Below are 45,319 nucleotides of genomic sequence, written 5' to 3'. Positions count from 1 at the left end.
CCGTCTCCACGTATTTCTCTATGTTGTTCTTTAAATTATACAAAAAATACCCTATAGAAAGAGCACTTTTTTTAAGTGTCTATTCTATAGGGTACATTTTACCTTAGGACTACTTTTTTATTTACTAATATTAAACCAACCTGACCTTGCTTGAATTACATTCCATAGTTTTTCTGGAATATTAAGCTGGTCAAGTTTCGTTAAGTCCAACTCAGAAGCGATCTCGGCTTCAAGTCCATTTGCGACCTTTTCAACCCAATCAGGATTCATAATTAACGCATGCCCAATAGCTACAAGCGGTAAACCTAATTCCATGGCTTTAAGTGCATCATCTGATGTTATCATGGAACCAGCAGCCAACACAGGTACCTTACCGTTTGCTCTTTCAATAATTAATTCAAGCATTGTTTTTTCATCTTGACTATTAACTGGCTTTGAAGACACTTGACCTAATGAAGCATGTATATAATCTAAATTTTGTTCAATAAGGAAATCAATAAGTTCATATGTGTCTTCCATCCGTAATCCGTCCACTTTGGAGGATTCTTCAGGAGAAAATCGGTATCCTAAAATGAATGGTTTGGTAGCATATGTATCAATTACCTTTTTGATTTCTTTAATAATTGCTAATGGAAAACGCAGTCGATTCTCAAGAGTTCCGCCCCATTGGTCTGTCCGTTGATTGGTTGCTGGAGACCAGAAGTTTTGAATTAAAAATCCATGAGCCCCATGAATTTCGACACCATCAAATCCAGCTTCAATTGCCCTTCTCGTTGTGTCGCCAAAAGCACGAATAGTTGACAGGATTTCCTCATGTGATAGTTCTCTTGTTTCTACACTTGCCTCAGTTTGATATGCACTGGCACTGACTGTATCCAACCCAGGCAAGGCTTTATCGCCTGCATGAAAGATCTGAAGTACAGTAGGGGAACCTCCACTTTTGGCTGCATCAGCTAATTTTCGTAAACTGGGAATAAATTCATCGTTGTATCCAGCAAATTCATTCGTAAAGCCTTGCCCATTAGGTGAAACATGAGTACAACCTGTAATGACGAGTCCTACTCCATTTACTCTTTGTTTGTAATATTTTACCTCTTCATCCGAAATGGTAAGGTCCTCATTACTTGACCAAGTTGTCATAGGTGCCATAACGACTCTATTCTTGATTGTTATCCCGCTTCTGAATGTGAATGGTTCAATTAACTTACTGTATTTTTGATTCATTTTAATAACCTCGCTATCCTAAATTCTTCTAATGATGAAAGATTATCTTAGTGCATAATTGTTATCATGTTAAGCCATCAAAACTCTCCACATTAGAAGTCTACTTTAGTATAAATAGTTGACGTAAGGGTAAGACAAGAGTAAATGATTATAATGTGTTATACACAAGGTTATTGCTATAATATTCTTCCTCATGATATTCTTTTAGTTACTGTAACTGTAACTAAGGAGGAAAAGAGAATGTTGTATCCAATGAAATATGTAGTGGAGAACTTAAATATAACGGCAAAGACACTTAGATTTTATGAAGAACAAGGGTTACTGCAAGGTGTATCTCGTGATGAAATAGGTCGAAGAGTATATAATGAACAACTTGTAGATTGGATTTCTTTTATTCGTTGTCTTAGAGAAACAGGAATGCCACTTTCGAAAATTAAGGAATATAAGGAACTTTACGAACAAGGGAATTCTACCTTTTTGTATAGAGCAGAAATGTTAAAGCAACATAAATTGGAAGTGCAGAAGAAAATTGACGAAAGCATAAAAAATTTAGAAAAAATTAACTATAAAATCGCCATGTATGAACTTCAGAAAGAAGAGGTTACGAAAAATCCTAATCATAACTTTAAATGTCACCGTATGGAGAGTAAGATTGTGAAGTAATGAACTTACGCTAACGGGGGTAAGAGTTAAAGAGTGGAGCTGTCATTGCGGAAGCTTTTTCTTGTATGTCATCCGCTAATGCATTCGTTTTTTAAAAGTGTATTTATTCATAATCTACATTGTGATTGTTAGGTGCACAATTTCTAGTTTAAGGCATCTTCCTTGAAATTTGCCATTTTCCTCCACAAAAAGCCCACACTTTTATCGTTCTTCTGGCTTAACTAGTAGAATCTTAGAAATAAATTCTTTGAAAAAGATTAGTATAGTTGAAGCACAACTAGGTCCCGCGATTGTTCTAAAAATAAGTTAATAAAAATTAATATTAGCAGTTCTTCTTAAAATGTTTGAAGGGCCTTCCTATGTGGTAGGACATCCTAAAATATTTTATATATATGTCCTAGATTTAGTACTTATTATCAAAAAGCCATAATATCCTTTTACGTAGATATCGTAAAAGGAGAGATATGATGGATCAATTTGATGTAATTATTATCGGCAGCGGCCATAATGCGTTAGTAACGGCTGCCTATTTAACACGGGCCGGGAGAAGTGTATTAGTTTTAGAAAAAAATGACCGTCCAGGAGGATTTCTGCGCACAGAAGAACTAACACTGCCGGGTTTCAAACATGATGTCTATGCTGCTGCTCATCCGCTCTTTACAACCGGACCAGCGTATGCAGAGTTAAGAGAGGACTTAGAAGCACGCGGGCTTCGCTATTTAAATACAGACTTGCCGACTGGCGTTTCATTTGAAGACGGACGAACCGCAGTCCTACCTAGTTCCTTTGAGGAGCTCATCGCTGAGGTGGAACGGTTGGCTCCTGGTGACAGTAAAGCGCTGGCAGGCATGTTTGAACAGTTGAATCCTTATGTAAACGATGTTTTTGGATTATTTAACATGGATCTTTCCAGTTCAGAAGCTGCACCTATCATCCAGCGTTTACTTCATCAAGAAGGCGGTGTGGGTTATTCACCATTTGCAGCATCGCTCGTTTCCACGGCCCGTAATACGGTTAGTTCACTGCAGTCACCTGTGACGAAGGCGATGCTTGCTTCCTGGGTTACTCACCTTGGCCGCACACCGGATGAGGTGGGAAGTGGAATTTGGGTGCCGCTCACCGTAATGGCATTGATGGGCGGCGGAATGCCAATACCGGAGGGTGGCAGTGAGAAGTTAGTTCAAGCATTAGCTCAGTTGATCACGGACAAAGGCGGGGAAATTCTTACAAAGATTCAGGTCGAGCGGATTTTAGTGGAAAATGGTAGAGCAGTTGGCGTAAGGACCTCGACGGGGAAAAAATACCGTGCCAAACAAGCGGTCGTTGCCTCAACGACACCTGACCAGCTGTATCTTACTCTATTAGCCGATACAGAAATATCACCACCACTACGGGCGCAAGCAAAACAATTTCGATACGGCAGAGGCTGTGTACAAATTCATTTAGCTCTGAGTGAGCCACCAAACTGGCCGGATAAGCGGTTTAACCGTGTAGGTCAGCCACATCTAACAGATGGGCTAGACGGATTTTCCTTAGCCATTGCCCAAGGCGCAGCTAATCTGCTTCCGTCAAATCCAACCTTTACCGTAGACTGTTCGACAAATCTTGATCCTACGCGGGCACCGTCAGGAAAGGCCATTATGCGTATTCAAGTGCTGGAAGTACCTATAAGGCCAAGAGGGGATGCTGCAAATCTCATCGATGTGGGGGATGGGACATGGTCGCATGATTTGACAGAGCGTTTTACAGAACGCGTTTTAAACGTGGTCAGCAAGCATATATCAAACATCCCAAATGCGGTCATTGGAAAATACGTGGTCACGCCAGATACAATTGCGAAGTATAACCCGAATGCTGGTCCGGGGGATCCGTATGGTGGTGCACATGATTTAGGTCAGAGTTATCTTTTGAGACCATTACCAGGGCAGCCGGGTCATCAGACAGCAATTCCGAATGTGTATATGCTCGGGGCCGCCACTTGGCCCGGACACGGGGTAAATGGTGGATCGGGGTATATAGTGGCTCAGAAACTATTAACACAATAAGACATATTAACTTATGGAGTACAATCCAGAGTAAATTTAGATTGATTGAAACGTTTCATCAATTAAAGGGTCCCGATATTGGGTGCTATATTAATTACACAAGAATGGCACATGTATTGGCATACGTCTTTCCATCAGGACAATTTAAATGAAATTAAAGATTAATAAATAGAAGCCCCGAAAATTCAGGGCTTCTTTATTTGCATGTAACCATAAGACGGTCAAAATTTGATTGAAAAAAATATGTTTCCTTAATCTCATTGATTATTGTGGATGAATTAAGCCGCTAATGCGGAGTTTTGAGCCATTCATTGTGGGGAAAAGAGCCCTCATTTGCGGAACAGAGAACCATTAATAGAACTTACTCAATTATGTAATAATGCCAGCTATAGCATAGACAAATCGATTCTAAGTATTCGCAGATCGGGCCTTGATGCCTTCCAGATTATGCAATGGATAGGGTGTTACAAACTATATCGATACTTTTTTTGAACGATAATAAATCTCCAAACTCATTATAAATAAAGTGCTTAATCCAATTATGCCATATATAATGCCGGCCATTGATACACCCATTCCTTCAAATCCTTTTACCATACCAAGTCCAGATAAAGTCATTATAAGACCAATTAAGATGAATGATACTGAAATTAAAGCTACTAGGATTCTTCTTTTAAAATAAAGTGTAATACCAAAAATTGCTAGAAGTGTAATTGCATATGTAAACTGGTAATTCATAAGATTTATTAAAATATCCTTCAAAACAAGCTTCCTCCTATCCGAAACCACTTTTACATATTATACCATATAGTTAGGTGGCTACTTTCAAAATAAAGAAAAAGCTGCCGAATGACAGCTTAATTGTTCGAGGAGAGTGCCCGATTGCTGAAGAGTTGAAAATGCGGAAAAACATGTATTATTACCTGTCGAATATTTCCTTCAGTATCATAAAAAGTTCGGACCAGAGTATAGTCTCGAATCCATGATTTGAAATATTTCAAACAGACTTTCATATCTGTTTTACAATTTGATCTATATACTTACTCACTCTCTGTTCCTATATGATAAATATTCTAAAAATCTCTTAGAGGCAAGGGAAAGTGATTTTTGCTCTCTCATAGCAACACCAATATTTCTAAAAGCAGGAACTTCAAGCTCTTTCGCTATAATTTTGTGAGGAATACGCCGTAATATCAATTCTGGTAATATGCTGATTCCTAGCCCATTTTCCACCATAGACATAATGGCATAGTCATCCCATGTTGTAAAATTAACATGTGGTGAAAGATGGTGTTTCTCAAAAATTTCAGAGATTTCTGCTTTGGCCCCCTTTTCCAATAGCATAAACGGACTGTCTAGTAAGCCGTGGATAGGAAACTTTTCGCAATTGGCAAGAGGATGATTTTGTGGAATCACTACCATCAAACGGTCTTGTTCCAAAAATAAAGTTTCAAGTTCCGCTTTTGTTGGTAGCCGCAAAAATCCAAAGTCAACACGCCCATTTAGGATCCAGCTCTCAATTTCTGTATAATCACCAAGCAGAAATTCAAAATCGATCATTGGGTAATCCTTCTTGAAAATTTTAATCATGTTAGGGAGCCAATGGGATGCTACGCTGGAAAATGTCCCAATACGAATCATCCCAGACTCCATATTATTTAATTCATCGATCTGCTTCATTAAGATTTCATACTCATTGCAAATTCGCTTTAATTGGGGCAGTAACTTTAAACCATCTGACGTTAAATTGATACCGGCACGACCTCTTTCAAAAAGGAAAATCCCCCATTCCTTTTCTAAATCGTTAATCATCCGGCTAATCCCGGACTGTGAATAGTCCAATATTTCGGCAGCTTTTGTAAAACTACCCAATTCTACTGCTTTGACAAATGCCATATATTTTTGGATATTCATATCTCTACTCTCCCACCCAATCTGATTTTGTCATACTCACTATGATAAACATTCGTTTTTGTAATGTATGTGAGAATGATATGCTATTACTATTAAAAATTCAAGCTAGGGAAGGGATTTAATGATTCAGTTAATATTATCAATGGTCATTTTCGGTACAATTGGGTTAGTTGTCCGATATATTGATCTTTCTTCGAGCGAAAGAGCTTTACTAAGCAGTTTCATTGGATTCTTATTTTTAACATTAATATTCTTTATCATGAAGAAAAGAATATCATGGAGTTTAGTTAAATCGAATGCTTTTTTTTTACTACTTTCCGGTATTGCATTGGGTGGAAATTGGTTTTTTCTTTACCAATCCTACGACCATACAACCATTGCCAACGCAACGTTAGGTTACTACTTTGCACCAGTTTTTGTAATGCTTCTTTCTCCATGTGTACTTAAAGAAAAATTATCATTAAAAAAAACTGTTTGTATAATTGTTGCGATTATGGGTCTAGTTTTAATTGTAGGTGAAGGTGTGAGCGCATCTAAAAAAAATGATATCCTCGGACTTTCTTATGGATTGATTGCTGCTGCTTTTTACGCTGCTTTAATGCTGTTAAATAAATTTATTAAAGATATGGAAAAACTAGAGCTAACAATTATTCAGCTTGGAACAACCTCTCTACTTCTTATACCTTATGTTTTCTTGACTTCCGGTTTTGGTATATTTGAAGTATCCATTTCTGACATTCCTTTTATATTAATTTTAGGGATCGTCAATACGGGGATTGGATTTTGGTTATTCTTTTCTGGTATGGAGAAATTAAAAGGACAAAGTATCGCGATGCTGAGTTATGTAGATCCATTTGTAGCAATACTGATTTCGGCAATGATCCTGCAAGAGCAAATGACATTTGTTCAGATGCTTGGAGGTGCATTACTTTTAGCCTCAACATTTGTTAGTGAAATAAAATCAGTCAAATTTTCAAAACGATTAATGAAAACTCCAGCTAAATAATGAGAAAACAGTGGATAGCATTTGTTTTTCCCTTGTTTTAATTTTAAAGTTGCTATTGAAAGTGAGTTACTTCACAATCTGGCCCTTATCTTAAATAAGGTTAAGAAATGCTCATCCATAATATCTGATTTTCTAGAGTCACGAATTATTTATTTTACACTTAGAGTATATTTGTCCCGCACATACTGGCTCAGATGACCGCAAACAGTGTCTTAAAATCCGCATAGCTGGTCCATTCTATCTTTAATGCTCAATTTCATCAAAAAATAAGCCTGATTAGGGTTTAATCCTTTTTCAATTTCATGATTTTAAAATCATTTTGTATCCTATTTTAATGCAAAGGTTGGCTCACATTAAGCACTATGAAAAAAATGTAGTGTTTTCAATACTTGGCATTTTAGGGGTAGACGATAATGAATATAGTGGGTCATTTTAATTTATGGAAGTAATTTTTACGGGTGCGTTTCTACAATAGTGGAGACGTTCTTTTTATTTTGCAAACGGAACAGCAGCGGAATTTTTATGGTAAAATAAGGAAAGGGATGCGGGGTGAAAAATATGTTCGGGGAGACACTTCCAAGTTGGTTTTGGGTAATCTATTATTTATTTTTATTTGTGACATTGGGAATTGCAATTATGTGTGTCATTCGAAAGAAAATGAAAGTTATTTCGATTATAACAATTGTCCTAACTATTACTGTTCCGATAAATAGTATGTTAAATAGCATTGGAAGAGCGAAAGGTGATAATGAATTAGAGCACTTAGTTACTCAGCTACAACTAGGTTCAATTTGGTCTTTTTATGCAGTGGTAGGTTATCTTTACTTAATTGCTTTTTGGGTTATGTTACTCGTTAAGTATAAGATGAATACTGAAGTTTCTCACTAAATAACAAGGTGATTGCTAAACAAAGGGAGGGATACTTTGCTTGCAATTAAAGAGTTTGCATCAAGTTTCTTACTTATAGTCAGTTGGTTTATATTTGCTGTAAGCGCCTATTTATTATATTGGACAATCATTATGCCTATACTAGCAATCATTCCTTTTCTTATTTCTTTAATTTCTGGTTTTTTATGTTTGTTATGTTCAAGAAAACTTGACGGTAGGAAAAAAAACAATAGTTCTTCTATTAACGGAAAATGATTTCTATAATACTTTTACGTAACGATAATTTTTTTATAGAATTCATCTAATGGAGTGGATTACTTTTACATTTTTTATGTACCATTATTATAGGTTGATAGTTACCATAATAATAGCATTAGAATAGGGGAGGAAATATGATATCAAACATAGGTGTTCCAGGCTTAATTCTGTTTTTTTATATTTTTCTTTGGATAGTTGGTTTATTTATATTGTATAAAGTAATTTCAGTAGCAGTCAGGGATGGTATTAACAAGTCTGTGATTGGTCAATTTATCGAGAAGAAGTATGGGTCTAACGTGGATAAAAAGTCATTTCTTGATAGTGATTTGGATAATGACAAGTAAAACTTATTGAATATGGGGGCCATTCTTCCGTTTGAAGAAGGGCCTTTTCTTTATGTGTGCCTAGGCCAGCCGTTAATTGCTAGTTGGAGGAAGTCCAACCCGAGTATCTCGATATCTGACAGGTGACTGATGGACTATTTAAAGATTAAAGAAAATACACATTCAGAACAGTTAGCATGTTAAAATATGGTAATAAAACACAAGAAAGGAGAGAAGAATATTTTAGCTCGAAAAATAATTTCAGCATCAGTTTCTGGTACTATCTTTGCAATTATATTAGGGTGTTTAACAGTTTCATGATTCATAGACATCAATAGACATTTATTGATTCTAGAGCTATAGTATATTTATGGAAAAATTATATAGGATGAATGAAGCTGCAAAAATTCTAGGTGTCACGGTTAAAACTCTCCAACGTTGGGATCATTCAGGAAAAGCCACTTTTATTCGGACTCCTAAAGGCCAGCGAAGATTGCCGGAAAGTGAAATAAACCGATTGAAAGGAAACTCTTCAAAAAAAGAGAGGAATAAGCATTTAGCCATTTATGCCCGAGTTTCATCGCATGAACAAAAAACGAAAGGAGATTTACAACGGCAGATTGAGTTTATCAAAAGTAAAATGGATATGACTTCATTTAATCAGGTAACTATTTTTGAAGATGTAGGGTCAGGGTTAAATGACAAACGGAAAGGACTCGTTAAAATCATGAAACTGGCAGAGGCGGGACTCATAACGGACCTTGCTATTCGATACCGTGACCGTCTTACAAGATTTGGGTTTCATTACTTGCAAACTTATTTTGAAAGTCACCAAGTTAAACTACAAATTTTAGATGACCAGATAGATGATAAACCACTACAAGAGGAGTTGGTTGAAGATTTGATTGCGATTATTACCAGCTTTTCAGGAAAACTGTATGGCATCCGAAGTCACAAAAATAAAATTGTAGAAAAAAAGGTAAAGGAGGTTCTGGAAGATGTTGCAAACCTACCAAACGAAACTACCTGACATCCCACTGCATAATGGTCTTTCATCGAATAAGTACCTTCAAAAGTATGCAGCGTATTTCAGTAGGCTGGAACGAAAGCTATTTGTTCAATCTCACATCAAAGGGGTTACCTCTTCCAGCCTCAAAAAAACCTTCCTTCAGCAATATGGCATGACTGCCCGGCAATTTAATTCTTTAAGAATGCAACTGGATGGGAAGGTCTCATCCTTTATTGAAAAAAGAAAGCTGGAAATTCAAGAGTTAAAGTCTAAAACAACTTACCTAAAGAAAGTGGTTGACAAAAAAACCACACAAAAAGAAAAACTTCATAAAAAACTCCATTTACTCCCGCAAACTGACCCATCATTTCTGAAATTAGTAAAAAGATATAGTCACCTTAAATTTTACCTCCATCAAAAGAAACGAAGGCTGAGGAACCTCCAACAAAAATTAGCAAAACTGGAGTCAGACGACCAAAATAAAAAAATCTGCATCTGCTTTGGTTCAAAAAGGCTGTTCCATAAACAATTTCATTTAGAAGAAAATAACTATAAAAACCACCGAGAATGGCGAAACGATTGGCTTGACGCCCGCAGATCCCAATTTTTGGTTATTGGCTCGAAAGATGAAACTTTTGGGAATCAAACCGCAACATATGATTTGAATAATATGCTCAGGTTACGTGTCGCCAACCATTTTATTGACACATATGGGAAATATATCGAATTTCCTTCTGTCATTTTCTCCTATGGGCAAGAGTGGTTGGACAAGGCGAAGGTTCCAAGAATGGGTCAAACGCGAAGTGGTCGTCCACAAAAATACTATTCTTCTATTACCTATCGTTTTATAAAGCGGAAAAATGGATGGCACCTAAACGCAACGGTTGAAAGGGAAATACCAAAAGTGGGAACATCCAATTTAAATGGATTGATTGGTGTCGATGTAAATGCGGGATTTTTATCAATTTGTGAAATTGACCGAAATGGAAATCCTATCAAAAGCTGGACGATAAAAGTCCCCATGTATAGTAGAAGAAAAGAGCAGGTGCTGGCTTCGATGAGTGATGCCATAAAAGTGATATTGGAATACGCTGTTTTGGTACAAAAGGATGTTAGTATTGAGAAATTGGATTTTTCGAAGAAGAAGACCCAACTACGGGAAATGGGGCCAGCATACGCCAGAATGCTCTCAGGCTTTGCTTATTCATCGTTCCAACAATGGATCGAGTCAAAGGCGAAAAAGACAGGTGTAGAAATCAAACATGTCAATCCATCCTACACTAGCCAAATCGGACAAGTGAAATTTATGGCACGATATGGGTTAAGCTCTCACGCAGCTGCTGCTTGCATGATTGCTAGACGAGGTTACCATTTCAAAACGGAAAAACCAAAGTACGATACCATTCTTTCCTTTCCGAAAAACTTTGATAAGCATCAAACTAACTTCAGAAAATGGCGAACCATTACTAACCATTTGAAAAAAGAATACTTATATCAGGATAAAATTGAACTATTAAAAGCAGATAGATAGGAAATAAAAATTGGAGCAACGCTTCCTCTTAACCTGTAAGGAAGAAAAGGACCACGTACTCCAATTTACGTACTATAAGTTTTACCCAGCGTGGCTAACAGCCTTTCCAGAGTATCGTAAGGTATCCTGTGCCGTGTAAATGGCATTGAGACGGGAACGAAGAAGTTTAAAGAAGTTGCTAGACCTCTTTGGACGGATGTTTCCATTCTGGAATTAGGGCGTGATTCCCTAAAGCGATTCGCAAAAAGTACTGTTCGTTTTGCGTGCTAAAAGAATCATAATTCTTTTAGAGCATATAGATTTCGACTGTACATAGATGTCTATATTTTTAGGAACGGCTAATCCTTCCAAATCCCTTTGGTGATATCAGTGTAAATTCAATCAAAGATTATTTTGTTTCTTCTGTAACGATCATTCCGATATATATGATGTATAGCTTTCCAGCAATTTTAATTTATGGTGTTAGTGATTAGATCGGAGAGATGGTGTCAGTTAAAACACAAGATATTAATCTAGAACTTACTGTTTCGTTGGTTATGCATATTGTTTTCGGTTTAATATTATTTTGGTTTAGTCTTGGGGCATCAATATTATTTTTTATTACCGATAGGGTAATCAAAAGACGTAATAAAAGTTACAAGTGGTTAGTAGCATTAAAAAGCATGGCAATACCGTTGATAACTTGGCTAACACTTATGGGAATTGTTTGGGCGAATGATATGTTTTTAAGCTAAGGGAAAGATTATTTAAATTAAGCCGGTTCAATTCTTATTCCCAAAAGAAAGAGAAATACTACTGTACTTCAGCTTACCGGTGATAGCTAAATATGGTGATCGCTTTTTTATTGCAATAACGGGGAGCATGGTTGAAGTAGGAATTTGGAGTACGATTCCTGAATACAAAAATTAATTAAACTGGGGGAACACAATGGATTTCTATTGGGTGGGTTTAATCTTTTGGACCTTAATTATTGCCTCATTTTTATTATTAATCTTGGGTTTATGGAAAAAATCTCGGAAAATTTTATTATATAGTGGAATTTCGCTTATTTTACCATCCCTTTATTTTATCGGAGGAGAGAATTGGACTAGATTGTTGGTTCCTTCCCCGATAATTCCTTTCGTACTCACTTATTATAAAAAAAGAGTGTATAGCCTTTTTAAGTAATAAAATTTGTGAAGCAAAGAGCTTTAATTAGAACTTTTTCCATTCCTATTATTTACAGAAAAATCCTCCATCCATTATGGATGGAGGATTCATAGAAGGAGATTAAAAAAATTATTAGAGGATTTGGGTCATCGACCTTCCATTGCTAAAGATGGTTATTGGTAACAGGTAAAAATGTAATTGGTAATTGGATTATTGGTTTTACCGTTTGCCATTACAATTGTACTTGAGTACACAAAACATCTCCTTCTATGCCTTGAAGTAGAGTCTCACCACTTCAAGGTTTAGAAATATTTTTCACTTTCAAAATGTAATTCTATTGAATAGTTTTTGGCATTAATTAAATTAGATAGTCGATTAGCTTGGCGTTCTATTTCTAATCCTTTTAACCGATAGGCTTCTGGATCAAACATCGCAATTTTAAGAAGGGATACACCCTCACCATAAGAATAAGGAAACTCCTCTTTAGGTGCTGTACCGTATACCTTATATTTCCGAGCTTTTGCACGTAACTGGGTAGCGAGTTCTATTGCTTCAACAATCGTAAATGATTCATCATTAAAAACAATTTCGTTTTCAATATTCGCTTTATACATGAGTTTGTCAAGTAAACGAAAATCTATTCGGACTTCTTCTAAATCATGTTCGACATCAGTTAATGTTCGAATTTGTTTTGGAACTTTACTTCCTTTTTCAATGTCTATAAAAGCGACACGATCCATTTCTTCTTCTAATTCATGTATTCTTTTGGATAATATGCTCTTTAACTTTACAGCTTCAGCAAGAGAAATCTTAGTCATGGCATAAGCTCCTTATATAAATATATATACACTGTGTTTTGAGATTATCATTCTATCAAACATCTTTCAACAGAATATTTGTGAATAAGAACCACTAACAGTTTGTGCTTTAATTAAACTAATGGGCGCTTTCCTACAAAAAAATTAGCACCTAATTTTCTTTTTGGGCCATTTTGTTGTGGGTCCTTTTAAGAAGGGGTAAAATTATGTTCTTAACGATTTTATCAAGTATCAAGTATAATAATTCAGAGACGAAGAGAGGATAGATTATCATGGGAAACGTATCCGATGCAGATAAATTGGAATCAATAAAATCCTTGCAATCGACAATTAGTAAACTCGAGAAGTCCTTGACTCAGATGACTCAGAAAGGTGCAAATACTACTTTAGTAAAGAAACGACTCAAAGCTATTTACATCGGCCTAGCCATGCTAGAAAACGTTTGGAATCAAAGACCCCATCAATACACCGAGGAAGATTTAGCAGAAGCTCACAATGTTCTTACTGGATTACTTTCATCAATTGAGAACACTTATGGTAAGTTAAAGGTGGGTAGTCCTCAAAGAACGCTTTTAGATAGAAGAATGAAAGCTTTGGAACTAGCTGTTCAAGCGATTGACAATCTTTCCAATAAATAACTTATTTAATAAATAGAGTAGGTTTTCCCCACATGTTCCTTTACGGTACATATCCAAAAGTCATACTAAATATAAAAGAGTAACCGAATATCAACGCCAACCCAACTATTAAGAAAAGAAATAATAGAATTCTTTCATTTATTTCTTTTTCTCTTTTAATCCAAGACAAGCATAGGATAAGAAATATGATAGCTGTCGGCACTAAATAAAGAAACATTCCTATTTCAGACCAATTCGAATTCTTTTCCCAATAAATATCAGGGATAGGGGACCCCTTATAATAAAGGTTACTAATTCTTTCTCTAACTATGATGAAAATAAGTGACCAAACTAAGAAGTATCCAAAACCAATATATTTAACTACTTTAGAAAATACTTCTGAACGATTTAGTAAAGCAATTACAACAATAAATAATGGTATCAATAATAAGTAATCACTCACCATTTATCACCTCTTCCTCCGATTATGTTGATCCAACGGTCATCCCCTTCCTGCTTTATGTATAAAGTACGGAACTATTAAATAATTCCATTTCATTTTTTAACTTCTTTTTTGTGCGGGCCAACAACCAAATATTACCATATTAATTATGTATTGGGGATTTTTTTTTATTGAAATATCACACCATATATTAGAACAAAGGATTTTGGTATTAAATTAAAGGGTTTAAACGTACCTTTACTTCAAGAGGAATAGCGCTTAATTGTTGTTCTACTAAAGACTGGTTTTGTTAAAGAGGATATGGATATCTACGGACAGTAATTGCAACAATTTGAATAAAAAAAGGACTAACCTGATTGATTAGTCCTTATTAGAATAAATTAATTGTTGTCTAGTTTTTCTTGGAAATAACTCCAAGCTGCCATTGCGCATGCAGAAATTACATCACCAAGAAATCTTAATAATCCGATCACTAATTCCATGGAGAATCAACTCCTTCAAAATTATTATCACATGATTTTTTATATAAATCCATTCTTTTCCATTTGGTATTATTGAACTTTATTGAGCGGACATAGAAGACCTTATTTTGATAAAATAACATGTTTTCTAGACTTAAGAGGACACAGGATCCCTTATTTACATAAAAACCACTGAATAATGCCAATTTTTTATCAAATAAGGGATCTGTTGTCCGCTTAACCTATCAAAACTACACTTTTTGTGAAAATAACGGAACCTATGTCCGCATCACCAAATAATTGCAATCAAAATTTTTTATAAGCGATCGTCATTCCAATAAGTGGGTCCTTTGTTGGTTATTGTTAATATTTCTATTCTCTTCATTTCCATAAGGTGGGATATAATTAACTGGAAATAGAGAGGGGTTTTGAATTTGACAAGAAGCTTCTGCATCTACATGTTAATTTTATTATTGCTCGTGACAGTCGGTTGTTCCGATAAAAAAGCAAGTGAGACTGAAAATAAGGATGTAAAACCGGAAAAGACAATTGTGGAAGTCGAAAGATTAAATCGTTTGGAAGAAAATCCGGTTGAATTTACGGAATCTCTGGATATAAAAATCTTTACTGAAGCAGTCAAAACTGCAGTTGAGCAGCCAGGAATCGCGAATATGTCAGATCCAATGTATAAGGTAACAGTCGGGGAAGAGTCGTATTACCTTTGGTTAATCAAAGGGGACGGTACCATCATGAATACAAAGGATACACATACGATATACAGTCTACTTGACCAATCAACAAATGCTATAGACCAATTATTCACGAAAATATTTCCTGCTAAAAAGAAAGATGGGACGCTTGATATGGCCTCCTATACCAATTTTCCATTGGATCCAAATAACGTAGGTTTTTTTATAGGAGCCCTAGACCCGACCCCAATTGAAGAGGTGGAAAACGGTGTGTATGTAAATGGGGTACATGCCCATGGAGACCGTCAATCGTTTCAAATTTTTTCTAAAGTATCGCAGGGGGACTATCAGAATGCCACGGCTCGCCTAGAAGGTGAAAACCTGATTATTGAAATAACAAGCCGCCAGGCAAAAAGCGGTGAGGTTGCCCATCCCTATGTGATTCATAGTTTGTCTATGAAAGAAAATCCCCGATATTATGTGGTTATTCGGAATGGAAAAACAGAGAAGCAGGGAGAAATTGCATACGGAATTGAATAGTGCATAGAAGAAAGTTTGTTATAAAGCTAATGGTGCAACGGATGAGGAATAGAGCTGTCATTGCGGCAGCTATTTCTTATTGTGCGAAGGGTCAGGTTTGTCGACGAAGGATATGATACCGCATCAATTTGTGAGTGTGTTCCATAGGCTTAATATTGCCATCGAAATATTTTTAAGAAAAATAGTTGACACTCCCACTACTCGGTGTTACGATATACTCGTAATAAGTAATACTGAATAGCTTTATTTCCCAAATGCTATTCAGTAAAAAATTACCTTAGTACTAAGTAATACTGAATATAAGTCAGACAAAATAGAGGAGGCTCTGAACGTGGAAAATTTAACTGAAATGCTGAAGGGTGCGCTGGAAGGATGCGTACTGGAAATCATCAGCCGCCATGAAACCTATGGCTACGAGATTACCCGCCGCCTGAACGATCTTGGGTTTACCGAAGTCGTGGAAGGGACGGTCTACACCATCCTCGTGAGATTAGAAAAGAAAAAACTGGTGAGCATAGAAAAGAAACCGTCAGATATGGGGCCGCCTCGCAAGTTTTACTCACTTAATGAGGCTGGCCGGCAGGAACTTGAGTTGTTTTGGAAAAAATGGGATTTTGTATCATCAAAAATCAATGTCTTAAAGTCAATCTAGCTTCATAAGTTATTCCGTCTGATATTTTTGGAGGGTCTTGTTCAGCTATATAAAAAAGGAGGAACAATAACATGTGGGAAATGTTCAAAAAAATGATTGGTGATAAAAAAGAGTATAAGATGATGATGGCACGGGTTGAAGCCCTGCCAGAAGACTACCAGTTTGTATTCAAGAAAATTCAAAATTACATGTGGAATTTCTCAGCGGGCAACGGGATGGATATGCTTCACATGCAGTATGAATTAATCGATTTGTTTGAAGCTGGTGCGGCGGAAGGCAGACAAGTGCTGGAAATCACTGGGGACGACGTGGCGTCATTTGCCGACGAACTAGTGGCAAATGCTAAAACCTATTTCGCGAAATATCGTGAAGATTTGAATCAGAGTATCAAGGATCGATTGGGAAAAAAATAAATACAATAGACAGTACCGACTGATTAGCTGGTTACAAATGTGAATTGCCGCCTTCGCTATTCAGTTATATTTTTACTTAAGTAATAAGTAATACAGATTATCAGTCAGACTAAGTAGAGGGGAGGCGACCTAGCTCCGCGTAAGCAAGAATCTTTTAATAAGGAGGAAAAAAGTATGGACAATGCAGCGATTTCTGTAAAAGGGTTAAAAAAATCATTTAAAGACAAGGAAGTCTTAAAGGGGGTGGATTTTGAGGTGCAGCGTGGCTCCATTTTCGCACTGCTGGGCTCAAATGGAGCGGGTAAGACGACGACGGTCAACATCCTCTCGACACTGATGAAGGCCGATGGCGGCGAAGTAGCTATTTGTGGTTTTGACGTTCAGCGTCAACCGGATCATGTTCGCCAGAGCATCAGCCTGACAGGGCAGTTCGCATCATTAGACGGGATGCTTACCGGGCGGGAAAACATGATAATGATCGCCAAGTTGCGGGGAGTTTCAAATCCCGCTCAAGTCGCCGACAATCTGCTTGAAAGATTCAGCCTGAACGATGCAGCTAACCGTCGGGCGGACAATTATTCCGGAGGGATGAAGCGCCGTCTTGACATCGCCATGAGCCTGATCGGGACGCCAGCAGTCATTTTTCTAGATGAACCGACGACAGGGCTTGATCCCGAAGCGCGAATTGAAGTCTGGGATACCGTCAAGCAGCTTGCTTGTGGTGGCACGACCATCTTGCTGACAACTCAGTACCTGGAGGAAGCTGAACAACTGGCGGACAGAATCGCCATTCTTCATGGCGGAAAAATCATCACGACCGGTACCCTTACCGAACTCAAAGAGATGTTCCCGCCAGCGAAAGTTGAGTACATCGAGAAGCAACCGACATTAGAGGAAATTTTCCTCGCGGTCATCGGCAAAAAGGAGGAGATGTAAATGAAAAGCAAAACAGGGGTATTACTAGGGCGTTTAATGCGTAACATCATGCGCAGCCCGGATACGATTATCACGGTGGCGATTACGCCGATTATGATGATGCTGTTGTTTGTCTACGTATTTGGTGGCGCCATAGAGACTGGCACGGACAACTACGTCAATTATTTATTGCCTGGAATATTGTTGATGGCTGTTCTCTCCGGCGTCGCTTACACTTCCGTGCGGCTGTTTACGGATGTAAAGAGCGGGCTGATGGCGCGTTTCATTACCATGCCCATCAAACGCTCGTCAATATTGTGGTCTCACGTGTTGACCTCGCTTGTTTCCAATGCGCTTACTGTCGTGGTGGTTATCCTCGTCGCGCTCTTGATGGGCTTCCGTTCTAACGCTGATATCCTGGATTGGCTCGCGGTAGTAGGTATACTAGGGTTGTTTACGCTGGCGCTGACATGGCTAGCGGTCATTCCCGGTTTAACAGCGAAGTCTATGGAAGGGGCGACAGCCTACTCGTACCCGCTAATTTTCCTGCCGTTTATCAGTTCGGCCTTTGTCCCCACCGAAACCATGCCTAAAATTGTCCGTGCGTTCGCTGAGAACCAGCCCGTGACTTCAATCGTGAATGCGATTCGTGCACTGTTGTATGAAGGATCTGTTGGCAACGATATCTGGATCGCGCTTGCCTGGTGCGTCGGTTTCACGGTCATCGCTTACTTCTTCGCCAGTAAACAATTTAAACGCCAGTTAGGGTAAGTATAACCATAATAGGATTAGCCATTTCAATAGTCAACCGCTGCGATGAGCGCATTTAGTTGTTTGTACAACAGAAAGGGTTGTTAAGGCAGCCCGTTTCCTTATTCGACTAACGGTCAGTTGTACAGGTTATAAATTTAATAGTTTTTAAGTTTAAAAAGCATTTCTTTGTATAAGGAATGCTTTTTAGTTTTGTCTTAAATCCTTCTATAACGACAAAAATATTATAATAAATAATAAATGTTTATTGAAAAACGATAAATAACGTGTTAAATTCAAATTGAAAATAATTATGTGAGGTGCTTTTTATGAAACGAGGAACAACATTGTTTTTAAAGATAGCTGTTTTTCTAATTGGAGCTCCAGTTCTTGCTTTAGGTATATTTGGGTTGACTTGGTTACCTAATAATCCAGCAAATCCGGACTATGCCCATATACTTTATCCCATTGTAATTGGTATTTATGCATCGGTGATCCCGTTTTTCATTGCATTGTATCAGGCTTTTAAACTTTTAGGCCATATTGACAAGAACCAAGCTTTCTCTGAATTGTCTGTTAAAGCACTAAAGAATATCAAATTCTGTGCCATAACAATCAGTGGTTTGTATATTGTGATTGAGCCATTTGTTTTTCTCGTAGCAGATCTAGATGATGCACCAGGTCTGGTCATAGTCGGAATGGTCCCTATCTTTGCTTCAATGGTGATCGCAGTTTTCGCTGCGGTTCTTCAAAGGCTTTTACAAGAAGCGATTGACATAAAATCTGAAAATGATCTTACGGTCTAGGGGTGAAAACAATGGCGATTATAATCAATATTGATGTGATGCTGGCGAAGAGAAAAATGAGCGTAACTGAACTTACGGAGAGGGTAGGAATCACAATGGCTAACCTTTCTATATTGAAAAATGGAAAGGCAAAAGCGATTCGATTTTCAACCTTAGAGGCAATCTGTAAGGCTTTAGAATGTCAACCTGGAGATATTTTAGAATACCGAAGTGATGAATAGAACCGTCCCCTTGCGTCCCTTTGGAGGAGCGATTGATGAGAGCAGTTAAGCAACTCTTTTGTTTTGGTTGGGAGCAGGCTTTATCATGCTTGTTTCCTGTCGTTATTTTTGCCTCTTTGGCTATTACTAAATTCATGACACTTCCTCTTCTGCCAAGGTATGACTGGCTGCTGATCATTTGCCTTCTGATGCAGTGGTGGATGATTCGTTCTGGGCTTGAAACCATGGATGAACTTAAGGTTATTACATTATTCCACCTTATTGGACTTGCGCTTGAACTATTTAAGGTACATATGGGCTCCTGGTCTTATCCGGAGGAAGGATATTTTAAAGTTTTGGGAGTGCCTTTGTATAGCGGATTCATGTACGCAAGTGTAGCGAGTTATCTTTGCCAGGCGTGGAGAAGGTTAAATGTTGTACTGGTTAAGTGGCCGCCGTTTTTGGTCGTTGTGCCACTTGCAGCCGCGATTTATTTGAATTTTTTCACCCACCATTATTGGATAGATGTTCGCTGGTGGTTATCTGGACTTGTCATGATAGTCTTTTGGCAATCATGGGTCATTTACGAGGTTAAAGGAACTCGTTACCGTATGCCACTCGCACTTTCTTTCGTGCTCATCGGATTTTTTATATGGATAGCCGAAAATATTGCAACGTTCTTTGGAGCTTGGGAATATCCAAACCAAACCGAGGCGTGGAGTCTCGTTCATTTAGGAAAGGTAAGTTCATGGCTCTTGTTAGTGATTGTTAGTTTTCTTATAGTAGCGACGTTAAAGCAAGTGAAGGGAAAAAACTCTACCGGGATCGTTGCCAGTCGATTTTTCTTACGAAGTTAAAGCTGACTACACAAGTGAAGAATTCTAAAAATCGCTTTTTGACATTGGCTTTAAGGAAGTTAATTAAAAAGAATTAACTAAAATAGGTTTGATCAGGGAATGATATAAAAAAATAGAAGGGGTTTATTTTAAATGAAGAAAAAGAAAGTATTTTCCTTAGCTATGATAATCATTCCCTGGCTTTCTGTTGTGTTTATGGATAAAAAGGCATTCTTTAGGTATTTACCAGTGGCAAGTTTTGTTAATTTATTTATTAGTGTCTTAAGTGTCATCAGCAATAAGAGAAGATGGTGGGTAAATAAAAATCCATTTTCACCAGGTAATGTAGATTTTTCATACATATTAGGACCGTATTTTGTAGCAACGCTATGGATTTTTAATCTAACTTACGGTAATTTTTTAAAATATTTGATTACCAATGTTGTCCTAAATATTTTTAATGCATTTCCAATGGCTTATGCGTGGGAAAAGGTTGGTGCATTTAAATTTAAAAAAATTAATCACATTGGTTGGTATTATATTTGTATAATCCTTTCGATTATCATCTACGGTTATCAATATATAGTTGAAAAGATGATTGTGAATCAAAATAAGATGAAATCAGAATTATAATATCCATAGTTAAAGAAACCTTTTATTCAACCACCGGGGCAGAATCCAATAAGGATCCAGTATTTTTTATAAAGGAAACTCGCCAATTCCGTGGCGAGTTCTTGCTTTTTTATGCCACTATTGATGTCAAATCTACTAACTTCTAAAATCAACCTTTTTAATAAGGATTTAGCGAGTAAAAGTAATTATAAACCAATATTAAAATTTCAATGATAATCAAGCCAATTACTGATGAAACGAGCAATTTTTTGTTTTTCTTTGTTATTCCATAAAATATACCAACGATTGCAATTAAATTAAGAACAATAACCAGAGCCATTCCTTATCCCCCCATTATTCAAGGTTCTTTTAAAATGACAAGATGAGTATCTGGTTGAAAATGAATTTTCAATACAGACCACCACCTTTCATTAACTGTTATTTCCTTCAACTTAATTTTATCATATTCTTAATTCCCAAGTATCCCGCTCGTTAATTTAAGATAAACGGTTCCGTCTACAGGAAAAATTACCTATGCACATTTTTAAAGTAAGAATATAACAATGTCTGTTTGTTATAGGTTAACTAAATAGAAATGAAAAGTTAATTATAGAATAAATATTAAAATAACATCACAAGGTAATAACAACTACAATCATTTAGGGTGTTCTATGCTAATTAAATTCTTTAGTTTTGTTGTATTTGCTATTCTTCTACTTATTTCAATGAGGTATATGCGTAAAAGATTTGATTTTTTAGAAAAGTTTATCCTATTAATGTTTTCGTCGGTGTTATGCCAACAGTTTTTCTATATGCTTTCCTCACCTTATGAGCGATTAAGGGTTGTGGAGGAACATCTTCCATTTTGGATGGCAAGACTGCAATATGGAATTAATTTTCCAGTTCTGTTAATGTGGGTTCTATACTTTTTGCGAGGAAGATATAAATTAGCTGCAAAAATTGGAATTTGTTTTAGTTGGGTAATTGGAGGAGTAGTATTAGAAAAAATAATGCTTATATTAGGGGTACTTACTTCTAAAAGCAAGTATTGGTATCCACAAATCGATATCGTACTGGCTATGATTGTCCTTATATCCGCAGTATATTTCATGGAGATTCTAACACCAATATTAAAAATAGAAAAGATGATTGATCATGAATGACATTTTTAGAAAAGCGATAAACCCAATTCTTCCAAAGAAATTCGATGAAAATGAATGGTTTGTAATAATAATTACAATCGTTATTTGCTTAGCGGTATACTACGTTTTTAAACAAAAAAAATTTCTTTTAACAGAGATTATTTGTATTTTATTGTTCAATTTACAGCTAACGACTATTGGTGATTACTATTTGGCGATGCCACCTTATGATTTTTATGACACCGTGGACAGACCTAGTGGTGAGCTTTCCGATATTGCTCTTCATTCAATCATATATCCGGGATCCCTTCTTTTTTTGATGCACTGTTTTAAATCATGGAAGACAAATGTAACTTTGTTTATTGTTTCATGTGCGATCCTCTTAACAGTCTTAGAAGTAATATCAGTCTACATTTTTCATTTAATTGTTTATAAAGGATGGAATATTTATTATTCCTCAGTATTCTATCTGTTTGTAATGGTAGTCAACGTCATTTTCTACAAGAAACTGTCTGTTTTTATCAAAAGAAAGTTACAAATGAAAACCAGTTAAATTTTTAAAAAATACAGCTAATAAAAGAATCGGATTTGAAGATGTTGGATTCTGGCTGATGTATATCTTTAATAAATTTTTCCACAAAGTATTGACAATCAAAATGAATATATGATAAATTTATCTTGAATTAGAGATAACTTAATTCGAAATATACCTCAGAACTATATTTTCGAATAAAAAATCTCTACTTGTTTACCTGGGAATTTTCGAATGACTAGGTAAACAATTTTTAGGATACATATCTCGAATTCGAGATAAAAAATAAAACTTATTGGAGGAATTTTAAAATGGCAAAATGGACAGTAGATCAAGCACACTCAAGCATTGGATTTGAAGTAAAACACATGATGGTATCAAAAGTAAAAGGGCAATTTGAAACGTATACAGCAGAAGTAGAAGCGGTAGAGTTAACAGATCTAACTTCAGCTTCAATTGGATTCGAATTTGACGTTGCAAGCATCAACACACGTAACGAAGATCGTGATAATCACTTAAGATCAGCAGATTTCTTTGATGTAGAAAATTACTCAGCGATTGAGTTTAAATCAACGAGCATTACGAAAGCTGGAGATGACTACAAAGTTACTGGTGACTTAACGATTAAGGATGTAACTAAATCAGTCACTTTTGATGTTGAATTTGGTGGTAAAGGTACAAACCCATGGGGCGTTGAAGTATACGGTTTTGAAGCAGAAGCAAAAATTAACCGTGAAGAATTCGGTCTAACTTGGAACGCAGCACTAGAAACAGGTGGCGTACTTGTAGGTAAAGATATCAAAATTAAAGTAGAATTAGAAGTTAACCCAGCAGCATAAAAATTAAAATCCCGATTCAGAGAGTAATAGTCTGAATCGGGATTTTTTTGTGAGAGTTGTGTGAAAAGATACTATGAACCCCCGAACGTTCGGTTTTTTTTTTTGATTACAGAATTAGATTTGAAGAATTGTATTTTAAGTAACGCGGGCGATTGCTAAAGATAGTGATCGTCTTTTTTAGTGTCGTAACGGGTCAGGTTAATTATATATATTGGAAATTATGCCCAATCAATTGGTTTTATCCATTATAATATAGATGGGAATTTTTAACTTAACAAATATAAATCTATTATAGTAAGCATTTTGATTTTGCATCCTATTGGGTATGACTTTCACAAGGAGGTTTAAAATGATCCTTAAAAAAATGTTGGCTGCAACTTTAGTATCATTAATTATTATTTTTATTCAAATTCTAATGAATCTTGTAATAATTTTTGTCTTCGAAGAAATTTTTTTTGATTTATTCGGATTGTTTTTCTTATTACCAACGTATATAGTGTTTATCTTTTTATATGGAGTACCGGCTTCAATTTTGATTGAATTTATATCAAGGAAATTAAATAATAAAAAAATATATTCATTTTGTCTTTATGTGATATTTAGTGCAGTGTTTTTACCAATTTTTTCTTTAATTAACCCATTTGGGTCAAATCTAACTTTTCTTGAATTGTTAAAGGGATCCATAAGTTTACTTTGTGTATCAATCTTTTTTTCAATAGCGTTTTGGTACATAGACCTTAAGATAGATGTAATTCGTTGCTATTATCATAAAAGGATTGAATTATTAAAGAAAGAGAATGATTAAAAATTACTCTTTAAACCCTTTTTCTGTATTTACTACCATATTGGTTTTTATTCGATTAAAAGACAACAACCATTTTTTTAAAAAAAAATTTAATCCCTTGTTATATAAATTTGATTGATTTTCAATTAGATCAGTCTTCCATAATCGGGCCATTTAATGGAGTAATGCTCTCAAACGAAAACACCGACCTGCTATAGTCGGTGTTTTGTTTACAGCGCCTAGGAGAATCTATCTCCTAAACTCATCGCTGCCTGCAAGGTGCCCTCCCGCCTTTTGGGAGTTTCAATGCTCTGAATGAATCGTCTGCAAAGGTTTCAACGTTCTTTGCAGATGGTTCTTTTTTCAGTAAGAAAGTAAAGTAAGGCTAAAAGAGGCATTACAACTCCAATTAGAGATGTGAAACTCCAGCCGCCATGGGCATAAGACCAACCGCCCAAAGAAGAGCTAATTGCTCCGCCAATGAAGAATATAGACATGAAAAGCCCGTTCAGTCGGCCTCTTACTTCACTCCCCAATGAATAAATCGCCTTCTGACCAAGTACAAGATTTCCCGATACGGCCGCATCCAGCATAATAGCGGCAAGAATGAGCAATATGAGAGCCGTCGTAGAATGGCCTTGAAAAAAATATGCCAGCAAAAAAGACAAGGTGGCAATAAGCATTGAAAGTCCAGTCAAAAATCCAGTCCAGCCTTTATCCGCAAGTCTTCCAGCTATAGGTGCTGCTATTGCGCCTCCCATACCTACCAATGCAAACAAAGCGATGCCTTGCTGGGACATTCCGAAATCATTCACCAATCGTAAAGGAGCCACAGTCCAAAACAGACTAAAGGCTCCAAATAAACAAGCTTGATAAATGCCCCGGCGGCGCAATATAGGCGTTTGTTTTAAGAGGCCGGCTAAAGAGAAAATCAATTTATCGTAGTTTATTGTAGGTGAAGGTCTACGCTCAGGGAGAATACGTGACAACAGAACCGTCAATAGAGTGATAACAATCGCCGACAAAGCAAATACTGTTTGCCATCCCCAAATGCTGGTTATAAAGCTTGCCAGCGGCCTGGCAAACATAATCCCAAGTAAGAGGCCACTCATCACGTTTCCTACCACGCGGCCGCGCTGCTCCTCAGACGCTAAATGGGCAGCATAGGGAACTAGTATTTGGGCTACCACAGATCCCAGTCCAATAAACAGGGACGCAGTCAGGAAAGATAGCGCATTACGGGCGAATGTTGCCGCAAGCAATGCACATACCACAACAATTAGTGATACTGCCACGAGGCGCCGATTTTCAAAAATGTCACTAAGCGGTACGATAAACAGCAGCCCTACAACATAACCGATTTGTGTTAAGGTGACAATTAATCCTGCTGCTTCGGAAGAAAGACCTATAGAGACACTGATAGGTTCTATCAGTGTTTGTGCATAATAAAGATTGGCAACGATAAGACCACATGCGGATGCTAAAAGAAACATCATCCAGCTTGAAATGCGTTTACTCTCGATAATTTGATTCGTTTTCATTGTAATCCTCCCCATTTTCATTTTTTAGTGTGCGGCAGGGCAAGTAGTATTCAGTACTGCTATCGCAAATTAAATAATGAACGTACAGTTTAGAAAATCATATTTAAATAATATACTGGACGTTTAGTTTTGTAAATAGTTATTTTTCCTTCCTGATGAATATTTAGTATAATGAACGTATAGTTTTTATTGTAAAGGGGAGGATTCGTGTGAATGCCAAAAGAGGACGTCCACGTAATGTTGAAACGCAAAAGTCTATCCTTTCTGCTTCATATGATTTGCTGTTGGAAAATGGCCTTGGAGCAGTCACTGTAGAGAAAATTGCGGAGCGGGCAGGGGTTAGTAAAGCCACCATTTATAAATGGTGGACCAACAAAGCAGACGTTGTTATGGACGGCTTTCTGGATGCTGCTGCGGCAAGACTGCCGGTTCCCGACACAGGCTCTGTATATAATGACATACTTATCCATGCAACTAGTTTAGCTCGATTTTTGACCAGTCGAGAAGGTAAAATCATTAAGGAGCTGATTGGTGAAGGGCAATTTGATTCAAGACTGGCGGAGGCATATCGGACCAGATACTTCCATCCTCGACGGCTTGAGGCTAAGCAGCTTTTGGAAAAGGGGGTTCAGCGAGGGGAATTGAGGGAAAATCTCGACCGCGATTTAAGTATTGACCTTATATACGGACCAATTTTCTATAGACTGTTAGTGATAGGTGAAAATTTGGAAGATGTTTATGTTGAAAATTTAGTGAAATATTCATTTACAGGAATTAATTCAATTTGAATAGATACCCTAATCTTACCCTTTGCTTAATTGACAAGGCGAAGCTGAAAATGATTATTTTGAAAATTGGAATTCTCATTTCGAGAAGGAGAACCTACTGATTAGTTTGATACTAAACTAAACCAGCTAATAGGAGCTTTTGTAATCTTCCACAATCAGGTGCCTTTCTTTAGGATTGGCGTCATTTTGCTAATTGGGCCATTTAGTTGAATAAAGACAAAATCGAATTGACAAAAAAAGTCTAATTAGCTATACTCTTAATCTTATTTAATCTAATTAGACCTTTGTAAACAAAGAAAGAAGGTTTTTTTATGAAATCTATATTATTAATCGGACAATCAAATATGGCAGGCAGAGGATTTATTGAGGATGTATCTCCGATTTATAATGAGCACATAAATATGTTGCGAAACGGTAGATGGCAAATGATGGCAGAGCCACTTAATTTTGATCGTCACGTATCTGGTGTTGGGCCGGCAGCCTCTTTTGCTCAGGCTTGGACAGAGGATCATCCGGGTGAGTTCATTGGGGTAATACCATGTGCCGAGGGAGGAAGCTCTATTGATGATTGGGCAATTGATGGACTATTAACAAGGCATGCGATTTCTGAAGCAAAATTTGCTATGGAAACAAGTGAAATAGTGGGAATTCTGTGGCATCAAGGAGAAAGCGACAGTTACGGAGAATGTTATAAGACGTATGAAGATAAATTACTTTCATTATTAAAACACTTGAGAGAAGAATTGAATGCACCGGATATCCCGATTATTATCGGTGAGTTGGGACATTACCTTGGAGAGGTTGGATTCGGAAAAAGTGCTGTAGAATATAAACAAATAAACCAGATATTATCTAAAGTTGCTCATACCGAAAAAAATTGCTATTTTGTAACATCAAAAGGCTTAACTGCAAATCCAGATGGCATACATATTGATGCTATGTCCCAAAGGAAATTTGGATTAAGATACTATGAAGCTTTTTCAAAACAAAAGCATGTTTTAGATATTTTAGACATAGAGCAAGAATGGATTGAAAAGGTAGCAAAACGTGAACTAACTAAAAATGAACGTATATTTGTTCAAAGTACGAAGTTTGCTTTAGGACAATTGAGTTTTGGGGAGTTTTCTATTAATATCTCTAATATTAATGAAAGTAAGTAAAGCAAAATTGTTAAACAATCGGGCGCAATTCCATAAGAATTGTGCTCTTTCTTTTTAGGGCCAGATTGTTTAGTAGTGTTTAGTAAAAAAAAGGATATTGTGAAGAAATGCAATTAAAATAAAGGTGCTGATGATTTGAAATAGTTATAATAGATTTAGCTAATATTTGAAAAAGAGAACGTGATAAATAAGGAGGAAAAAATGAGACACCTATATTTATTTGGGATTCTATTTCTATTTTCTGGACCACTATTTGGGTGTTCGTCTAATTTTCATACAGTTGACTCTAACGAGGTTAATGAGCAAAAGAATGAAGAGTCAATTAATGAAAAACCCTCAAAATCTGTTGGACTTTCAGAAAAAGAAAACGTAGAAGAAAGCGATGAAGTTACACTTGAAGAAAAACAAAAAAAGATTATTGGTAGTAACTCCTTCCCATCAACTCAAAAAGATAGTGTTTCCCAAGAAGAAATGGAACGATTAAAGGAAACGTTGAGGACATACATATTTGTTGAGTATATGGGTAGCTCTGATTATGTTTATGCAAAGGGAGTTAATTGGACTGAGAATTTTTATGATAATCTAACTGCTGAAGATATTTGGAATGTTATTGAAGAATATAAGGTAATGAATAAGAGTGAGGAAGGGACATTGTTTGATCTAGCTAGTTACCTTTCTGTGAATGCTCCCATAAAAGATAATTGGAAAGAACTATTTTTAGAAAATTGGAATAAAAGCCCTTACGCTGTTGATAACAAAATAGAAACTATGATTGATAAAGGTGATTCAGTGTGGATTTATACTGATACTTTGCCGTATACAGGTGAAAAAGATAATTATCCCTTCATAACTTTATTTAAGAGAACTGGTTATTGGCACGGATAAAAATACTTATTTTTAAAAAATACGTATTATATCAATTAATAAATATAATAAAAGTAGCTGTTGAACAAATAGTAAGAAGGTGATATATAAATTGAAAAATATGTATCACCCTTAGTATTCTCATTAGGGAGAAAGATTGTTCAATAATCGGGCACGTTTGTAGAAGATTATAAGCCCAATTCCTCACACCATAAATATGGAGAGATTGGGTTTTTGCTGGATCAATTTGTCCGTGAAGACGGAACTAATCAAGTGAAATATTCAGAAAATATTAAGGTTATCTAAAAACGATAAAACTTAATAATACTGCCCCATTTTTTGAATAATTAAAGATTGAAGAGTTTAACAGAATCGGAGGCTTTAATATGGTCATACAATCTAATATGTCCTCTAAAGCAGTAGTTGAAGTGTGGGAGAATACTGAACCTATTTTTGTGAAATATAATGTACCACTAACTGATAATAAATTAGAAATCATTATTGATCCTGCGCTACTTCCTAATCTTCTTATTGAATTAAATGCTGCTGTTGGAAGTTCAGCTGACACCTGTATAGAAGGTGGGTGACAAGTCCCTAATAAAAAGGAGTAGGCTACTCCTAATAAGAGTTCTTCTGAAAGTATAGAGGTGCAAAAGTTGACGATCAGCGTTGTCGTTACTGGCACCTTTAAATTTTGTGCTAACGAGAAGGTGAGTTTAAGTACATTCCCCGACAAAGTTATTGAAATGCCAATCTTCCTAAAAAGAAAAATGCACCGAACCAAATGATTCGATGCATGTGTTTTACAATTTATTATACCATTCATCATCGACAGGTTCGAACCATTCCGTTTGTCCTTTGGTAATGGCTAAGTGAACAAACCAACTGTCATTTGTGGCACCATGCCAATGTTTCACATTCGGTGGAATATTTACTACATCGCCTGTATTGAGTAATTGTGCTGGTTTTCCTTTCTCTTGATACCAACCCTCACCACCTGTAACTAACAGAACTTGCCCAATTTTATGAGAGTGCCAGTTATTGCGGCTTTCAGGTGCAAAGGTTACATTCCCGATGGGTGCATTTAACGGAGTTGAGTCGGTAAACACCATTTTTAAGTATGCATCACCGATAAAATTCGATTCTAGTTTTTGTCCTAATGGAAAGATTGTACTATTACTTAATTGTTCATTTTTCATATTTTAGTTCCTACTTTCTTTACGTTGTACAATTCTTCTTATCAATTGTTTTTATCTAATTTTTCCATTGTCACAGTAAAATCTTCACGAATACTTGCGAGCTCTTCTATACCTGATTCAATCTTGCCTAATAAGACAAGACCGCTAGAATACCCAAAGTCGTTGTAAAATATAGCTAAATTTCCCCAAGGAGCATAATAAGTAAAATCTCCTACTGCAGGATCAATACCTGAAGGTGCTTTTTCTGTAGATAATTTGTGGGGTAAATAGGTGATTTTTTCGGTTCTTGTATAATCCTCTAATGTTAATGTTAAAGGAAGTTGTGTTAAAAAATCCCTGCTTGTTGGATTATCATACATTTTTACAATAACTTCTTGATTATTAAACGTTAATTTTATTCTTTCTTCCACACTGTCCAAACCTCCATTATCACTTTTGGAAATCTGATTAATTTCTTCATTGGAATTATGAGAAGAATCTGCTTGTTTATTTTCTGAAATAGTACCTAAAGTATCATTTGCAGATTTGTCATCATGTTGTTTTCCGCTGCATGCTCCCAATGTAATGCTCATTATTAAAACACAAATTAGAGAAAATTTTATCATGTAATGTAGCTCCTATTAGTGCAAGCTTTTTTGAAGTAGTTAAATCTGTTGCCACTAAAAAATGATCTTTGATTGATTAATCATCATCTGTCTATAATTATAAAAAGTTATAAGCTTTATTCAATGATTAAATTAATGTAATTCGTTGATTACTCAACAAATGAATCAAAATTGTTGATTATCTTTAAGAACATTTAGACAAACTCAGAGACATATGACGATATTAGCAAGTTAAGGAGCTCCTTATTTTCGAAGGTGGTTCCTTGGCTAGTGGGCCGTTTTTATTAAACAGGAACCATTTTTTACTATCGGGACAGGTTAGTTCAATGGATTGGGCAAAAAAAGGTAAATTTTTACAATAATTATGATATAATAATTATAATCTTCTAGAAGAGATGAGTTTAGTTGAGAGGGGATAGCTAGATGAGAGAGTTTAAAAACATACAAGAAGTAAGAGAGAGTATTGATTATCTTGATAATCAAATTGTAAAGTTAATTAGCGAAAGAAGTAGATGCGTTGAACAAGCTACAAAATTCAAAAAAGATACTAATGATGTTAAAGCACCGAAAAGAGTTGAAGCTGTAATTCAAAAAGTTAGAACTATCGCTGATGAAAATAATGTAAATCCTGATATTATTGAACAAGTATATAGAACAATGATTTCCTGCTTTATAGATCATGAATTAACCCATCATTCAAAAATGAATAATAAACAAAGGTAAATTACAAGAGGAAATGCTGAAAAAGTGCATTGCCTTATATGCTATTTAAACAACAAAAGGAGGCAGTATTTTGTCTAACGAGGTCATGCGAAGAAGAATAATATTAGATTTGGCAGTTACTTTGGATGGTTTTATTGAAGGGAAAAATGGAGAAATTGATTGGTGCATTATGGATCCGGACATGGGCTTTAGTAATTTCTTAAATCAAATTGATGCCATTTTATATGGAAGAAAGAGCTATGATTTATGGGGGCAATTTACTCCAAAAACAAATGATAGTGAAACTGACAAAGAAATATGGGAAATAGTTCACAGTAAACAAAAATATGTGTTTTCCAGAACACAAAAAGGGACTAATAATAAAGCAATATATATTAATGATCAGATACGTGAAGAAGTCAATAAATTAAAGAGTATGCCTGGTAAAGATATCTGGCTATATGGTGGAGCCAGTCTTATTACAAGTTTTATTAATTTAGGACTTGTAGATGAATTTAGATTATCTGTACACCCTGTTATTTTAGGAGAAGGAAAACCTTTGTTTATTGATATCCAACAAAAAGTAAATTTGAAATTGGTCGAAACAAGATCCTTCTCCTCCGGTGTTGTCCAGCTAATCTATCATTTAAATAGAGATTAATTTATATTGAATGGTTTTTATCTGTATCATAACTTGGTGATGTTTTAGATTGGTTAAAAAGTCGGTCTAATACTTTTTCTGTAAATGGCATAAAGTAATTAAGTATTATCCCACCTAAACATACGGTTAATAAAGTACCAACGCCAATGGGGCCATTGAAAATCATTGCCAATATCAAGAATACAAGGTAAATGAATGTTCTCGAAAACATTAAATTTGTTCTAGTTAATTCTTTTATGAATAACGTTAATCGGTCAATCGGAGTCGGTGCAAAATTTGTGTGTAAATAAAGTGCTGTTCCCAATCCAATAACAACTAAGCCGATTCCAAAACAGACAACTTTGCTGTACCATAATTCAGGCGTGATTAAATTTTTCAATAAAAAAAGCCACATATCAATCCCAATACCCGTTATAAATGCTGTCAGCAACCCTAAAACTTCTTGTCTTTGCCTTTCTAAAAATGAATTACACCCTATCAGTATTAAAGCTATTATGAATTCCCAGCTTCCCACGGTAAGTCCCACATTTATCGAAAGTCCTACCAAAAGAGCATCAAAAGGTGAGGTTCCAAGGTCCGATTGTATCGTGAAAGTAATACCAAGCGTTAATAGGAAAATTCCTAAAACATAAACAACAAATTTGGCTTTACTCGACCTCGTTATCATTTTTTAGCTGATAATTCTTTAAGCATGAGAATATGTGGGATTCCATCTTCCATAAAGACATCAGATGAAATTCTAAATCCTAGTTTTTTATAAAACCCTTCTGCATGCGTTTGACCATGTAATTTAACCTGCGAGGCTCCCCGTTCTTTCGCTATTTCTTCTAATGCTTTGATAATGATTTTTCCAAGTCCAAATTTACGGTATGGTTCCAGGATACAGATTCGTTCCAATTTGCCTACTCCATCAACAAACCGAATCCTTCCCGTACCGACAGGTTGTTCATTGTAATGGACTAATATGTGTTCGCAAATGCCATTCAATGTATCATATTGATCAAATTCATCTTCTAGCGGTACGCCTTGTTCTTTCACAAATACTTCTATTCTAATTTGAAATGCTGTCTGTAAATCTTCATCAATCGTTATTCTTTTTGTATTCATTTTTATCAGTCCTTTTAAATTGTCCTTCATTATTTTGTTGCAAATGCAATAAAATTGAGCTAAATTTAATTTATATCAATTTTATAGTAAATGCAACAAAAAACAGGTTAAGGAGTAAATTATGAAGGAAATTCTCCGCGAAATTGGAATGATTGCCAGGGCACTTGATTCAATAAGCAATATCGAATTTAAAGAATTTGACCTTACAAAAGGGCAGTATTTGTACTTAGTACGAATCTGTGAAAATCCAGGAATCATCCAAGAGAAGCTGGCTGAAATGATTAAAGTAGACCGAACAACAGCAGCTCGTGCGATAAAAAAACTTGAAATGAATGGTTTTATTGAAAAAAAGGATGATGAACATAACCAAAAAATTAAAAAACTTTTTCCCACAGAGAAAGGGAAACGTGTTTATCCTTTTATAAAAAGAGAACATGATTATTCGGATAGCGTTGCGTTAGAGGGATTTTCAGAAGCAGAAGTAGAAACCATTTTCCATCTTCTTCAAAGAGTAAGAAAAAATATCGAAAAAGACTGGGAATATGTTAAAAAAGGAAACAAGAGGAATTATTGATTAGATAAAGGAGCGACTATTTAAATGACAATCAAGATAAAAAAATGCACCCTTGAAGATTCAGGCATCCTCCAAGAAATTAGCTATGAAACTTTTATTGAGACATTTAAAGATCAGAATTCACCTGAAAATATGAATGCCTATTTGGAAAGGGCATTTAACATAAAACAATTAGAAAAAGAATTAACCAATATTTCTTCGCATTTCTTTTTTGTTTATGTTAATAACGACGTCGCTGGTTATTTAAAGGTCAATATCAATGACGCTCAGTCTGAAGAAATGGGCGATGAATCACTCGAAATCGAAAGGATTTATATAAAGAACAAGTTTCAAAAACTGGGGATTGGTAAAGTTCTGCTAAATAAAGCGTTGGAAAATGCGATAGATTTTAATAAAAAGAAAATCTGGCTGGGCGTATGGGAAAAGAATGAAAATGCTCTTGCATTTTATAAGAAAATGGGATTTGTCCAAACCGGAGCCCACTCTTTTTATATGGGGGACGAAGAACAAATAGACTTTATCATGACCAAAGAACTCAAATAACGTTTTTTGAAAGGTGGATTATTCTCCATGTATATTCCTTCTCATTTTAAAATCATAGAAGAGACTGTGGCTTATGACATAATGAAACAACATAGTTTTGCGACTCTTTTTTCTCAACACAATGGGATGCCATTTGCAACTCATTTACCGTTAGTTTTGAACAAGGAGAATACTTACTTATATGGACACTTTGCTCGTTCAAATCCGCAGTGGAAAGATATTAAAAATCAAACTGTTCTAGCTATTTTCCACGGTCCACATTGTTATATCTCCCCATCTTGGTATGAGACGAATAAGGCAGTTCCAACATGGAATTATGTGACCGTTCATGTTTATGGAGAGGTTGAATTATTAGAGGACGAAAATGAGTTAATGGGATCCTTACATGATATGGTGATGAAATATGAAACTGCTGACAGTCCATACAGATTAGAGGATGTAGATGCTGAATTTCTCGCTGGTTTGAACAAAGGGGTTCAGGGGTTCAAAATTAAAATCAGTAAGATTGAAGGAAAAGCTAAGTTAAGTCAAAACCATTCTATACAACGACAAGAACTAGTAATAAATCAACTAGAACAAATTGCAAAAACCGATGAACAACAGATTTCCGCATTAATGAAGGCGAATCTGAAAAAGTAGTTGCTAGCAATTCTGTTTGAAATGGAGTCCTAAATCCGTTGATGTTTGAACTCTTCCTAATTTAATTATAACACCTTAAAAATGGTTAATATAGACTTATAATTCTCATTTACTACTGCTAAAATCAATAGAACATTGATGGTGAGGAGAGATGTTGAATGAGTTCTTTGGTTCTCGGTTTTCAGGAAATGGAAAAAGCTCAAGCTTCGCTCGTTGGCGGAAAAGGGTTAAATTTAGGGGCATTATCAAAAATTGAAGGAATACACGTGCCAGAAGGATTTTGTGTTACAACATTGGGATATAAAAAAGCCATCGAACAAAACGAAGCGTATCATGCTTTGGTGGAACGGCTAAAAACGCTAAAAGTAGAAGATCGAGAACAAATTGGTGAAATTAGCAGGAAGATCCGACAAATCATAATGGAAGTAGAAATTCCTTCCGATGTTGTAAATGCCGTTACTCACTATCTCTCCCAGTTCGTTGATGAGCATGCCTATGCAGTGCGTTCTAGTGCGACTGCTGAAGATTTGCCACATGCATCTTTTGCTGGTCAACAAGACACCTATCTAAATATCGTCGGCGTCGATGCAATCTTACAGCACATCAGCAAATGCTGGGCTTCGCTTTTTACGGACCGCGCAGTAATCTACCGAATGCAAAACGGATTTGACCACAGCCAAGTTTATATATCCGTAATCGTCCAAAGGATGGTTTTTCCACAGACTTCAGGGATTTTATTTACAGCTGATCCGATTACCTCCAATCGAAAGCTGCTATCAATCAATGCCAGTTTTGGACTTGGAGAAGCTATGGTCTCTGGCTTGGTCTCTGCCGATTGTTATAAGGTACGGGAAGAGGAAATCGTCGATAAGATGATCGCAACCAAAAAGTTGGCTATCTATGGACGAAGAGAAGGCGGAACAGAGACCCAGCAGATCGACCCCGCACAGCAAAACTCTCAAACACTTGCTGACCAACAAATTTTACAACTGGCACGGATCGGTAGACATATCGAAGCTCATTTTGGTGGCCCGCAAGATATCGAATGGTGTTTGGTTGATGATACATTTTATATTGTCCAGAGTCGTCCGATCACGACTCTTTTCCCGATCCCTAAAGCGAATGATCAAGAAAATCACGTCTATGTATCTGTCGGTCATCAACAAATGATGACAGACCCCTTGAAACCATTGGGAATGTCGATATACCAGTTAACAGCTTTTGGACAAAGGTTCAAAGCTGGTGGATGGTTGTTTGTTGATGTTACGCAAATGCTCGCTTCACCCGACAGCAGAAAAGCGTTATTAGATGGCATGGGACAACACGATCCGCTTATGAAGGACGCACTTGTTACCATAATAGAGCGCGGAAATATCATAAAATCTATACCAAATGATAAGAAAGAACAGAGTTCCTCTAAAAGCAAGTCGTTTGCGAATTCAGGGGCACAAATCGAAAACGACCCGACCATCGTTTCTGATTTGATAAAGAAAAATCAAACATCGATAGCAGAACTAAAACAAAACATCCAAACGAAATCAGGATTGGATTTATTTGATTTTATACTCGAAGATTTCCAAGAGTTAAAGAGAATATTATTTGACCCACAAAGTACAGCTGTATTCATGGCTGCTATCAACGCTACATCATGGATTAATGAAAAAATGAACGAGTGGTTAGGTGAGAAAAACGCTGCAGACATCATGTCCCAATCTGTTCCAAACAATATTACTTCGGAAATGGGTCTGGCGCTATTGGATGTCGCCGATGTGATTCGTCCTTTTCCAGAAGTAATTGAATATCTACAACATGTAAAAGATGATAATTTTTTGGATGAACTGGTTAAGTTTGAGGGTGGACAGAATACCCACGACGCAATAATTACTTATCTTAACAAATACGGAATGCGTTGTGTCGGAGAAATTGATATTACGAAAACCCGTTGGAGCGAAAAGCCAGCTACTCTTGTTCCTATGATTCTAAGTAACATCAAAAACTTTGAGCCAAATGAAAGCATTCGGAAATTCGAGCAAGGACTGCGTGTTGCTTTGAAAAAAGAACAAGAGTTATTAGGTCGATTGAAACAATTACCGGATGGTGAACAAAAGGCCAAAGAATCAAAACGAATGATCGATCTAATCCGCAATTTCATCGGATATCGTGAATATCCAAAATACGGCATGATTAATCGCTATTTTGTTTATAAGCAGGCTTTACAGAAAGAAGCTGAAAAACTTGTACAATCGGGCGTTATTCATGAAAAGGAAGATATATACTATCTTACTTTTGAAGAACTTCGCGAAGTGGTACGTACAAATAAACTGGATTACGAGCTTATCAACAAACGAAAAGACGAGTACAAATTATATGAGAAACTAACTCCACCGCGTGTTATTACTTCTGATGGTGAAACATTCTCCGGTGAATACAAACGGGAAAATCTCCCGGCTGAAGCTATTGCAGGTCTATCGGTTTCATCCGGAGGAATAGAAGGCAGAGCACGCGTCATCTTAAATATGGAAAATGCTAATTTAGAAGATGGTGATATTTTAGTCACAGCCTATACTGATCCTAGCTGGACACCATTGTTTGTATCCATCAAAGGTCTCGTCACCGAAGTTGGTGGACTGATGACCCATGGAGCCGTTATCGCACGTGAATATGGCTTACCAGCCGTTGTCGGAGTAGAAAATGCTACCAAACTGATAAAAGATGGCCAACGAATTCTTGTCAACGGAACAGAAGGATATATCGAAATATTGTAATTGTCGAATACGTCTAAATTATTTTTGAGTCTTTTCTATAAAAAAAATTCAAAACTAGAAGTGCCACGTTTTTGTATTTAACCATTCAGAAATTGGGCGCGGTTATTGAAAAAGCATGACTTATAATTTTCTAGTCATGCTTTTTTTTATAAAAAAGACTGATGAGCATGCTATGAACGATAAGGTGATAAAAAGCAAGTAAGGAGGGGAAACTACTATCTGACAAAAGACTATATTTGGAGTGAGACGAGGCTAATAGCTGCTCCTCTTGGAGTTAATGTCAGAAAAAAATAAACACCAAAATCCCTCAATGGATTTTGGCATTATTATTATTAGCCAAATCAATAAAAATTTGGTCAGATTCTATGTTAAGAAACTTTACGGCTTTCAATATACGTTTCGAGTGCCGGATGAAATTCTTTTTTAAAATGATTATCTGGACATGCTTTTATGATAATACCATAAAGAGGATTAGAATTGTTTGTTTCCAATGTTTTCTGGCATTTGGGACATTTTTCACCAAAAAGACGGTTAAATATTCTCACAACAACGTCACTCCTTTATACCTCGAATCCCTATATATTTAATAGGAATTATAATACAGGATAATTAAATTATCAATGGTTTTACTTATTCTATGATTCGGGAGGATAAAAGGTCATGAACATTAAATTTTTGTTTCCACCAACTACAATAAAAGTAAATGAGAATACTGATCAGGGGAATGCTATCTGGAATTGCTAGTGTTTTTATGATCCAACATTCTATACTAGGTTGGTGTCCTCCATTACCAATTATAAGGAAACTAGGTGTGAGAACGGCAACCGAAATTCATAATGAAAACATTGCTCTAAAGCACATCTTAGAAAACAAAAAGGAGCTGTAGTTTAATGTTTGATTATACTGTCAGTACGAATAAAAATATTGAAGAAGCAATAAAGAGTTTGGAAGATAAATTAAAGGAAGAAAAATTCGGGGTATTATGGATGTTTGACATTAAAGAAAAGCTGCAAGAAAAAGGCCTAGAGTTTACAAAGGAATTCAAAGTGCTGGAAGTATGTAATCCAGTTGAAGCACAAAGGGTTTTAAATGAAAATATGATGGCGGGGTACTTCCTGCCATGTAAAATTGTTGTTTATGAAAATAATGGGCAAACGAAAATTGGCATGCCTAGACCAACGTCGCTTATTAACATACTTAATAATGAAAAAATGAAACAATTTGCAAAAGACATAGAAGACCGGTTAATTGGTTGTATAAAGAGTTGTATATAAATTATTTTTAATATTAATCGGAATATATATTTTAAAATAACAAATAATAAACGTTGAATTTTAAATATATAAGTTTTAAATAGTCCATCTTAAAGGGGCCACACCATGGAAAAGTTTATACACAACTTAGATTTGTCATCAAAAGGTTTATGGTTTCCAATTGCTTTAGGCACTATCTTATTAATTTACTTATTTTTTATGCCAAAACGATTAAGTTGGAGAGAAATGTATTTTATCTTTGGTACAACTGGCTATGTAGCAATTACAATAGATGTTTTCCTAATGTTAAACTACTTGGATGTATTTGATTTAGGTCGTAATCCAAAAATAGAAGGAATTGGTGATTTTATAAGTTACGGTATCATTCCTTCTTGTTTTGCTGTAATATTTCTTAACTATTTTCAGCAGGAAAAGAAATGGATATATATTACCATCTTTACCATCTTGTCCAGCTTGTCTGAATGGCTGCTTGTTCAAGTTGGATATATGAAGTTAAAAGGATGGCATACCTGGTGGTCTATTCCTGTCTTTATAATCGTTTTTGGGTTTTGGTTACCTTGGCAATTAAGGTTAATACGAAAAGAGACATAATAAAATTAAGATTGTATACTTATTCCATAAAAGCAACTTTAAAAAAGACGGCCCTGACTCTTGTCAAACTTTACAAAAAATAGATATAGAAAAACGCTTTTAAAAAATGGGGGAGAATATGGAGATTAGACTTTTAAAGCCTTTAGATGCCGAAATTTATCTTCGGATTAGATTAGAAGCTTTGAAAAATAGTCCGGAAGCATTCGCTGCAAGTTATCAAGAAGAAAAAAACCTATCAGTTGAAGTATATAAAAACAGATTTCAAGCAAAAGACTCTTTTACTTTTGGTGCTTTTGATAAGGGAAAGCTTGTTGGAATTATCACTTTGGTTAAAGAAAAGCGGTATAAATTAAGACATAGAGCAAATATCGTAGGAATGTATGTTTCTCCCGAAATACGAGGTAATAGGATTGGAAAGGCTTTAGTGACGGAAGCAATAAAGCTGGCAAAAGATTTGGAAGGTGTAGAACAAATAAAGTTATCAGTCGTTTCAACAAACCAGCATGCAAAAAGGCTTTATTCCTCAATGGGTTTTAAGGTCTATGCAACAGAGGAAAGTGCATTAAATTAGAAAATACTTATCTTGATGAAGATCATATGGTTTTGTTTACAGGGGTTCAATGAGTGGTATCCCCCTCCATTTTAATCTACATTTTGATTGCAATTATGAGGTGGCGGACATCAGTTCCGTTATTTTCACAAAAAGGGCTGTTTTGATAGGCTAAGCGGACACCAGATCCCTTATTAGCTTATAAATTGGCATATTTCAGTGGTTTTTATCTAAATAAGGTCTCCTGTGTCCGCTTAAGTCTAGAAACATGGTAATTTTGTTAAAATAAGTGCCTCTATGTCCGCTCAAAACCTATGTTTGGTGATAGAAACAGAAGTGGTTCATTTTATTATTTTTTCTCATATATAACGAAAAAAACACCAGTGAGAATAAGAATGGAGCCTATCCAAAACGTTACACCGATGCTCTCACCCAAAATAAGCCATCCGAGTAATGCCCCAACGACGGGTTGAAAGAAGAAAAATATCCCTCCACTTGAGGCGTTAAGCATTTGTAATCCACGATTCCAAAGTAGAAATCCACATGCTGTCGAGATAATCCCCAGATACAAGACTCCTCCCCAGATGGTCGGGTGAGTCAGTTCAGAAATATTAATTGCGTGTAACCGAGGAAAAACAAAAGGTGTTAACACGAGTAGTGCAACTAAGATGGAATAGGTAGTTACCACAATTTGTGAATAATTACTCGGCAAAAGCTTTACAAGTACAGACATGAGTGCCCATGTTAGAGCAGCAACAAGTAGTGAAATAGCACCAAGTTTACTGGACAAATTCACATTACCGACTCCAACAATAAGCAAAACCCCAATTGTTGCTAAAGAAACGGAGAGTGCTTTTTTAAGCGTCAACCGTTCTTTAAGGAGTATGCGAGCAAAAATTACCATAAATGCTGGTGTTGAAGAAGTTATAATGGCTCCCATTTGTGCTGAGGATAGCATTGTACCAGTTTCCTGTGTAACAATGGAAATGGTGTTACCAATTATTCCAATGGCTATGATGATAAAGAAATGACGTTTATCGATTCGCCATTTTTGGCGTGTTATCAAGCCGATTACGAGAAGTGCCACAATAGCCACTATATATCGCATCCACACAAGTTCTAGTGGAGGTATGACCGATACTACAATTTTAACAACAACGTACATTCCACCCCAAATACTAGAAGCTAATGCCAAATATATTGATCCTAAGATAATGTTTTTCATTTTTATACCCTCCGCCTTTTGTTTAGGTCGAAAATCCCCCTAACGGAGAGATGTAGTCACCTTCCCTCCATTAAGAATAGAAGAGTGCTACAGGTACATCATTTTCAAATAATGTAGTCCAAAACATCTTGATTCACCTCAAGTTAGATATAACTACAATAACCTGTGTTCTATTATAGCAAAATATTAAGTTTTTTAACGTATCACGAACTTTCGGAGAGATCGCATATATGAATGAAGAATGTATTAGCGAATTTCAATGATTTTTTTAAAATGAGAGTTAGTTTATGAAAAATGTGTGATTATTTTGGCTATTTTATAAATTATTAGTAATAGCTTAGTAGAATGTAAATAGAATAATTATTGACAACCAGTTGCATGTTTCTTACCACTAGAAGAATAATTATTTATTAAAATTTACATAGAAAGGGGAAACTTTATGGACGTTAAAAACAATGCCAATTCTGGAGGATGCCCGTTTAGTCACGGAGGGGCTACTAGTAACAAATCGAGCGGTACGTCAAATCGAGACTGGTGGCCAAACCAGTTGAACTTGAATATTCTCCGTCAGCATGACAGAAAATCTAACCCTCTGGGAGAAGACTTTGATTATGCAGAGGAATTTAGCAAGTTAGATTACTATGCTCTTAAGCAGGATCTTCGGGATCTAATGACAAACAGTCAAGATTGGTGGCCTGCTGATTATGGGCATTATGGTCCTTTATTTATCCGGATGTCTTGGCACGCTGCAGGTACTTATCGTACAGGCGACGGCCGAGGTGGCGGTGGAACGGGTGCACAGCGTTTTGCTCCGCTTAACAGCTGGCCTGACAACGGCAACCTTGATAAAGCCCGCAGGCTTCTATGGCCGATTAAGCAAAAGTATGGCAACAAGATCTCTTGGGCTGACTTGCTCCTTTTAGCAGGTAATGTAGCCATTGAATCAATGGGTGGCAAGACGTTTGGTTTTGGCGCAGGACGCCCAGATATTTGGCATCCGGAAGAGGATATCTACTGGGGTACTGAAGCTGAATGGCTAGGTGATAATCGTTACACAGGTGATCGCGAGCTTGAAAATCCACTTGCTGCAGTACAAATGGGTCTTATCTATGTTAACCCAGAAGGTCCAAACGGGAAGCCAGATCCTGTTGCAAGTGCTCGTGACATTCGCGAAACCTTTGCGCGGATGGGAATGAACGATGAAGAAACAGTAGCACTAGTTGCTGGCGGCCATACTTTCGGTAAGGCACACGGTGCAGGAGATGCTGCTCATGTGGGACCAGAACCAGAAGCTGCTCCACTTGAAGCACAAGGTTTAGGTTGGTTTAGCGCATTCGGCAGCGGTAAAGGTCGTGACACCATCACGAGCGGTATTGAAGGTGCATGGACTGCTAATCCGACACAGTGGGATAATGGTTACTTTGATCTATTGTTTGGATATCAATGGTGGCTTACAAAGAGTCCTGCAGGTGCATATCAGTGGCATGCTGTAAATCCTGATGAGAAGGATCTTGCCCCTGATGCAGAAGATCCAGCTGTTCGTGTTCCGACGATGATGACCACCGCGGATATGGCATTGCGTTATGATCCGGAATACGAAAAGATAGCTCGCCGTTTCCATCAAAATCCAGATGAGTTTGCGGAAGCATTTGCTCGGGCATGGTTTAAACTATTGCATCGTGACATGGGTCCTAAAACAAGATATCTAGGTCCAGAAGTTCCAGAGGAAGATCTGATTTGGCAAGATCCCGTACCTACTGTTGATTATGAATTAACAGATGCTGAAGTAGAAAAGATTAAAACAATGATCCTTGACTCTGGCCTTACAATCAGCGAGTTAGTTACAACTGCATGGGCTTCAGCAAGTACATTCCGGGGCTCAGATAATCGTGGTGGCGCAAATGGTGCTCGCATCCGTCTTGCTCCACAAAAAGGTTGGGAAGTGAATCAACCGGAACAACTTTCAAAAGTGCTTAATGTACTAGAAGACATTCAAAGTCATTTAGAAAAGAAAGTCAGCATGGCGGACTTGATTGTACTAGGGGGGAGTGCAGCAGTCGAAAAAGCTGCACAAAATGCAGGATTTGCGGTAACGGTTCCGTTTACTCCTGGACGTGGTGATGCAACTGAGGAGCAAACGGATGCAGAAAGCTTTGAAGTACTGGAGCCAATTACTGATGGTTTCCGCAACTATCAGAAGAAGGAGTATAGTGTAAGTTCAGAAGAACTTCTAGTAAACAAGGCACAGCTGCTAAACCTTACTGCACCAGAAATGACTGCACTAATTGGCGGCATGCGTGTTCTAGGTACAAATTATGGTGGAACAAAACATGGCGTATTCACTGATCGCATAGGCACATTAACGAACGACTTCTTTGTTAACTTGCTCGACATGGGGGTAGAGTGGAAGCCTGTTAATGGAGGCGTATTTGAAGGACGTGATCGCAAAACGGGTGAGCTAGTGCGAACAGCAACTAGAGTCGACCTAGTGTTTGGATCAAACTCCGTTCTGCGTGCCCTTGCAGAAGTGTATGCGCAAGACGATAACAAAGAGAAGTTTGTACGTGACTTTATTGCTGCCTGGGTCAAGGTAATGAATGCAGACCGATTCGATCTTAAGTTGAAGAATGCTCAATTAAAGTAATAAAGCTCGCCTGCTAGCCTAGAGGTGAAAGAAGAAAAATGTATTTGATTCTGATTTTTTTGCTTTGCGCATAGGAGCGTTGACCCGAAAAGGTTTAACGCTTTTTTTATTTTTAAGGGCATTTATACGATACTGGTGATTATTTTCAAATCACTAGTTTCCGAAATTCCTGTGGTGTTGAAAATTGGTGCACCAATTTTCATTCATAAATTACCGTAATTTCTTTCGTATTACAAATTGAGGCACCAACAGCCCTTTAAGCCAAAATCTTATATTACTTATTTTAAAACAGTGACATCAATGGAGGTTTTTTTTCATACTATATTTTTGGGGTGAAAAAATGCCAAGAGTAAATTACCGGAGTTCGGACATCGACTTAATGGCAAGGATGATGAGAGCAGAAGCCGAAGGTGAAGGCAAACAAGGTATGTTATATGTTGGAAATGTAATTGTTAATCGTCTTAAAGCAAATTGTTCAGACTTTAAAGGATTGAGAACAATTCCACAAGTCATTTATCAAGTACAAGGTGGAAATTATTCTTTTGAAGCTGTTCAAAAAGGGAATGTATTTTATCAAAGAGCGAGAGCTGCTGAAAAAAGATTAGCAAAACAGAACTTGGATTATTGGAGACAACACCCATCCAAATATTCCCTTTGGTATTTTAATCCATATGCTCCATGTCCTCCAACATGGTACGGTCAACCTATAGCTGGTCAATTTAAGAACCATTGTTATTATGAACCAAAATCTGGAACATGTGATAGTGTTTATATCGGTAGGTAGCTTACTCTTTGGAGTAAGCTTTTTTGTGTAATAACGCCTCAGGTTGTATAGTAATAACTCTTTTGAAAATGTGGAAACCTACCTTTAATTCATAAAAATAAAGGTGGTCTTGATGAAGAGAATCTATATATTAATTTTTACTCTGAGTTTTGGATTCACAAGTTTGGGATCTGTAAATGCAAATGGTCAGGATGAACGCCACCAGTTTGAGAAAGGTCTTTTTGAACTGGGTTACAAGACGGTTGAGGAAGCAGTAAATCAATGTGAAAAGGTTTTTACCGAGAAAATTGTTTTACCGTATAAAATACCCCCAGTTCAATTTACACATTATTTTGGAAGGTGCAATAAAGATTTCGGTATTAATAATACATTTGAAATAATTTTTCTTAATAAAAATACTCCCGAGAACCACTATACACTCACATTGAGACCGAAAAAACACGCGATTAAGTTTAAGCCAGAACATATTGATAAAATTGTTAAGCTAGACAATGGAAAAGAGTTATTTGTCGTTAAGCGTGCTGCTAATATTTTTGTTTTTGAGGGGGAAGATTGGCAGTATTTTTTAGGGATTGATAAAAGAATCTCTAAAAGTGTACCTTTAGATGTATTAGTTGATATTGCAAATTCTATTTAAGTAAAATTTCAATAACGGGGTGCGACTGCTAAATATGGTGGTCGCATATTTTGTTGAAGTAACGTTTAGTGAACAAGAAGTATGTTATACTATGTTTACAAAAAATTGGCAATTTTCTAAGGGGGATCGTTGATGGCAGACATTTCTATTTTTCTTGCATTTGGTGCAGGTGCATTAACTTTTATATCACCTTGTGTATTTCCTCTTTATCCTGCATTTTTATCGTATATTACGGGGATGAGTGTAGCAGAAATACAAAGTGGTGAATTAAAAGGAAAACACAAAGCAATTTTTCATACTTTATTCTTTTTGTTTGGATTTTCAATAATTTACTTAGTGCTTGGATTCGGTACGGCAGGAAGTGCGACTTTATTAGAGACTTGGTAT

50 protein-coding genes are annotated in these 45,319 nt (G+C 36.4%); 37 read left to right on the top strand and 13 right to left on the bottom strand.

Annotated elements, in window-relative coordinates:
- Positions 1 to 117 precede the first annotated feature (117 nt).
- Positions 118 to 1,224, bottom strand: a complete 1,107-nt coding sequence (locus ACI48O_RS18785; protein WP_435563394.1) for an NADH-dependent flavin oxidoreductase — start codon at positions 1,222 to 1,224, stop codon at positions 118 to 120.
- Between the two features lie 240 nt (positions 1,225 to 1,464).
- Here ACI48O_RS18785 and ACI48O_RS18780 point away from each other — a divergent pair, with 240 nt between their 5' ends.
- Together ACI48O_RS18780 and ACI48O_RS18775 are read left to right on the top strand one after the other, a co-directional pair.
- Positions 1,465 to 1,887, top strand: coding sequence for a MerR family transcriptional regulator (locus ACI48O_RS18780; protein ID WP_435563393.1), 423 nt, complete (start codon positions 1,465 to 1,467; stop codon positions 1,885 to 1,887).
- 467 nt (positions 1,888 to 2,354) lie between these two features.
- Positions 2,355 to 3,932 carry a phytoene desaturase family protein gene (locus ACI48O_RS18775; RefSeq protein ID WP_435563392.1) on the top strand — a complete coding sequence of 526 codons (1,578 nt, stop codon included), beginning with the start codon at positions 2,355 to 2,357 and terminating at the stop codon, positions 3,930 to 3,932.
- A 471-nt stretch (positions 3,933 to 4,403) separates the two neighbouring features.
- Here the strand turns inward: ACI48O_RS18775 and ACI48O_RS18770 are convergent, their stop codons facing one another.
- Entirely contained in the window at positions 4,404 to 4,694 is a 291-nt protein-coding gene (locus tag ACI48O_RS18770) for a hypothetical protein (RefSeq protein ID WP_435563391.1), read from the bottom strand.
- Positions 4,695 to 4,976: 282 nt separating this feature from the next.
- Positions 4,977 to 5,846 (bottom strand): LysR family transcriptional regulator, encoded by an 870-nt coding sequence (locus ACI48O_RS18765; protein WP_435563390.1) that lies wholly within the window; start codon positions 5,844 to 5,846, stop codon positions 4,977 to 4,979.
- 121 nt (positions 5,847 to 5,967) lie between these two features.
- On the opposite strand from ACI48O_RS18765, the gene ACI48O_RS18760 reads away from it, so the two are divergent.
- The 5 genes from ACI48O_RS18760 to ACI48O_RS18740 all read left to right on the top strand — a co-directional run bounded on the left by ACI48O_RS18760 (position 5,968) and on the right by ACI48O_RS18740 (position 10,861).
- On the top strand, positions 5,968 to 6,852 hold the full coding sequence (locus tag ACI48O_RS18760; RefSeq protein WP_435563389.1) for a DMT family transporter: 885 nt from the start codon (positions 5,968 to 5,970) through the stop codon (positions 6,850 to 6,852).
- A gap of 558 nt (positions 6,853 to 7,410) precedes the next feature.
- Entirely contained in the window at positions 7,411 to 7,740 is a 330-nt protein-coding gene (locus tag ACI48O_RS18755; protein WP_435563388.1) for a hypothetical protein, read from the top strand.
- 36 nt (positions 7,741 to 7,776) lie between these two features.
- Positions 7,777 to 7,995 carry a hypothetical protein gene (locus ACI48O_RS18750; protein ID WP_435563387.1) on the top strand — a complete coding sequence of 73 codons (219 nt, stop codon included), beginning with the start codon at positions 7,777 to 7,779 and terminating at the stop codon, positions 7,993 to 7,995.
- A gap of 696 nt (positions 7,996 to 8,691) precedes the next feature.
- Entirely contained in the window at positions 8,692 to 9,351 is a 660-nt protein-coding gene (locus ACI48O_RS18745) for an IS607 family transposase (RefSeq protein ID WP_435563386.1), read from the top strand.
- On the top strand, positions 9,320 to 10,861 hold the full coding sequence (locus tag ACI48O_RS18740) for an IS200/IS605 family accessory protein TnpB-related protein (protein WP_435563385.1): 1,542 nt from the start codon (positions 9,320 to 9,322) through the stop codon (positions 10,859 to 10,861). Before ACI48O_RS18745 ends, ACI48O_RS18740 begins: the two co-directional genes overlap by 32 nt.
- Positions 10,862 to 12,312: 1,451 nt before the next feature.
- Here the strand turns inward: ACI48O_RS18740 and ACI48O_RS18735 are convergent.
- Positions 12,313 to 12,828 (bottom strand): hypothetical protein, encoded by a 516-nt coding sequence (locus tag ACI48O_RS18735; protein ID WP_435563384.1) that lies wholly within the window; start codon positions 12,826 to 12,828, stop codon positions 12,313 to 12,315.
- A gap of 272 nt (positions 12,829 to 13,100) precedes the next feature.
- Here ACI48O_RS18735 and ACI48O_RS18730 point away from each other — a divergent pair, with 272 nt between their 5' ends.
- Positions 13,101 to 13,466 carry a hypothetical protein gene (locus ACI48O_RS18730; protein WP_435563383.1) on the top strand — a complete coding sequence of 122 codons (366 nt, stop codon included), beginning with the start codon at positions 13,101 to 13,103 and terminating at the stop codon, positions 13,464 to 13,466.
- Between the two features lie 40 nt (positions 13,467 to 13,506).
- On the opposite strand, the gene ACI48O_RS18725 is transcribed toward ACI48O_RS18730, so the two are convergent.
- Positions 13,507 to 13,911 (bottom strand): hypothetical protein, encoded by a 405-nt coding sequence (locus tag ACI48O_RS18725; protein ID WP_435563382.1) that lies wholly within the window; start codon positions 13,909 to 13,911, stop codon positions 13,507 to 13,509.
- A gap of 892 nt (positions 13,912 to 14,803) precedes the next feature.
- Here ACI48O_RS18725 and ACI48O_RS18720 point away from each other — a divergent pair.
- From ACI48O_RS18720 to ACI48O_RS18680, 9 genes are all read left to right on the top strand, one after another.
- The gene (locus tag ACI48O_RS18720) at positions 14,804 to 15,598 is read left to right on the top strand and encodes a YhfM domain-containing protein (protein WP_435563381.1); all 795 of its coding nucleotides are present in this window, start codon (positions 14,804 to 14,806) and stop codon (positions 15,596 to 15,598) included.
- Positions 15,599 to 15,929: 331 nt separating this feature from the next.
- Positions 15,930 to 16,250: a PadR family transcriptional regulator gene (locus tag ACI48O_RS18715; protein WP_435563380.1), complete on the top strand. Its 321-nt coding sequence runs from the start codon at positions 15,930 to 15,932 to the stop codon at positions 16,248 to 16,250.
- Between the two features lie 71 nt (positions 16,251 to 16,321).
- Positions 16,322 to 16,663, top strand: coding sequence for a DUF1048 domain-containing protein (locus ACI48O_RS18710; RefSeq protein ID WP_435563379.1), 342 nt, complete (start codon positions 16,322 to 16,324; stop codon positions 16,661 to 16,663).
- Positions 16,664 to 16,837: 174 nt separating this feature from the next.
- Complete coding sequence (locus ACI48O_RS18705; protein WP_435563378.1) at positions 16,838 to 17,599, top strand: ABC transporter ATP-binding protein; 762 nt, start codon at positions 16,838 to 16,840, stop codon at positions 17,597 to 17,599.
- On the top strand, positions 17,600 to 18,349 hold the full coding sequence (locus ACI48O_RS18700; RefSeq protein WP_435563377.1) for an ABC transporter permease: 750 nt from the start codon (positions 17,600 to 17,602) through the stop codon (positions 18,347 to 18,349).
- A 308-nt stretch (positions 18,350 to 18,657) separates the two neighbouring features.
- Complete coding sequence (locus ACI48O_RS18695; protein ID WP_435563376.1) at positions 18,658 to 19,134, top strand: DUF2975 domain-containing protein; 477 nt, start codon at positions 18,658 to 18,660, stop codon at positions 19,132 to 19,134.
- Positions 19,135 to 19,145: 11 nt separating this feature from the next.
- Positions 19,146 to 19,355, top strand: a complete 210-nt coding sequence (locus tag ACI48O_RS18690) for a helix-turn-helix domain-containing protein (protein ID WP_435563375.1) — start codon at positions 19,146 to 19,148, stop codon at positions 19,353 to 19,355.
- Between the two features lie 35 nt (positions 19,356 to 19,390).
- Complete coding sequence (locus ACI48O_RS18685) at positions 19,391 to 20,191, top strand: DUF817 domain-containing protein (RefSeq protein WP_435563374.1); 801 nt, start codon at positions 19,391 to 19,393, stop codon at positions 20,189 to 20,191.
- A gap of 132 nt (positions 20,192 to 20,323) precedes the next feature.
- Positions 20,324 to 20,803, top strand: coding sequence for a hypothetical protein (locus ACI48O_RS18680; protein ID WP_435563373.1), 480 nt, complete (start codon positions 20,324 to 20,326; stop codon positions 20,801 to 20,803).
- Positions 20,804 to 20,960: 157 nt separating this feature from the next.
- Here ACI48O_RS18680 and ACI48O_RS18675 read toward each other — a convergent pair whose 3' ends face one another.
- Positions 20,961 to 21,122 carry a hypothetical protein gene (locus ACI48O_RS18675; protein WP_435563372.1) on the bottom strand — a complete coding sequence of 54 codons (162 nt, stop codon included), beginning with the start codon at positions 21,120 to 21,122 and terminating at the stop codon, positions 20,961 to 20,963.
- A gap of 394 nt (positions 21,123 to 21,516) precedes the next feature.
- Between ACI48O_RS18675 and ACI48O_RS18670 the strand changes: the two genes are divergently transcribed.
- The 3 genes from ACI48O_RS18670 to ACI48O_RS18660 all read left to right on the top strand — a co-directional run bounded on the left by ACI48O_RS18670 (position 21,517) and on the right by ACI48O_RS18660 (position 23,295).
- Entirely contained in the window at positions 21,517 to 21,945 is a 429-nt protein-coding gene (locus ACI48O_RS18670) for a hypothetical protein (RefSeq protein WP_435563371.1), read from the top strand.
- Positions 21,938 to 22,477, top strand: coding sequence for a hypothetical protein (locus tag ACI48O_RS18665; protein ID WP_435563370.1), 540 nt, complete (start codon positions 21,938 to 21,940; stop codon positions 22,475 to 22,477). The genes ACI48O_RS18670 and ACI48O_RS18665 overlap by 8 nt, the downstream gene beginning before the upstream one ends.
- 290 nt (positions 22,478 to 22,767) lie before the next feature.
- Entirely contained in the window at positions 22,768 to 23,295 is a 528-nt protein-coding gene (locus ACI48O_RS18660) for a YceI family protein (RefSeq protein WP_435563369.1), read from the top strand.
- A 1,119-nt stretch (positions 23,296 to 24,414) separates the two neighbouring features.
- Here the strand turns inward: ACI48O_RS18660 and ACI48O_RS18655 are convergent.
- A complete protein-coding gene (locus tag ACI48O_RS18655; RefSeq protein ID WP_435563368.1) occupies positions 24,415 to 25,620 on the bottom strand; it encodes an MFS transporter in 1,206 nt (401 codons plus the stop codon).
- A 209-nt stretch (positions 25,621 to 25,829) separates the two neighbouring features.
- On the opposite strand from ACI48O_RS18655, the gene ACI48O_RS18650 reads away from it, so the two are divergent.
- The 4 genes from ACI48O_RS18650 (at position 25,830) to ACI48O_RS18635 (ending at position 29,019) form a co-directional block, all read left to right on the top strand.
- Positions 25,830 to 26,408 (top strand): TetR/AcrR family transcriptional regulator, encoded by a 579-nt coding sequence (locus ACI48O_RS18650; RefSeq protein ID WP_435563367.1) that lies wholly within the window; start codon positions 25,830 to 25,832, stop codon positions 26,406 to 26,408.
- A gap of 311 nt (positions 26,409 to 26,719) precedes the next feature.
- On the top strand, positions 26,720 to 27,568 hold the full coding sequence (locus tag ACI48O_RS18645) for a sialate O-acetylesterase (RefSeq protein WP_435563366.1): 849 nt from the start codon (positions 26,720 to 26,722) through the stop codon (positions 27,566 to 27,568).
- Positions 27,569 to 27,769: 201 nt separating this feature from the next.
- Positions 27,770 to 28,453 (top strand): hypothetical protein, encoded by a 684-nt coding sequence (locus ACI48O_RS18640; protein ID WP_435563365.1) that lies wholly within the window; start codon positions 27,770 to 27,772, stop codon positions 28,451 to 28,453.
- 365 nt (positions 28,454 to 28,818) lie between these two features.
- Positions 28,819 to 29,019, top strand: a complete 201-nt coding sequence (locus ACI48O_RS18635) for a hypothetical protein (protein WP_435563364.1) — start codon at positions 28,819 to 28,821, stop codon at positions 29,017 to 29,019.
- 216 nt (positions 29,020 to 29,235) lie between these two features.
- On the opposite strand, the gene ACI48O_RS18630 is transcribed toward ACI48O_RS18635, so the two are convergent.
- On the bottom strand, positions 29,236 to 29,631 hold the full coding sequence (locus ACI48O_RS18630) for a cupin domain-containing protein (protein WP_435563363.1): 396 nt from the start codon (positions 29,629 to 29,631) through the stop codon (positions 29,236 to 29,238).
- A gap of 41 nt (positions 29,632 to 29,672) precedes the next feature.
- On the bottom strand, positions 29,673 to 30,236 hold the full coding sequence (locus ACI48O_RS18625) for a cyclophilin-like fold protein (protein WP_435563362.1): 564 nt from the start codon (positions 30,234 to 30,236) through the stop codon (positions 29,673 to 29,675).
- Positions 30,237 to 30,659: 423 nt separating this feature from the next.
- Between ACI48O_RS18625 and ACI48O_RS18620 the strand changes: the two genes are divergently transcribed.
- Positions 30,660 to 30,959, top strand: coding sequence for a chorismate mutase (locus ACI48O_RS18620; RefSeq protein ID WP_435563361.1), 300 nt, complete (start codon positions 30,660 to 30,662; stop codon positions 30,957 to 30,959).
- Positions 30,960 to 31,044: 85 nt separating this feature from the next.
- Entirely contained in the window at positions 31,045 to 31,599 is a 555-nt protein-coding gene (locus ACI48O_RS18615) for a dihydrofolate reductase family protein (protein ID WP_435563395.1), read from the top strand.
- 1 nt (position 31,600) lies between these two features.
- Here ACI48O_RS18615 and ACI48O_RS18610 read toward each other — a convergent pair whose 3' ends face one another.
- Together ACI48O_RS18610 and ACI48O_RS18605 are read right to left on the bottom strand one after the other, a co-directional pair.
- Entirely contained in the window at positions 31,601 to 32,266 is a 666-nt protein-coding gene (locus ACI48O_RS18610; RefSeq protein ID WP_435563360.1) for a YczE/YyaS/YitT family protein, read from the bottom strand.
- Positions 32,263 to 32,706: a GNAT family N-acetyltransferase gene (locus ACI48O_RS18605; protein ID WP_435563359.1), complete on the bottom strand. Its 444-nt coding sequence runs from the start codon at positions 32,704 to 32,706 to the stop codon at positions 32,263 to 32,265. The genes ACI48O_RS18610 and ACI48O_RS18605 overlap by 4 nt, the downstream gene beginning before the upstream one ends.
- A 121-nt stretch (positions 32,707 to 32,827) precedes the next feature.
- On the opposite strand from ACI48O_RS18605, the gene ACI48O_RS18600 reads away from it, so the two are divergent.
- The 4 genes from ACI48O_RS18600 (at position 32,828) to ppsA (ending at position 37,227) form a co-directional block, all read left to right on the top strand.
- Positions 32,828 to 33,280, top strand: coding sequence for a MarR family winged helix-turn-helix transcriptional regulator (locus tag ACI48O_RS18600; protein ID WP_435563358.1), 453 nt, complete (start codon positions 32,828 to 32,830; stop codon positions 33,278 to 33,280).
- Positions 33,281 to 33,304: 24 nt separating this feature from the next.
- Complete coding sequence (paiA, locus tag ACI48O_RS18595; protein ID WP_435563357.1) at positions 33,305 to 33,823, top strand: spermidine/spermine N(1)-acetyltransferase; 519 nt, start codon at positions 33,305 to 33,307, stop codon at positions 33,821 to 33,823.
- Positions 33,824 to 33,850: 27 nt separating this feature from the next.
- Entirely contained in the window at positions 33,851 to 34,462 is a 612-nt protein-coding gene (locus ACI48O_RS18590) for an FMN-binding negative transcriptional regulator (protein WP_435563356.1), read from the top strand.
- A 158-nt stretch (positions 34,463 to 34,620) separates the two neighbouring features.
- On the top strand, positions 34,621 to 37,227 hold the full coding sequence (gene ppsA / locus ACI48O_RS18585) for a phosphoenolpyruvate synthase (protein ID WP_435563355.1): 2,607 nt from the start codon (positions 34,621 to 34,623) through the stop codon (positions 37,225 to 37,227).
- A 368-nt stretch (positions 37,228 to 37,595) separates the two neighbouring features.
- On the opposite strand, the gene ACI48O_RS18580 is transcribed toward ppsA, so the two are convergent.
- The gene (locus tag ACI48O_RS18580) at positions 37,596 to 37,772 is read right to left on the bottom strand and encodes a hypothetical protein (protein ID WP_435563354.1); all 177 of its coding nucleotides are present in this window, start codon (positions 37,770 to 37,772) and stop codon (positions 37,596 to 37,598) included.
- Between the two features lie 345 nt (positions 37,773 to 38,117).
- Here ACI48O_RS18580 and ACI48O_RS18575 point away from each other — a divergent pair, with 345 nt between their 5' ends.
- The 3 genes from ACI48O_RS18575 to ACI48O_RS18565 all read left to right on the top strand — a co-directional run bounded on the left by ACI48O_RS18575 (position 38,118) and on the right by ACI48O_RS18565 (position 39,663).
- Complete coding sequence (locus ACI48O_RS18575) at positions 38,118 to 38,501, top strand: DUF302 domain-containing protein (RefSeq protein WP_435563353.1); 384 nt, start codon at positions 38,118 to 38,120, stop codon at positions 38,499 to 38,501.
- A gap of 105 nt (positions 38,502 to 38,606) precedes the next feature.
- Positions 38,607 to 39,092, top strand: a complete 486-nt coding sequence (locus ACI48O_RS18570; protein WP_435563352.1) for a hypothetical protein — start codon at positions 38,607 to 38,609, stop codon at positions 39,090 to 39,092.
- A gap of 118 nt (positions 39,093 to 39,210) precedes the next feature.
- The gene (locus tag ACI48O_RS18565) at positions 39,211 to 39,663 is read left to right on the top strand and encodes a GNAT family N-acetyltransferase (RefSeq protein ID WP_435563351.1); all 453 of its coding nucleotides are present in this window, start codon (positions 39,211 to 39,213) and stop codon (positions 39,661 to 39,663) included.
- Positions 39,664 to 39,991: 328 nt separating this feature from the next.
- Here ACI48O_RS18565 and ACI48O_RS18560 read toward each other — a convergent pair whose 3' ends face one another.
- Complete coding sequence (locus tag ACI48O_RS18560; RefSeq protein ID WP_435563350.1) at positions 39,992 to 40,867, bottom strand: DMT family transporter; 876 nt, start codon at positions 40,865 to 40,867, stop codon at positions 39,992 to 39,994.
- Positions 40,868 to 41,306: 439 nt separating this feature from the next.
- Here ACI48O_RS18560 and katG point away from each other — a divergent pair, with 439 nt between their 5' ends.
- From katG to ACI48O_RS18540, 4 genes are all read left to right on the top strand, one after another.
- Positions 41,307 to 43,511 (top strand): catalase/peroxidase HPI, encoded by a 2,205-nt coding sequence (gene katG, locus ACI48O_RS18555; protein ID WP_435563349.1) that lies wholly within the window; start codon positions 41,307 to 41,309, stop codon positions 43,509 to 43,511.
- 340 nt (positions 43,512 to 43,851) lie between these two features.
- On the top strand, positions 43,852 to 44,295 hold the full coding sequence (locus ACI48O_RS18550) for a cell wall hydrolase (RefSeq protein WP_435563348.1): 444 nt from the start codon (positions 43,852 to 43,854) through the stop codon (positions 44,293 to 44,295).
- Between the two features lie 112 nt (positions 44,296 to 44,407).
- Complete coding sequence (locus ACI48O_RS18545; RefSeq protein ID WP_435563347.1) at positions 44,408 to 44,932, top strand: hypothetical protein; 525 nt, start codon at positions 44,408 to 44,410, stop codon at positions 44,930 to 44,932.
- A gap of 129 nt (positions 44,933 to 45,061) precedes the next feature.
- Positions 45,062 to 45,319: cytochrome c biogenesis CcdA family protein (locus tag ACI48O_RS18540; protein ID WP_435563346.1), on the top strand; the 258-nt coding region annotated here is incomplete at its 3' end.

The organism is Neobacillus terrisolis, from assembly GCF_051233475.1.
Lineage (GTDB): Bacteria > Bacillota > Bacilli > Bacillales > Cytobacillaceae > Bacillus_BU.
This window is presented reverse-complemented; position numbering and strand designations above follow the sequence as displayed.

What these genes read in the sequence shown, in the direction of transcription:
- ACI48O_RS18785 (WP_435563394.1), bottom strand. Translation starts at nt 1,224, where the DNA reads ATGAATCAAAAATACAGTAAGTTAATTGAACCATTCACATTCAGAAGC.
- ACI48O_RS18780 (WP_435563393.1), top strand. Translation starts at nt 1,465, where the DNA reads ATGTTGTATCCAATGAAATATGTAGTGGAGAACTTAAATATAACGGCA.
- ACI48O_RS18775 (WP_435563392.1), top strand. Translation starts at nt 2,355, where the DNA reads ATGGATCAATTTGATGTAATTATTATCGGCAGCGGCCATAATGCGTTA.
- ACI48O_RS18765 (WP_435563390.1), bottom strand. Translation starts at nt 5,846, where the DNA reads ATGAATATCCAAAAATATATGGCATTTGTCAAAGCAGTAGAATTGGGT.
- ACI48O_RS18760 (WP_435563389.1), top strand. Translation starts at nt 5,968, where the DNA reads ATGATTCAGTTAATATTATCAATGGTCATTTTCGGTACAATTGGGTTA.
- ACI48O_RS18755 (WP_435563388.1), top strand. Translation starts at nt 7,411, where the DNA reads ATGTTCGGGGAGACACTTCCAAGTTGGTTTTGGGTAATCTATTATTTA.
- ACI48O_RS18745 (WP_435563386.1), top strand. Translation starts at nt 8,692, where the DNA reads ATGGAAAAATTATATAGGATGAATGAAGCTGCAAAAATTCTAGGTGTC.
- ACI48O_RS18740 (WP_435563385.1), top strand. Translation starts at nt 9,320, where the DNA reads ATGTTGCAAACCTACCAAACGAAACTACCTGACATCCCACTGCATAAT.
- ACI48O_RS18735 (WP_435563384.1), bottom strand. Translation starts at nt 12,828, where the DNA reads ATGACTAAGATTTCTCTTGCTGAAGCTGTAAAGTTAAAGAGCATATTA.
- ACI48O_RS18730 (WP_435563383.1), top strand. Translation starts at nt 13,101, where the DNA reads ATGGGAAACGTATCCGATGCAGATAAATTGGAATCAATAAAATCCTTG.
- ACI48O_RS18725 (WP_435563382.1), bottom strand. Translation starts at nt 13,911, where the DNA reads ATGGTGAGTGATTACTTATTATTGATACCATTATTTATTGTTGTAATT.
- ACI48O_RS18710 (WP_435563379.1), top strand. Translation starts at nt 16,322, where the DNA reads ATGTGGGAAATGTTCAAAAAAATGATTGGTGATAAAAAAGAGTATAAG.
- ACI48O_RS18705 (WP_435563378.1), top strand. Translation starts at nt 16,838, where the DNA reads ATGGACAATGCAGCGATTTCTGTAAAAGGGTTAAAAAAATCATTTAAA.
- ACI48O_RS18700 (WP_435563377.1), top strand. Translation starts at nt 17,600, where the DNA reads ATGAAAAGCAAAACAGGGGTATTACTAGGGCGTTTAATGCGTAACATC.
- ACI48O_RS18695 (WP_435563376.1), top strand. Translation starts at nt 18,658, where the DNA reads ATGAAACGAGGAACAACATTGTTTTTAAAGATAGCTGTTTTTCTAATT.
- ACI48O_RS18690 (WP_435563375.1), top strand. Translation starts at nt 19,146, where the DNA reads ATGGCGATTATAATCAATATTGATGTGATGCTGGCGAAGAGAAAAATG.
- ACI48O_RS18685 (WP_435563374.1), top strand. Translation starts at nt 19,391, where the DNA reads ATGAGAGCAGTTAAGCAACTCTTTTGTTTTGGTTGGGAGCAGGCTTTA.
- ACI48O_RS18680 (WP_435563373.1), top strand. Translation starts at nt 20,324, where the DNA reads ATGAAGAAAAAGAAAGTATTTTCCTTAGCTATGATAATCATTCCCTGG.
- ACI48O_RS18675 (WP_435563372.1), bottom strand. Translation starts at nt 21,122, where the DNA reads ATGGCTCTGGTTATTGTTCTTAATTTAATTGCAATCGTTGGTATATTT.
- ACI48O_RS18670 (WP_435563371.1), top strand. Translation starts at nt 21,517, where the DNA reads ATGCGTAAAAGATTTGATTTTTTAGAAAAGTTTATCCTATTAATGTTT.
- ACI48O_RS18665 (WP_435563370.1), top strand. Translation starts at nt 21,938, where the DNA reads ATGAATGACATTTTTAGAAAAGCGATAAACCCAATTCTTCCAAAGAAA.
- ACI48O_RS18660 (WP_435563369.1), top strand. Translation starts at nt 22,768, where the DNA reads ATGGCAAAATGGACAGTAGATCAAGCACACTCAAGCATTGGATTTGAA.
- ACI48O_RS18655 (WP_435563368.1), bottom strand. Translation starts at nt 25,620, where the DNA reads ATGAAAACGAATCAAATTATCGAGAGTAAACGCATTTCAAGCTGGATG.
- ACI48O_RS18645 (WP_435563366.1), top strand. Translation starts at nt 26,720, where the DNA reads ATGAAATCTATATTATTAATCGGACAATCAAATATGGCAGGCAGAGGA.
- ACI48O_RS18640 (WP_435563365.1), top strand. Translation starts at nt 27,770, where the DNA reads ATGAGACACCTATATTTATTTGGGATTCTATTTCTATTTTCTGGACCA.
- ACI48O_RS18635 (WP_435563364.1), top strand. Translation starts at nt 28,819, where the DNA reads ATGGTCATACAATCTAATATGTCCTCTAAAGCAGTAGTTGAAGTGTGG.
- ACI48O_RS18630 (WP_435563363.1), bottom strand. Translation starts at nt 29,631, where the DNA reads ATGAAAAATGAACAATTAAGTAATAGTACAATCTTTCCATTAGGACAA.
- ACI48O_RS18625 (WP_435563362.1), bottom strand. Translation starts at nt 30,236, where the DNA reads ATGATAAAATTTTCTCTAATTTGTGTTTTAATAATGAGCATTACATTG.
- ACI48O_RS18620 (WP_435563361.1), top strand. Translation starts at nt 30,660, where the DNA reads ATGAGAGAGTTTAAAAACATACAAGAAGTAAGAGAGAGTATTGATTAT.
- ACI48O_RS18615 (WP_435563395.1), top strand. Translation starts at nt 31,045, where the DNA reads ATGCGAAGAAGAATAATATTAGATTTGGCAGTTACTTTGGATGGTTTT.
- ACI48O_RS18610 (WP_435563360.1), bottom strand. Translation starts at nt 32,266, where the DNA reads ATGATAACGAGGTCGAGTAAAGCCAAATTTGTTGTTTATGTTTTAGGA.
- ACI48O_RS18605 (WP_435563359.1), bottom strand. Translation starts at nt 32,706, where the DNA reads ATGAATACAAAAAGAATAACGATTGATGAAGATTTACAGACAGCATTT.
- ACI48O_RS18600 (WP_435563358.1), top strand. Translation starts at nt 32,828, where the DNA reads ATGAAGGAAATTCTCCGCGAAATTGGAATGATTGCCAGGGCACTTGAT.
- paiA (WP_435563357.1), top strand. Translation starts at nt 33,305, where the DNA reads ATGACAATCAAGATAAAAAAATGCACCCTTGAAGATTCAGGCATCCTC.
- ACI48O_RS18590 (WP_435563356.1), top strand. Translation starts at nt 33,851, where the DNA reads ATGTATATTCCTTCTCATTTTAAAATCATAGAAGAGACTGTGGCTTAT.
- ppsA (WP_435563355.1), top strand. Translation starts at nt 34,621, where the DNA reads ATGAGTTCTTTGGTTCTCGGTTTTCAGGAAATGGAAAAAGCTCAAGCT.
- ACI48O_RS18575 (WP_435563353.1), top strand. Translation starts at nt 38,118, where the DNA reads ATGTTTGATTATACTGTCAGTACGAATAAAAATATTGAAGAAGCAATA.
- ACI48O_RS18570 (WP_435563352.1), top strand. Translation starts at nt 38,607, where the DNA reads ATGGAAAAGTTTATACACAACTTAGATTTGTCATCAAAAGGTTTATGG.
- ACI48O_RS18565 (WP_435563351.1), top strand. Translation starts at nt 39,211, where the DNA reads ATGGAGATTAGACTTTTAAAGCCTTTAGATGCCGAAATTTATCTTCGG.
- ACI48O_RS18560 (WP_435563350.1), bottom strand. Translation starts at nt 40,867, where the DNA reads ATGAAAAACATTATCTTAGGATCAATATATTTGGCATTAGCTTCTAGT.
- katG (WP_435563349.1), top strand. Translation starts at nt 41,307, where the DNA reads ATGGACGTTAAAAACAATGCCAATTCTGGAGGATGCCCGTTTAGTCAC.
- ACI48O_RS18550 (WP_435563348.1), top strand. Translation starts at nt 43,852, where the DNA reads ATGCCAAGAGTAAATTACCGGAGTTCGGACATCGACTTAATGGCAAGG.
- ACI48O_RS18545 (WP_435563347.1), top strand. Translation starts at nt 44,408, where the DNA reads ATGAAGAGAATCTATATATTAATTTTTACTCTGAGTTTTGGATTCACA.